Below are 57494 nucleotides of genomic sequence, written 5' to 3'. Positions count from 1 at the left end.
GCCCGAAGCTGTGGCACTTCGACGCGTGGGTCGGCGGCAAGGGCGGCAACGCCATGAACGCGATCGACTGCGAGGACGCGCTGACGAACTACCACGACGACGGCAAGCCGGTGATGGAGGAGACCATCCTCAACCCACCGTCGAACCTCCAGGTGGACCCGACGCCGATCTTCAACACCTCGACCGGCGAGTGCTACGGCGGCGCGAAGCCCAAGACCACCAACGGCGAGTACAAGAACGTCTCGACCGGCAAGTGCCTTCAGGGCGGCGCGTCCGGCTCGCAGCTGACCACGGCCACCTGCACTGGCGCCGCGAACCAGCAGTTCAAGTTCCACGGCGCGTTCATGGAGCAGGGCTCGCCCCAGCAGTGCACCACGCTGTCCTCGGGCAAGGTGCTGCTGAAGAAGTGCGACGGCGGACCGGCTCAGCAGTGGTCGATCAACCCGAACAAGACGATTTCGGACATGCAGTACAACACCAAGTGCTACCGAGATGCGTCCGGCAAGGTGACGGCGGCGTCCTGTTCCGGTTCCGTTGCCCAGTGGACCTTCAAGGCGGCGGCCAGGAAGTAGCGAATTCACTCTGCGGCTTTACCTGCCACCGTTCAGGCTTCGGCCTGGACGGTGGTTTTTTCGTGCACCTCTCGACCTACAGGAGCCTTGCTTGTCCACCCAGACAGCCTCGCCGCCAGGCGGGGACCGAGTGCTCACCCGCCTGCTGACGACCTACCTGCGGCCGTATCGCAGGGAGTTGACCATCGTCGTCGCGTTGCAGCTCGTCGGCACGATCGCCTCGCTGTACCTGCCGAGTCTCAACGCCGACATCATCGACAACGGCGTCGCGCGCGGTGACACCTCGTACATCGTGGATCAGGGCGTCTGGATGCTCGTCGTCTCGCTGCTCCAGATCGCCTGTTCGATCGTGGCCGTCCGGTACGGCACGCGCGCCGCGATGGCGTTCGGGCGGGACGTGCGCTCTGGGGTGTTCCACCGGGTCGGCTCGTTCTCCGCGCAGGAGGTCGCGCGGTTCGGGGCGCCGTCGCTGATCACCCGCACGACCAACGACGTGCAGCAGGTCCAGGTGCTGGTGGTGATGCTGACGACGATGTTCGTCGCGGCGCCGATCATGTCCGTGGCCGGTGTGGTGATGGCTTTGCGCGAGGACGTCGGGCTGTCGTGGTTGCTGCTGGTGTGCGTGCCGGTGCTGGCGATCGCGGTCGCCATGATCACCGTGCGGATGGTGCCGTTGTTCCGGCGTCAGCAGGAGCGCATCGACCACGTGAACCGGGTGCTGCGCGAACAGCTCACCGGCGTGCGCGTGGTGCGGGCGTTCGTGCGGGAGAAGGCGGAGACCGAACGGTTCGCCGACGCCAACGCGCAGCTCACCGACGTCGCGCTGAGGGCAGGCCGGCTACAGGCGATGATCTTCCCGACGGTCATGCTGATCTTCAACGTCTCCAGCGTCGCGGTCTTGTGGTTCGGGGCGCAGCGCGTGGCGGACGGGGAGATGCGGGTCGGCGCGCTCACCGCGTTCCTCGCCTACCTCCTGCAGATCCTGATGTCGGTGATGATGGCGTCGTTCATCTCGACGATGGTGCCGCGTGCCTCCGTCAGTGCGGGGCGGATCATGGAGGTCATCGAGACCGAACCGTCGGTGCACGCTCCTTCGGAGTCGGTGGCCGCCTCTGTTGGACGTGGAGAGGTTTCCTTTCACAGCGCGGAGTTCCGGTACCCCGGTGCCGACGCGCCGGTGCTCAGGAGCACGTCGTTCAGCGTAGGCGCCGGGCAGACCACCGCGATCATCGGCAGCACCGGCTCCGGCAAGACCACGTTGATGAGCCTGATCCCGCGGCTGATCGACGTGACGGCGGGGGAGGTGCGGGTCGGCGGCGTCGACGTGCGGGCGCAGGACCCCGAGGCGTTGCGATCGAGGATCGGGCTCGTGCCGCAGGTGTCGTACCTGTTCACCGGAACCGTGCGGTCGAACCTTCAGCACGGCGCACCTGACGCCACCGACGAGCAGATGTGGACGGCGCTGGACATCGCGCAGTCGCGCGACTTCGTCACCGCGATGGGCGGGCTCGACGCGGTGATCTCGCAGGGCGGCACCAACTTGTCCGGCGGCCAGCGGCAACGGCTCTCCATCGCGCGGGCACTGGTGCGCAGGCCTGACGTGTACCTGTTCGACGACTCGTTCTCCGCGCTCGACCTCGCCACCGACGCGGCGTTGCGCGCGGCACTGCGGCCGTACACGCGCGACGCAGCCGTGATCGTCGTGGCGCAGCGGGTCTCCACCGTGGCTCAAGCCGACCAGATCCTCGTGCTGGAGAACGGCGAGATCGTCGGCAGGGGCACGCACCGCGAACTGATGGACAACTGCCCCACCTACCTGGAGATCGTCCACTCCCAGCTCACGCCGGAGGAGGCGTCATGACCACCACCACTCGTGAGCAGCCGCGGCCGCTGGGCGGCCCCGCCGGCCGGTTCGCCATGCAGGCGCCGGTCAGCAAGGCGGCGGACTTCCGCACGTCGGCCCGGCGTCTGGCCGGCCTGATGAAACCCGAACGCGTCACCTTCGCCGCCGTCGTCGGACTGGGCGTGCTCGGCATCGCGTTCACCGTCCTGGGCCCGAAGATCCTCGGCGACGCCACCGACATCATCTTCGACGGCCTCATCGGGGACGGGATCGCGTTCGGTTCACTGGCTGGCGTGCTCTCCTTCGCGCTGGGCCTGTACGTGCTGGCCTCGCTGTTCGGCTGGTTTCAGGGGCGGCTGCTGAACACGGTGGTGCAGCGCGTGGTCTACCGGCTGCGCGAGAGCGTTGAGGCGAAGCTGCACCGGTTGCCGCTCAAGTACTTCGACGGCCAGCCGCGCGGTGAGCTGCTCTCCCGCGTCACCAACGACATCGACAACATCTCGACGACGTTGCAGCAGACCATGAGCCAGCTGCTGACGGCCGTTCTGAGCATCATCGGCGTGACCGTGATGATGTTCGTGATCTCGCCGCTGCTCGCGGTGGTGATGATGCTGGTCATCCCGATCTCGGTCGCCCTGACCGGCGCGATCGGCAAGCGCGCGCAGAAGCAGTTCGTGGCGCAGTGGAAGCACACCGGCCGGCTGAACGCGCACATCGAGGAGGCGTTCAGCGGCCACCAGCTGGTGACGGCGTTCGGCAGGCAGCAGGAGTCGGAGGCGGAGTTCCGCCGCCGCAACGACGAGCTGTACGAGGCGGCGGCCGGCGCGCAGTTCGTGTCCGGCCTGATCATGCCGTCGATGATGTTCCTGTCGAACCTCAGCTACGTCGCCATCGCGGTGATCGGCGGCCTGCGCATCACCTCCGGCAGCATGACATTGGGCGAGGTGACGGCGTTCATCCAGTACTCGCGCCAGTTCACCCAGCCGCTCACCCAGGCCGCCTCGCTGTCGAACCTGCTCCAGTCCGGCGTGGCGTCGGCGGAGCGGGTGTTCGAACTGCTCGACGCACCGGAACAACGCCCCGACGCAGCGGACGCCGTTCCGCCGCCGTGGCGCTGCGGCAAGGTCGAGTTCCAGGACGTGTCGTTCTCCTACGACCCGGACAAGCCGTTGATCGAGAACCTCTCGCTGGTAGCGGAACCCGGCCAGATGATCGCCATCGTCGGCCCGACCGGCGCGGGCAAGACGACGCTGGTGAACCTCATCATGCGGTTCTACGAACTCAGCGGCGGCCGCATCACTCTCGACGATGTCGACATCACCTCGCTGCGCCGCGCGGACCTGCGCGCACAGGCAAGCATGGTGCTGCAGGAGACATGGCTGTTCGGCGGCACGATCCGCGACAACATCGCGTACGGCAAACCGGGCGCTACAGAGGAGGAGATCCTCGCTGCGGCCGAAGCGACCTATGTGGACCGTTTCGTGCGCTGCCTGCCCGACGGCTACGACACCGTGATCGACGAGGAGGGCTCGAACGTCTCGGCAGGCGAAAAGCAGCTGCTCACCATCGCGCGTGCGTTCCTGTCCGACCCGACGCTGCTGATCCTCGACGAGGCGACCAGCTCGGTCGACACCCGCACGGAGTCGTTGGTGCAGCACGCCATGGCAGCACTGCGCTCGTCACGCACGTCGTTCGTCATCGCCCACCGGCTGTCCACCATCCGCGACGCCGACCTGATCCTGGTGATGGAGGCCGGGCGCATCGTCGAACAGGGCACGCACGACGAACTGCTCGCTAGGCAGGGTGCGTACCACCGGCTGTACTCAGCGCAGTTCGCCGCAGCGGTGTGAGGCTGAGCAGCCCCACAGCGGTTCTCAGTGCGACCGACACGTACCAAGGAGCAAGCAGTCCGAAGTAGTCAGCGGTGAGTCCGCCCAGCAGCGCGCCGACCGGCTGAACACCCCAGGTGATCAGGGTCTGCGCGCTGCTGACGCGGCCGAGCAACTCCGTGGGCACCACTCTCTGCCGGAAGCTCGCGGTCGCCACGCCCCACACCGCCGTGCAGAACGAACTCACCACCGCGAACGCCGCGACCGTTGCGAGGTCGTGGGCGAGCGTCGCGATTCCCAGCCACATCAACGGAATCAGCACGACGGTCGCCGTGACCGTGCTGCGATACCTCGCGAGCAACCGTTCGGCGAGCAGTCCGCCAGCGACCCCGCCACACGCGAGAGTGGCCAGAAAGGCCCCGAACCCGGCGTTCGTCAGCCCAAGTCTCTGCTGGGCGAACAACACCAGCGTCGCCATCGTCATCGCGATGCACAGGTTCGTCGTCGCCGACACGACCGTGATGGTTCTCAACGCCTTGTGCTTCATCAGCCACCGCAAGCCTTCCGCGACCTTCGGCCTCGCGGTCGGCTCCTTGCGTTCGGTGCGCATCTTGCTGACCAGCACCGCTGCCAGCGCGAACGTCAGCGCGTTGACCCAGAACGGCGCAGGCACCGCGATCGCGAACAGCAGCCCGCCGAGTGGTGGCCCCACGAACTGCAACGCCACCGCCTGCGACGCGAACAGCCGCCCGTTCGCCCGCTCCAGCAGGTGGTTCTCCACGGTGGCCTTGATGAGCGGCTGCCCCACGGCTCTGGGGATGTTCTCGGCCGTGCCGATCAGGAACGCCATGCCGTACAGGAACGCGATGTGTGTGCTGTGAAAGGCCGCGAGCAACGCCATGAGCACGCACTGAACCCACAACGCCGCGATCAACAGTCTTCGGCCGTCGTACCGGTCCGCGGCCGCACCGGCCGGAAGCGCGACCAGCAGCCAGGGGAGCGCGCCGAAGAAGCTGACGCCGGCGATCAGCTTCGGATCCTGCGTGAGCGTGGTGGCGAGCAGCGGAAGTGCCGCCAGGAAGATGCCGTCCCCCAACGCCGAGATGGCGCTGCCGCTCCACAGCAGGTACCAGTTCCGCCCCATGCCGCACCGTACACACGACGAAGGCCGCCTCCCCGAAGCGGGGAAGCGGCCTTCAGCCGTTGATCAGATCAAGCTCAGTGCTGCGGTGCTGCCCGGCGCGGACGACCCGCGCCGCGCTCGGTCCGCCCGAACGTGCGACCGCCCTCGGAACGCTCCGAACGGCGCGGTCCACCACGGAACTCGCCACCCTCGGTGCGCCGGCCGGAGCCGCCGCGGTAGCCACCGCCACCGCTGCCACCGGCAGCGGGAGCGCCGAAGCGACGACCGCCGGAGCCACCGCTGCGGCGGGCCGGCTTCTCGCGCTCGATGATCGGCTCGCCGCTCGGGATGCGGGCGCCGGTGATGCGGACCAGGTCCTCGTCACCGGGGCGCACCTTCGTGCTCTCCGGACGGATGCCCGCACGCGCGGCCATGCCCTGGACGGCGCGACGCTGGTCGTGCGTGACCAGGGTGACGACCGTGCCGGACTGGCCTGCGCGGGCCGTGCGGCCGGCGCGGTGCAGGTAGTCCTTCGGGTCGGCCGGCGGGTCGACGTGGACGACCAGCGAGACGTCATCGACGTGGATGCCGCGGGCGGCGACGTCGGTGGCGATCAGGACCGGCATGGTGCCCTCGCGGAACTCGCCGAGCACGCGGGTGCGCGCGCTCTGCGCCTTGCCGCCGTGCAGCGCTCCGGCGTTGACGCCCATCGAACGCAGCTTCTTGGCCAGGCGGTCCACGTGGTGCTTGGTGCGCACGAACATGATCGTGCGGCCCTCGCGCGCGGCCACCTCGTTCACCACGTTCTGCTTGTCCTCAGCGGACACGAACAGCAGGTGGTGCTCCATGGTCGTGACGCTGGCGGTGGCCGGGGCCACCGAGTGCGTCACCGGGCTGTGCAGGTACTGGCGGACCAGCTTGTCCACGTCGCCGTCGAGCGTCGCGGAGAACAGCAGACGCTGTCCGTCCTGCGGGGTCAGGTCGAGGATCGCGCGGACCTGGGGCATGAAGCCCATGTCCGCCATCTGGTCGGCCTCGTCCAGCGCGGTGATCTCGACGGAGCCGAGGTCGCACGTGCCCTGGCGGACGTGGTCGGACAAACGGCCCGGCGTCGCGATCAGCAGGTCGACGCCGCGGCGCAGGTGTTCGATCTGGCGCGGGAACGACGTGCCGCCGACGACGACGCGGCACCACAGGCCCAGCGAGCGAGCGTGCGGCATGAGAGCCGTCTCCACCTGCATCGCGAGCTCGCGGGTCGGGACGAGGATCAGGCCACGCGGCTTGTGCGGCACGGAGCGGCCGCTCGCGAGGCGGGTCAGCATCGCGAGGCCGAACGCCAGCGTCTTGCCGGAGCCGGTCTGGCCACGGCCGAGGATGTCGCGGCCGGCCATGGCGTCGGGAAGGGTGGCCGCCTGGATCGGGAACGGCTCGGTGATTTCGTTGGCGACGAGCGACTTGATGAGCGCGTCGGCAAGGCCGAGTTCAGCGAACGAGGGCAGCGGGCCTTCCGGCAGCGTGCTCTCGAAGACCTCGGCGACGATCGGTTCCTCGACCCGCTGCTGCGGACGCGAGGAATTGCCCTGGCGACCCGAGCGGCGCCGCGGTGACCTGCGGCTTTGCCCACGCTCGGAACGGCCTTCGGACATTGATGGCAAAACAAACCTCCGGGACATGGCACGTCTCGAGGCTGCCCCGCGAGCTACCGCGGTGCCGATCACAAGGACGGGCCCGGCGTGATGGTCACGCCGCTGATGAGTGGGTGGAAACACCGGTCAACGGCTGTCAGGCCTTCATCGGTGTACAGCACAGTCTAGCTGATCAATGACGACAGCTTGCGCGCCCGGCAGTGTCGTTGGACACGGCCGGGCGCGCAACGTGCGTCAGGCCATACCCGCCACGTCCAGCAGCGTCGCCACCAGCGCGGACGGGTCGCCGATCTCGTGCGGCAGACCGCGCGAGGCGAACCAGCCGCAGATGTTGCGCACGTCGCGGTCGAGGAACTCAGGGCCGCGAGGGTTCGCGACCAGGTCGACCACCTGCGGCAGGTCGATCATGACCAGCCTGCCGTCGTGGACCATCAGGTTGTACGCCGAGAGGTCGCCGTGCGTGATGCCCGCCTCGGCGAGCGTCATCAGCGTCGCGACCAGCTGGCGCCACAGGTCGAGCAGCTCGTCCTCGTCGGGACGGGCCTGCGCGAGCCGCGGCGCGGCAGTGCCGTCGGCGTCACCGATGAACTCCAGCAGCAGCTCGGTGCCGCTGCGCTGCACCGGATACGGCACGGGTGCGCCGATCTGCCACAGCTGGGAGAGCGCGGCGAACTCCGCGACCGCCCACTGCTCCGCGATCAGGTTGCGCCCGAACGCGGTGCGGTTCGCGATCGCCCGCGTCTCACGGGACTTCTTCATGCGACGACCTTCGAGATAGCCCGCGTCGCGGTGGAACATCCGGTGGTCGTTGCTGCGGTAGCGCTTGGCGGCGAGCAGGGTCGACCTCTCGCCGATGGCGCGTTCCAGCAGGAAGACGTCCGCCTCCTTGCCGGTCTTCACGATGCCCAGCTCGCGGTCCACCGCGGCCAGTTCCGTGATGAGCCAGTCGGGGTGCGGTTTCGGACCCTGGTCGGCGTCGCCCCACGTGGACCAGCGGTCGCCGTCCTCGGGGGTGTCCGCGGTGCTGAGCTGGTCCTCGCGCAGTCGCGAGACCCGCAGCTTCTCTTCTTCGGTCATTCGGCCGCGACGCGTGGGTCCCGCGTCGTCGGCGATCCGGTTGGTGCGCTTTCCCTTGCGCCGCATGGTGTCGTCGGCGCCATCGAAAGCAGATTCGTAACGTTCGAAAAGATCGTGCTCGCGCACGGTGGGGTCTCCCTGGCGATGAAGGTGACCGCCCCACTGGCGCTCTGCGATCAAACGGTGCTGATCAGGCGCGAAGGGCGGCTGGACGGGTCGCGAACGCGGTGCCACGTCCAAAGACAGGCTCTGACATCACGCACCTCCTCGATCCAGCTTCGTTTCACGCTTCGGAGGGAAGCTTGCCTTGCGGGACTGGTGCCCGCAACCGAATTAACCGGTGATCAGGTCCGCGGTCTTCTCGCCCGTCGGCACCATCGTGAGCCCGGCCTTCTGCGCGAGCTTGACCAGGCTTTTCAGGTCCGCGGGCTCACTGTTGGACTTCGCGATGGCGCGCGCGAGCAGCCCCTTGTGCGCCTTGTTGAAGTGGCTCACGACCTTGCCTTCGCTCGTGATCACCCGGACGACGACGGCGTGCGGGATCCGCGCGAGGCTCGAGTACGCGCCGGACCGCAGGTCGACGACGAACTCGTCGGCCTCCTTGAACACGGGCTCCAGCACTGGTTTCCACACCGTGCGCAGGCCGCCGTGACCGGGTAGCGCGCTCCCACCGGACAGCCGGTACGCGGGCACGGGATCGCCGCCGCGAATCGCCCCGAACAGCGCCGACGCGACCGCGAGCCGCTGGTAGGCGCGTTCTTTCTCGGCCTTCTTCAGTGACGGGAAGTCCAGGTTGTCGTAGAGCACGCCGGTGTAGCGCAGCAGCGCGGGCGTGGTCTCCGACGTGCGCAGTGAGGCGTTGCGGTGCACCTCGTCGACCTGGCGTTCGGAGATGTCGAGCGCCTTGAGGCTCGCCGGGACGTCCTTCGCGAGATCGGCCAGCGCGGACACCAGCTTGTCGCGGACCGGGTTGAGCTCGGGGAACGACAGCGCGTCGAGGTCGAGCGGCGCGCCCTCGCCGCCGATCGCCTTGGTCTCCGACGGGGGAAGCAGCACCAGCACGGTTGAAAAGGGTAGGGCAAAGCCGGAAAACAGCTGGACCTGCATGGTCTTCTGGAAGGCGTGGACGCACTGGACCGCCTGTACCGCTCGCTCGACGCGCGGATGCGCCCGGAGGACGTCGCGACCCTGGTTCGCGAGGCTCAGCCCTCGCTGACGGAAGCTGAGCACCGCGTGATCGGCGAGGTGGCGTTGCACGCCCGGCGCTGGCACGGGTTCTCGGGCATGAGCGACGACTACGCCCGCCCGGTCGGCGCCGCTCGCCAGGTGGCCGCGACGCGGGTCGTGTTCGGCGTGGACGGTGCCGTCGACGCGGACGACCCGTTGTCCGTGCTGGAGTTCGCGTCGCTCGTGGGCGCGGAGATCGCCTGGGACCCGGACCGCACGGACTTCCTCTCCGACCGCCTGAACCGCGACGAGCGGGCCGCCGCGGGCATCGGTCTGTCGAAGCGCCAGTACAACCGCCGCTTCCGGATGCTGCGCAGGCTGTCGGCCAAGGCGGACCGCCTCGACCGCGTGATCGTGACGCGCGACGTCACCCTGCTCGCCGCCGCCGGTTTCGTCGGCACGATCGACCGCGACCGCTTCCGCGCGGACGTCAACGCCGCGTGCTTCATCGCCTACTACACGGCCCGCCGCAAGCTGCGCCGCCGGTTCACGCTGCTCGGCCGCGACAACGCGTTCGACCAGGTCGCGGCGGCACTGCTGCGCCGCTGCCGCCTCGCCGCCGGCACGGACTGGGCGATGATCGCCCTGGCCCACCCGACCGAGGAGGTGCTGGGCCACCTGACGCCGGAACAGCTCGGCAACCAGATCGGCCGCTGGTCGGCTGCCACGCGGTCGGCGGCGGCCGTGCTGGGCGACCTCTGGCAGGAGAACGACTTCGAGCAGGCGAACATGGTCGTCCGCCGAGGACACGACTCGTCCACCTGGAACACCTTCGCGCGCGCCTACAACGCCGCCCGCGCGGGCTGGATCTCCAGCCTGCACGCCGCCGGAGCCGCCGACCTGCTGGCCGACGCGTGGCCGGGCAAGGCGATGCGGCTGATGGCGGCCGACCTCGCGTGGTGGCACCGCGACACGGGCGGCGACCTGCACTCGGACACCGACGTGTGGGCCGCTCTGCCGCTGCCGTGGGAGGTTCTCGACGGCACCGCGACCTGTACGCGCGGCGATGTCGAACGCGCCTGCCGCAGCTTCGACATGGACCCGGCTCGCTCCGGCTGGTCGGCTCCACGCGCGCACGGCGCCACCGCCCGCTTCCGCCCGACCCCGGAACTCGTGCACGGCGTGGCCGTCGCGGATCCCGTGTGGGGCATGGCGTTGCGCCGCGCCGGCGTGTACAGCGGCAAGGCCCCGGTATCCCCGGTATTCGGTGGACAGGACGCGGCGGGATGAGCAGGCTGGCGTTCGTTCGGCTGTAGTTCAGCGGTAGAACGCCCGGCTCGACTCTCCGGGTGGACGCCGGTTCGAGCCCGGCCGGCCGAACACCCTCTGCACACGTGACTCAGTGGCAGGGCTCCGGTCCGCCACTGAGCCGTGTCGGACGTCAGGGTGCCTGGAGAGTCAGGTAGGCCAGGCCGAGCGTGCCGCGCCATCCCCGCAACCGGTAGCCGCGGGAGGTGTCGGCCTTCGCCCTGATCTCCGGGGCGTGCTCGGAGTCCGGGTTGTCGCGCAGCCAGCGCTCCCAGGCGAGGCCGTGCCCGTTCTCGAACACGTCCCACTCGTCGAGGCTCGCCTGTTCCACCGCGAGCATGCGGTAGCCGTGGGCGTGCGCGAGGTCCACCAGGTCGGCCACCGAGCCGTACTGGTCGCGCGGCACCGGCATCGCGGCCAGCTGGTCCTCGGTCGGCTCGCGTTCCCAGAAGCCCTCGCCCAGCAGGAGCCGTCCGCCCGCGCGCAGCAGCTGCTTCGCCGCCGTGAGCGCGTTCGCCGTGTGCTGCAACGGGTCTCCGCCCCACACCTGACTGGCGCCGTTGACGATCACCACGTCGGCCGGCCGATCCGGGTGCCACTGGGCGACGTCCGCCACCTGAAGGCTGACGCGCCCGGTCAGGCCTCGGGCCTCGGCGTTGGCCTGCCCGTGGGCGATGTCCGCGGCGTTCAGGTCGACACCGGTGCCGGTGGCCGTGGGCGCGGCTTCCAGGGTTCGCAGGAGGAACTCCGCCCAGCCGCAGCCGACGTCCAGCACGTGGGCGTCGTCCAGTGGCATGAGCGAACGGATCAGGCGTGCCGCTCGTTGCTCGGACAGAGGCCCGTGGAACGTCAGGTCCTCGTGCAGCGGTGCGATCTCTGGTGGCGTCATCGCTCGCAGGATGGCCCCGGCGGCGCATCGCGGGCAACGCGTTATTCGGTTGTTGGCGTTATCGCCTCCCCGTAGCGTCATTCGACGTGGAACTCGTGTGGCGCCCGCTCACGACAGCGGACATCCCAGAGGTGGCCGCTCTCTACAACGCGGCCGAGGCGGTCGACGACACCGGCGAACTGTTGTCCGAAGAGGACTTCGCCGAGTCGTTCGGCAAGGCCGACCTGCCCGGCGGATCGTTGGCCGTGCTCACGGGCGGAAGGCTTGCGGCCTACGGGCTGGTCGCGTTGCGCGACAACCCCGTGGACACGCACCGCGTCCGGCTGGACGGCGTGGTCCACCCCGAGTTCCGGCGTGAGGGCATCGGGCTGCAACTGCTGCCACGCCTCGCCACCCTGGCGCACGACCTCCACGTCGCACGCCACCCGGACCTGCCGCTCGCCGTGTGCACCATGGTCGAGAGCCGTGCCGAGGGACACGTCGCGCTGGTCGAGAAGCTCGGCTTCGGCGCCGACCGCTACTTCTACGAGCTGGAGGTGGCACTGGGCGAGTCACTCGCCCAGGTCCCGATCCCGTCCGGCTACGAGATCGTGCCGTTCTCCGCGGCCCGTGACGAAGAGGTCCGCCAGGTCTGCAACGCGGCGTTCGCCCAGCACTGGGGGTCGGTCGACCGCAGCCCGGAGGAATGGGCGGCGTCGTTCACCGACAGCAAGCGGTTCGTTCCGGAGTCCTCCTTCCTGGCGCTCTTCCAGGGCGCCGTGGTCGGGTTCGTGCTCGCACGGCACTACCCGGTCGTCGAAGAGATGACCGGCGTCCGCGAGTTGTGGATCGGGGACGTCGGCACCCTGGAGGAGCACCGCGGGCGTGGCGTGGCCACGGCCCTGCTGAGCTGGACGCTGGCTCAGAGCAGGACGCAGGGCTACCAGCGCGCCGGGCTCTCCGTGGACTCGGCCAACTCGACCCGTGCGCTCGGCGTGTACGAGCGCGCCGGGTTCGAGGTGGCGCGGACCTGGATCGACTACGGGCTGCCGGTCGCGCTGTAGTGGCGTGATCCGGCCCGTTGGCGAGCGAATGCACGCTCAGCGGGGAGTTCTCGCGGCGCCGCTCCCACACCCCGTGCAACCGGTACGAGGTCGTGGAGGCGGCACCGCGATGCACCCACCTGGCCGCGAGTTCGCCCGGCCTGACCGCGGGTCGTCCGACCTGGCTGCGGGTTGGCCGGTCTGGCCGCGAGTTCGCACGGCCTGGCTGCGGGTTGCCTGGCCTGACCGCGCGTTGCCCGGCCTGACCCGAGCTCGTCACGGCCTGACCACAGGTTGCCCGGCTTGGCTGCAGGTTGCCTGGCCTGGCTGCGGGTCTGTCGGGCCCGACCCCAGGTTTGCCCGGTCTGGCTGCGCGTTTGCCTGGCCTGGCCGCGAGCTCGTCACGGCCCGACCGCGGGTCCGCCCGGCAACGGGCCGGATCACTCCGACTAGAGCTCCTCGCCCGGCTGGCCGACGCAGAACTGGTTGCCGTCCGGGTCGGCGAGCACCGACCACACGAGGCCGGGAACGCTGTGCACCCCGACCTCCGTGGCACCGAGCTCGACCAGGCGGGCCACCTCCGCCAGGCGGTCTGGCACGTGCGAGTCGAAGTGGACTCTGTTCTTGCCCGGCGTCGCGTCCGGCACCTGCTGGATGCCGAGCACGGCACCGGACTCGGTGTTCGGCGCGAGCAGGATGAAGTCACCCCAGTCGTTCTGGATCGTGGTGCCCAGAGCGGCGGTCCAGAACTCCGCGAGCTTGCGCGCGTCGCCCGTGTCGATGGTGATCATGTCGATGGTCAGAGGCATGGGACGGACGCTACCCAGGGGGTCTGACAATTCTGGTTCGCGCAGGTCAGAGCCCACCGGAAGCACCGCGCGCGATTTCGGGGAACGTCCAACCAGTACGCTGTTTCAACTGCCCGTGAACGAGGAGTACCCACCGTGATCACCAGGATGTCGTCGCTGTTCCTGCGCACCCTTCGCGAGGATCCGGCGGACGCCGAAGTGCCCAGCCACAAGCTGCTGGTGCGCGCCGGCTACGTCCGCCGCGTCGCGCCGGGCGGGTACACCTGGCTGCCGCTGGGACTCAAGGTCCTGCGCAACATCGAGGCCGTCGTCCGCGAGGAGATGGACGCCTTCGGCGCGCAGGAGATCCAGTTCCCCGCGCTGCTGCCCAAGGAGCCCTACGAGGCGACGAACCGGTGGGAGGAGTACGGCCCCAACCTGTTCCGCCTCAAGGACCGCAAGGGCGCCGACTACCTCCTCGGGCCCACGCACGAGGAGATGTTCACCCTCACCGTGAAGGGTGAGTACAGCTCCTACAAGGACTACCCCGTCACGCTGTACCAGATCCAGACCAAGTACCGCGACGAGGCGCGTCCCCGTGCGGGCATCCTGCGCGGGCGCGAGTTCCTGATGAAGGACTCGTACTCGTTCGACCTCACCGACGAGGGTCTGAGCCAGTCGTACAAGGACCACCGTGACGCCTACATCCGCATCTTCGACCGGCTCGGCCTGGAGTACGTGATCGTCTCCGCCACGTCCGGTGCGATGGGCGGGTCCGCGTCCGAGGAGTTCCTCGCCGTCGCCGAGACGGGCGAGGACACCTTCGTGCGCAGCACCGAGTCCGGTTACGCGGCGAACGTCGAGGCCGTCACGACGCCCGCGCCCCCCGCGCAGTCGATCGACGACAAGCCCGCGGCGCAGGTGCACCACACGCCGAACACGCCCACCATCGAGACGCTGGTGGACTTCCTCAACGCGAACACCGACCGCAAGTTCACCGCGGCCGACACGCTGAAGAACGTCCTGGTCAAGGTCAAGCGCCCCGGCAAGGACTGGGAGTTGCTCGCGGTGGCCGTCCCCGGTGACCGCGAGGTCGACTTCAAGCGTCTCGAAGCGGCGCTCGAACCGGCCGAGGTCGCCATGCTCGAAGCGGCCGACTTCGCCAAGAACTCGTTCCTGGTCAAGGGATACATCGGTCCGGGAGCCATCCAGGCCAACGGCATCCGCTTCCTCGCCGACCCCCGCGTCGTCACGGGTACCGCGTGGGTCACCGGCGCGGACAAGGCCGACCACCACGTCGTCGACCTGGTGGCGGGCCGTGACTTCACGCCCGACGGCGTCATCGACGTCGCCGAGGTCCGTGAGGGCGACGCGTCGCCGGACGGCAAGGGTGTGCTGGTCGCCGCGCGCGGCATCGAGATCGGCCACATCTTCCAGCTCGGCCGCAAGTACGCGGACGCGTTCTCGCTCGACGCCCTCGGCCCGGACTCCAAGCCCGTCCGGATCACCATGGGCTCGTACGGCGTCGGCGTCTCGCGGCTCGTCGCGGTCATCGCGGAGCAGTCGCACGACGACCGCGGCCTGATCTGGCCCCGCAACGTCGCCCCCGCCGACGTCCACGTCGTGGTCGCCGGCAAGGACGAGACGCTCATGGCCGCCGGTGAGGACTTCGCGAAGCAGCTCAGCGCCAAGGGCCTCAAGGTCCTGCTGGACGACCGCAAGGCGAGCCCCGGCGTGAAGTTCGCGGACGCCGAGCTCGTCGGCATCCCGACGATCCTGGTGATCGGCCGCGGCCTGAAGGACGGCACGGTCGAGGTCAAGGACCGCCGCTCCGGTGAGCGCGTCGAGGTGCCGGTCGCGGAGGCCGTCGACCACCTGGTGCAGGTCGTCAACAGCTGAAAGAACTGAACGCCGGGCAGCGCGCTGGGGGAGGACGCGCGGCCCGGCGTTCAGCGTTTCACCAGGGGACGGTCAGCCCGCCCTGCGGTCGGTGAGGTCCAGCGCCGGTTCCTCGAACCAGCCGAGAGCGCGTTCCCGCTTCACCGCACGCTCGGCGCGAGGTAGCTGGTCCGCAACGACGTCGCGCACCAGCAGATGCCGGAACCCGTACTCGATCTCGCCCGTCTCGCTGTTGCGACCCTGGCGGCGCAGGAAGTCTCGCTGTTCCAGCAGTTCCAGCGCCTTGGCGACCTCGAGAGCGTCACGCTGACCGGTCGCGGCCACCGCTCCGGGCGACACCAGATCACCCGCGACGGCGGCGTCCTGAAGGACGGCCTTCACCTCGAACGGCAGCGAGTCGAGCTGAGCGGTCAGCACTCCACGCACTGATGGCGGGACAGGCAGCGAAGCGTCGTTCTGCACGCACGGCATGCGTGGGTCGGCCACCATGCGGGCGTACTCGGTGGCGAACAACGGGTTGCCGCCCACGCACGTCACCAGCGCCTGCCACAGTTCGGACGACAGCTCGCGGGTGTGCAGCAACGAGTTCAGCAGGCTGCGCGTTCCGTTGTGGGACAACGGCTCCAGGCTGATCGTGGTGGCATTGCGCTTGCCGCCGAACCACGACGGCCGGCGCTGCAGCAGTTCCGGCCGCGCGGTGGCGATCACCAGCAACGGCACGGAACCGGCGTGCTCGCTCAGTTCCTCCACGAAGTCGAGCACCACGTCGTTCGCCCAGTGCACGTCCTCCAGGAGGACGACCAGCGGGTCGGACTCCGCGACCTCCTCCAGGAACCGCCGCCACGCCGGGAAGTCCGCCTGCACGCCGGGGCCGGGTTCGGCCAGGCAGGCGAGGCTCCCGTGCAGCCGGTCCGCGAGCTCACCGACGCCGACCAGCGACGCGAGAGCGGCCCGCAGCGTTTCGAAGGAGGAGAAGCCGCTCACGACGTCCGAAAGTGGCCCAAAGCCGTGGTCGTCGCCGAAAGCCGTTGCGGTGCCGCGCAAAGCGGTCGAACAAGAAGACGTGAGTTCGTTGACGAGCCGTGTCTTGCCCACGCCCGCTTCGCCGAGCACGGTCACGAAGTGCGGGCGTCGGCGCGTGCGGACCTCGTCGAGAAGCCCTTGCAGCACCAGCAACTCACGCTCGCGCTCCACGAACGGCACGGCGGCCTGCGAACGGCGGGTCGCACCACGCGGCGACACGCACGAGACCGCCTGCCAGCCTCCGGTCGGGGCGCCATCGGCCTCCCACGTCACGGAACCGGCTGCCTCACGGGTCGCGGAGCACGCACGAACGGCACCCAGCGGAGACAACGCCATCAGCTGACGGCACTGGTCGAGCAGCACGCCCGTGGCAGTGGGCGCACCGGACGAAGGCAGACGCACGAGAGAGTCGCCGGTCGCCACGCCGATCTGCACGTCCGCGACGGCAGCCAGCCGGTCGCGGATGGCCAACGAGGCACGCACGGCGCGGTCGGCGTCGTCCTCGGCGGTCTTGGGGACACCGAACAGAGCCAGGAACACGGAACCGACGTTGCCGCCGACGACGCCGCCCAGGCGGGAAACCTCGGCGGAGACGACGGAAGCGACTTCCTGGTGCACCGCGTCGACGTCCTCCGGGTCACCGTCACCGGCCGCGAGACCGAGCTGGGCGGACACCATCACGACGCTGACGAGCTTGCGCTCCACGGTCGTCACGTCCATCGCGCCCACGGCGACCGGCGGAGCGACGGGCTGTGCGACGGGTGGCGTGATCACGACGGGAGCGGACACGGGAGAAGCCTGGCCGACGGCCAGCAGGTGCCTGCGTTGCACCGACGGCGGAAGGTCCAACGCGGGGGCGTGGTCGAGGATCGCGCGCTCCAGTTCCTGGAGCTCGCGGCCCGGTTCGAGGCCGAGCTCCTCCACCAACGCCGCCCTGGTACGGCGGTAGACGCTCAGCGCGTCCACCTGCCGGCCACACCGGTAAAGCGCGAGCATCAGCTGCCCGTTGAGCCGTTCGCGATAGGGCTCCACCTCGATCAGCGACTCCAGCTCGCCGATGATCTCGTAGTGCCTTCCGCAGGCGAGTTCTGCCTCGAAGCAGTCCTCCTGCGTCGCCAGCCGCCCGTCTTTGATGGCGGTCAGCTCCGGCCAGTTGATGCCGGTCTCCGCAAGATCCGCGAGCACCGGTCCGCGCCACAAGCTCAGTGCCTTGCGGAGCACCTTCGCGGCGGCGGGCCAGTTGCCAGAGGAGAGTTCACCTCGTCCCTGTTCGGTCAGCTGCTGGAAGCGCGACAGGTCGAGGGAGTTCTGGTCCACGCGCAGCAGGTACCCCGGCGCGTGGGTCAGCAGCAGTGCGGACCCCTCGGGGTTGCTGCCGTGGGGAGTGAGAACGCCTCGCAGCCCTGAGACGGCGTTCTGGAGCATCTTGCGCGCCGTGGGCGGGACATCCCGCGACCACAACGCCTGGAGCAGCTTGCTCGTCGCCACCACTCGGTTGGCGTGCAGCAGGAGGAAACCCAGAGCCGCGCGCTGCTTGACGCCGCCCAACGGCACGGGCAGGTCGTCGTCGAGGACTTCCAGTGAGCCCAGCAGGTGGAATCGCATGGTTCTGGCCTCCTTTGGTGCTTATCCGGACGGAGGGAAGAGATCAGCCCCAGGGAGTGTCGTCGCCCCACGGGGTGTCGCCGTCGGTCGGAAGCGTCGGCAGGGTGATGGACCGTCCCCACGGGGTGTCGTCGGAAGTGACTGTGCCCCAAGGGGTGTCGCCGTCGTTGACGATCTGGCTCCAGGGGGTGTCACCGCCCAGGCCCTTGCCCCACGGGGTGTCGTCGTCGGCCTGTGCGGTGCCGGCGAAGAGCGTCAACGCCAGGGCCGCCGGGATGGCGGAGAGAACCAGAGCGGCAGCGGTCGTCTTGCGGATCATGTCGGCCTCCTCTTTCTTGGTCGGACCTTGGCTCGAGTTGTGCTTCAGACACCTTCGAGTGGTGTCTGAGAACGAAGTTAGAAGTGCCGCCCATCGCCGCTCTATCGCGCACCCACCGCGTATCAATCGGCCGTGATGGCGGGGCCTGGGCGACCAATTGAGACGCTTCAATAGCTGACCCGCCAGTCAGCACACAGCTGTTACTACGCAGGGTGGTCGCTTATCCGGAGAATTAGGTGCGGTGTACCGCAATGGTTGGGTGCGGTTAGCGATCCGAACGAACCGCTTGTGCCGCTCGGAGTAGTCCCGATGAGACGTTCAGGCTGCTTGGCGGCATGCCGTACGATCGTCGTGAAGTCCGCCGCCGCAACGATGAATTCTCGGGTTCACGCACTGTTTGATCTGCCACGATGCCCTGGATCTGATCATCTCCAAATGAGATGCCTATTGAGATCAGGCGCATTATGGTGGATCGTGTAGTCATGCACAAGAAGGATCTTGACAGTTTTCCTCACCGAGGCTAACTTCGGAGATCATCACCCATCGAAGTGGCCGCATGCAGTTGATGCAACCGGAGGTCAAACACGAGATGTGAAGGATTTTCATCTTAAATCGATCTTGAGATGACGTCCTGGAAGTGCCTTTTTCCGCGTCTTCGGTAAATGTGATTCGGTAACGGTGAAAACGACCGGAGCGTGAGGTGCAGGGGCATTGCGGGAAATAGAGGCGCGAGGGGTCGTCCGTCATGAGCTCCGCCCCTGATGAGGAACTGATTTTCAAGCTGCTCGGACCGATCGAGGTGATCGGGGCCGAGGAGCAGGTACAGGTGCCGCCAGGACGTCAGCAGACGATCCTGGGCGCATTGCTGCTCGAAGCCAATCGCGTTGTCAGCATGGACCAGCTGATAGACCTCGTCTGGGAGCACACCCCGCCGTCGACCGCACGGGCGCAGATCCAGATCTGCGTGTCCGCGCTCCGGCGGGAGTTCGCGCGAGTCGGCGTCGACGCCCAGATCGAGACCCGCCAGCCCGGCTACCTGCTGCGCGTCGCCGCGGACAAGATCGACACCTTCCTCTTCGAACGCCGCGTGGCCGACTCCGACGCCGCCGTCCGCCAGGGCCGCATGGAAGAGGCGTCGACGGTGTTGCGCGCGGCTTTGGCGTTGTGGCGCGGACCCGCACTCGGTGGCGCCGGGGCCACGTTGCAGAACAAAGCGTTGCGACTCGACGAGAAACGCCTGTCGGTGCTGGAGAACTGCGTCGACATCGAGTTGTTGCTGGGTCGGCATCACGCACTCATCGGTGAATTGCAGAGCATGGTGACCGAACACCCGCTGCGAGAACGCCCGCGTGGCCAGCTGATGCTCGCGCTCTACCGCTCCGGCCGGCAGTCCGAGGCGCTCGACGTTTACCGCGCCGGCCGCGACCTGTTCATCGAACACCTGGGCCTCGAACCGAGCGACCAGTTGCGCAAGCTCGAGACCGCGATCCTGACCGACGACGAGGTGCTGCGCCTCGATCAGGAGAAGTCGGTTCCGGTCACCGTGCAGAACGTCGTGTCACCGCACCAGCTTCCGGCCACCATCTCGGACTTCATCGGCCGCCAGGACGTCGTGGCGCGCGCCGAGACCGTGCTCTCCGGCGACCACATGACCATGCCGGTGGTGAACATCTCGGGCAAGGCGGGCATCGGTAAGAGCGCTCTCGCGGTCCACGTGGCCCATCGCGTCGCGGCCGAGACCTACCCGGACGGCCAGCTGTACTGCGACCTGCGCGGCACCCAGGCGCAACCGGCCACGCCGGCCGAAGTTCTCGGCCGGTTCCTGTCCGCGTTGGGCGCCGTGGGCTCGACTTTGCCCGACGGTGTCGACGAGCGGGCGGACATGTACCGCAGCATGCTCGCGAACCGCCGCGTGCTGGTGGTGCTGGACGACGCGGGCAGCGAGTCGCAGGTGCACCAACTGCTTCCGGGCTCGCCCACGTGCGGTGTGGTCGTCACGAGCCGCACCCGGCTGACCGGTCTCGCCGGATCTCATTTGGTCGACGTCGACTTCATGGACTCCGATGACGCTCTGGAGTTGTTGGGGCGCATCATCGGCACGCAACGCCTCCAGAGCGAACCGGTCGCCGCGGCCGCGTTGGTGGACGTCGTGGGAGGGCTCCCACTGGCGCTGCGCATCATCGGCGCCCGCCTCGCCGCCCGCACGCACTGGAGCCTCGCCTCGATGGTCGGCCGCCTCGCCGACGAACGGCACCGCCTGGACGAACTGGTGCACGGCGACATGGTCGTGCGCGCCAGCCTGTCGCTGACCTACGACGGCCTGGAACCCGACACGTGCCGGGTGATGAGGCTGATGTCGTTGCTGGAAGCGGAAAGCCTGCCCGTCTGGACGGCTTCGGCGCTCACCGACGACGACCGCCACCGCGGCTTCGACCTGCTCGAGCGTCTCGTCGACGCCCAACTGCTGGACGTCGTCGGCAGCGACATCACGGGCCTGCCCCGCTACCGCTTCCACGACCTGATCCGCTTGTTCGCCAAGGAACAGCTCGCGGTGCACGAGGCCCCGGCCACGCAACTGGCGTCGGTCGAACGAGTGGCCGGCGGCTGGCTCGCGATGGCGGAACAGGCACACCAACGCCTCTACGGCGGCGACTTCACCGTCCTGCACGGCAACGGCCGGCGCTGGCAGCCCAGCGCCCCGTACCTCGACCAGGTGCTCCAGGACCCGTTGGGCTGGCTGGAAAGCGAACGCCCGAACATCTGCGCCGCCGTCCTCCAGGCCGCCGACGCCGGCCTGGACGAGCTGTGCTGGGACCTCGCGATGACGCTCGTGACGTTGTTCGAGACCCGCAGCTACCTCGACGACTGGCAGCAGACCCACGAACGCGCCCTGGACGCCGTGCGCAAGGCGGGCAACAAGCGCGGCACTGCGGCCCTGCTGTGCTCGCTAGGGTCGTTGCACCACAGCCAACGACGCATGGACGCGTCCCGTGCCGCACTCGAACCGGCGCTGGAGCTGTTCACGGAGCTCGACGACAGCCACGGGCTCGCGCTGGTGCGCCGCAACCTCGGCCTGCTGGAGTACAACGAAGGCCGTCCGGAGATCGCCCTGAGGATCTTCGAGCAGTCGCTGGCGGGCTTCAAACGCGTCGGCGACGTCGTCGGCCAGGCCTACGTGGTGTCGCAGCTGGCACAGCTGTCGCTGGACCGCGGCGAACACGAACTGGCGGTCGGTCAGCTGCGCGGCGCCCTCGGCATGTGCCGCGAGATCTCCAGCCCGCGCGTGGAGGCCCAGGTCCTGTACCGGCTCGGCAGCGCGATGCTGGTGCAGGGGCGCTACGAGCAGGCGCAGCAGCTCATCACGTCGGTGCTGGGAATGGTGCAGCGCTCCGGCGACACCGTGGGGGAGAGCTACGCGCTGCACTCGCTCGGCCTGATCCACGGCCGCATGCGCATGTTCGCCGAGGCCGGACGCCTGCTGCGGCGCGCGATCCGGCTGTGCGAGGAGAACCTCGACCGGGTCGGGGCCGCGCGGATCCGGCTCGACCTCGCCCAGTTGGTGTCGCAGCGCGGGGAGACGTTCCACGCGATCGCGATCGTGGAGCAGGCGATGATGACGTTCCAGGAACTGCGGCTCGCGCTGTGGGAGAGCAAGGCGCTGGCGGTGCTGGAGAAGATCACCGTCGAGAACCCGCTGCCCGCCGCCGTCACGTCCAACGGCGGCGCGCGGTAGGCCGGTGGGCGGCCGCCTTCGAAACGTGGCGTGGCAGAACGCGAGCGGCTTGCCTTCGAAACGTGGCGTGCCGACTTCTTGCCGGCGCTCGTGATGACCGCCGTCCGTGCCCGCCGCCGCCTCGTTGGACGGCGGCGCGCGGTAGGTCCTAAGAGGTCGGCGTCAGCGAGTCGACCATCTTCTGCAGGTCGGACTCCTTGAGCAGCGGCGGGTTGGTGCCGCCTCCGCCGCCCTCCAGGTCGCCGTTCACGGCCAGCACGTGCAGCTTGTTGCTGCCGTTGAGCACCACGACCTTGACCATGCCCTTGCTCGCCAGGCACTTGTTGCCGGTCTGGGTGATCGTGGCGTCGATCTGCACGCCGTCGACGACGACCTTCGTGCCGTCCTTCTGGGTGTGCTGGATCTTCACCGGCTTGGGCTCGGTGGTCGTCACCTTGGGGTCGCCGCCCGACGAGTAGTACTGCGTGGCGAGGGCCTTGGTGAAGTCGGTGGCCGCCTTGTTGATGTCGCTCTTCGGGAGCAGCGTGCCGCCGTTGGTGCCCTTGGTGAACGGCTTGCCCTCGCACGTGTAGTCGCCGTAGGTGGTGATGCCGGACAGCGAGATGCCCTCGATCCCCTCCACCGGGATCTTGGCGTCGGCGATGACGTCCCAGCTCTTCGGGACCACGTAGTTGTAGCCGAGCGCCGTCTCGATGCACTGCTGGCCCTCGTTCTTCGGGCAGGCGGCGTCGGTCGGTTGCGCGGAGGTGCTGTTCGAGGTGGACGGGTCGGGCTGCGCGCTCGTGTTGTCCGGGCGCGACATCAGGAACCAGGTGAGGCCGCCGCCGATGAGCAGGACGAGGACGACGGCGCCCATCACGAGCCAGAGCGTCTTCTTGCTCTTCTTCGGCGGCTCGTTGTCGAAGCCGCCGTACACGCCGAGGCCGCCGTACCCGCCGTAACCCTGCTGCGGGAACTGGCCCTGTTGCGGGAACTGGGGTTGCTGCTGCGGAAAGCCACCGGTCTGCGGGTAGCCGCCGGTCTGGTAGCCACCGCTGGGGTAGTCACCCTGTTGCTGCTGGCCCCAGCCCTGCTGGTCGTTCCAGCCGCCCTGTCCGCCGCCACCTGGGTAAGTCACGGGGAAACGGTACCTGGTGGGTCTGACAGAGGCTTAATTCATCGGGCGTTGACTTCAGGATCGTGCGAGGCGTAGCGTGCCCGTTAAATTCAACGCATGATGAACTTAGGAGGCGGATGATGCGCACCGCGCTGGTCACCGCCGTCGCAGGCGCGGCGGTGGCGTTTCTGCTGGGCCTGCTGACCTTCGGCGTGCAGGCGACCGTGCACCCGCACGACGTTCCGCTCGCCGTCGTGGCACCTCCGCCGATCGCGGAGAAGGTCAGATCCGCAGACTCGGCCGAGGTCGACATCCGGGTCGTGTCCGCGGACGAGGCGCGGAACCTCCTGGCGGACAAGGAGGTCTACGGCGTTCTGGAGATCGCGCCCGGTCAGGCGACGATCCGGCTGAACCCCGCGGTCAACCCGTCCGGCACGCAGGTCGCGCAGCAGGTGCTGACCGGCGTCGCGCAGGGCGCGGGGCTGCCGGTGAGGATCGACGCGCAGGCACCGACGGCCGCCGAACGCACGGCACCGCTCGCCGCGAGTGCGTTGCTGTGGGTCGGCGGGATGATCGCCGGACTGCTGTTCGTGGTGCTGAAGGGCAGCAGACTGAGGTGGCTGTCGGCGCTGACCACGGCCGTCCTGGTCACCGGCTCGACCGCGGGCCTGCTGGCGTGGTGGGGCGTCACGTTCGACGCCGAGGCGCTCACGTTCCTGCTCGCCGTCGCCGTGTCGTTCGCGCTGCTGCAAGCGGGGCTGTTCAAGCACCTCGGCATCCGCGCGATGGGAATCCTCGGCCTCCTCTACCTGATGGCGCCCGCCGTCGCGGGTCAGGTGCCGGAGTTGCTGAACCCGGCCTACAAGGCGGTCCTGTGGTCGTGGACGCCGTTCCGGTTCTCGGCGGAAGGCCTGCGCAGCCTCATGTACGACGGGTCCGTCAGCACCGAGTGGTGGGTGTTCGGCGGGCTCGCGCTCGTCGGCCTCGTGCTGTTGCTAGCCGGCAAGAAAGCTCAGCCGGACCGTGCGGACGGGGTTGTCGACGTTGGTGTCGACGAGACAGATGGACTGCCACGTGCCGAGCATCAGCACACCGCCTAGCACCGGGATCGTCGCGTAGGGCGGCACCAGCGCGGGCATCACGTGGTCACGGCCGTGGCCAGGGGTGCCGTGCCTGTGCCGCCACTTCACGTCGCGGGGCAGGATGCGTTCCAACGCGGTCAGCAGGTCGTCGTCACTGCCCGCGCCCGTCTCGATGATGGCGACGCCCGCGGTCGCGTGGGGCACCCACACGTGCAGCAGGCCGTCGCCGTTCTCGCTGTCGAGGAACCGCTGGCATTCCCGCGTCAGATCGTGCACGACCTCGTCGGCACCGGTGCGGATCTGGATCTCCTCGCTGCGCATGACCTCAGATCTTACGAACCACCCGTGCGGGGTTGCCGACCGCGAGCACGTGAGCAGGCAGATCCCGCGTCACGACGCTGCCCGCGCCGACCACCGTGTTGTTGCCGATGGTGACGCCGGGGCAGACGATCACGCCGCCGCCGAACCACACCTTGTCCCCGATGACGATCGGCGCGGTCGTCTCCCAGCCCTCGATCCGCGCGTCGTGGTCCTCGATGGGATGCAACGCCGTCAGCAGCTGCACGTTCGGACCCATCATCACGTGATCGCCGATGGTCACCGGGCCGCAGTCGAGGATGACGCCGCCGTAGTTCATGAAGCTGTTCGCGCCGATGCGGGTGTTGTAGCCGTACTCGATCTGAAGGCGCTGCATGAACGTCGAGTTCTCGCCGATCTCCGCCACGAACCCCTTGAGGATCGCGTACATCCCGTCGAGGTCCTCCGGGTCGTGCGCGTTGAACCGCGCCATCTCACGCCAGCCGCGGCGCCGGTCCGCGTCCAGCTCGGGGTCCGCAGGGAGGTAGGGCTCGCCGTTGATCATCTTCTCGCGGTTGGTTCCCATGAGGACTCAGTATCGTCAGATCATGCGCGTGCTCTTCGCCAGCATGGCCACCGTCGGCCACACCTATCCGTTGATCCCGCTGGCGTCGGCCTTCCGCGCCGCCGGCCACGAGGTGCACTTCGCGGTCGGCGAGGAGATGCACCCGGTGCTCGGGAAGCTCGGGCTGCGTCCCTTTCGGCCGGGGCTCGTCTTCGGGGAGATCTACGCCGAGGACATCGCGCCCGAACTGGAGCGGTTGCTGCCTGACCTCGTCATCGGCGAGTGGGCGGTGCCCGAGGTCGTGACCGAGGCGCGGCGCCGCGGGTTCTCCGCGCTGTGGCACGGGTTCGGGCGGATGTTCCCCGACGGCATCGGCTTCGTGCGGCCCACCGGCGGACGGCACCTCGACATCTGCCCGCCGTCGTTGCAGGACGCCGCTTTCCTGAGACAGGAGCGGATCCCGCTGCGGCCGGTGCCGTTCTCGCCGCCCGGTGACGTGCCGGTGCGCACCGCGGGGAAGCTCATCTACCTCACGCTCGGCACGGCGTTCGGCACGCGCGAACTGCTCGCCGAGGCGGTCGTGGGGCTCGGCAAGATCTCCGAGGCACAGGTGATCGTGGCCGCGCCGCGCGTCGGTCTCCGCGACGTGCCGCCGAACGTGACCGTGTACCCGTGGCTGCCCCAGGCGGAGGTGCTCCGGTACGCGGACGTCGCCGTTCACCACGGCGGCAGCGGCACGATGCTGGGCGCGCTCGCCGCGGGGGTTCCCCAGGTCCTGCTGCCGCAGGGCGCGGACCAGTTCGGCAACGCCGACGCGCTCGTCGCGGCCGGTGCGGCACTGCGGCCGGCGGCGTTCAGTGCCGGGCCGATCGCGGACTGTGTGCGGCAGCTGTTCGTGGACTCCTCCTACCGCGAAGCCGCTGGTCAGATCACCCGGGAGATACGTCACATGCCCTCGCCCGAGGAAGTTGCGGACAGTCTGGCGAGCGTTGTGTAACACTGTTTTTTATGAAGGCAAGCCGCCTGCGCTTCGGGATGAACCTGTGGCCGCCGTTCCTGTTCGCCGGCATCCGCGTCGTGGAGATCTCGCCGGACTACCGGTACGCACGGGTGCGGATGCGTCTGCGCCCGTGGAACCGCAACTTCTTCGGCACCCACTTCGGCGGTTCGCTGTTCGCGATGACCGACCCGTTCTGGGTGTTGCTGCTGTTCAACCAGCTCCAGGGCGAGCACGTCGTGTGGGACCAGGCGGGCGAGATCGAGTTCGTCGCGCCCGGCCGCGGCACCGTGTACGCCGAGTTCCGGCTGACCGACGAGCACGTCGCGCAGGTGCTGGAGCAGACCAGCGGTGGCGAGAAGGCCTTGATCTGGTTCGAGACGGACGTCGTCGGGCAGGATGGAACCGTGATCGCACGGGTGAAGAAGCAGGTCTACGCGCGCCGTAAGCGCGGCAAGCAGCTCGCGCATGCGTGAGGCCTTCGGAGCGGTCTTCGACGTCGAGCCCGGTTACCTGAACACGGCGTCCATCGGCGTGCCGCCACGGCATGTCGCCGACGCGGTGACGGCGTCGCACGAACGGTGGCGGCGCGGCCAGGACACGTCGTCGACGTTCAACGAGGCCGTGGAGACCTCGCGCGAGGCGTTCGGACGGCTGATCGGGGTGCCCGCGGAGTCGGTCGCCTGCGGCGCCACCGTGTCGCAGTTCGTGTCGCTGGTCGCGCAGTCGCTGCCGGCCGGCTCGAAGGTCTTCGTGGACCCCGGCGACTTCACCAGCGTCACGTTGCCGTTCGTCGCCGCCGGGCACCAGATCGTGTCCACAGTGGACGAGTGCGACCTCGTCGCGATGAGCGTGGTCCAGTCTGCCGACGGGAAGATCGCGGACCTCGACGCGTTGCGGGCGTCGGGCAAACCGGTGCTGCTCGACGTGTCGCAGGCCGCCGGGTGGAGGCCGTTGTCGTTGGCGTGGGCCGATTTCGTCGTCGGCGTGGCCTACAAGTGGCTGATGGCACCGCGCGGCGCGGCCTGGATGGCGGTGCGGCCGGACCGGATGTCGTCGCTCAAGCCGTTGGCGGCCAACTGGTACAGCACGGGCGAGAACTACGGCACCGAGCTGGTGCTCCGTTCGGACGCACGGCGGTTCGACCTCTCGCCGACGTGGTTCTCGCACGTCGGTGCGGCGGTCGCACTCCCGTGGGTGGCCACCCTGGACCTCGAAGCCGTGCGCGCGCACTGCGTGAGCCTGACGGATCGCCTCCTGGGTGGACTGGGGCTGCCGCTCAACGGCTCGGCGATCGTCTCAGTGGGCAGGCCACCCGTTCAGGGGGTCGTTTCCTCGGTCCGCGCAGGTCGCACGCGGTATGCGTGTCACATGTACAACACGATCGAGGACGTTGATCGGGTGCTCGAAGCGCTCGCGTGACTGCCGTCCGTTACCGTGGGTCCTTGTGTCGGAACCACGCCAGTCACCTGAAGAGGTGACCCAGAACATGCCTCGCTTCCCACCGAGGCCCACCGACACCGCGCCGTTGTACCCGGCCGACGAGCTCGTGAAGCTCCAGTCGATCATGGACAACCGCCAGGGGCAGTTGCCCGCGCCGCCGCCTCCGCCCCAGCGCAAGTCGACCTGGGTGGGCAAGGCGCTGGCGCTCGTCGGCGTCGCGGTGGTGTCGGGGTTCGTGTGGTGGGTGCTGCAACCGTCGGACCCGATCGACCGGCAGGTCGCGCAACCGCAGAAGACCGCGGGGGAGTTCGAGTTCACCACCGTGCCGGAGTTGCCGGAACCGGTGAAGGACAGCGACTGCGCGGCCCACGCGACGAGCCAGACGCAGGCCTTCTTCAAGACCACGCCCTGCCTTCAGCTGACGCGTGCCTTCTACACGGCCAAGTTGCCCAACGGCAGCACCGTGTACTCGTCGGTGTCCGTCGTGAAGATGAAGACGGCGGACGAGGCCCGGCAGCTGCGCGAGCTGACCCAGAAGGACGGCACCGGCAACGTCAAGGACCTGGTGCTGGACAAGGCCATCAGCGTGCCGCCGCTGACCACGCTGGCCAACGGCGGGTACGCCTCCGAGCAACGCGACCAGCTGGTCGTGATCGTCGAGTCCGACTCGCCGACCAGGGGCGCCGACGCGCTCGCGCACAACAAGGAGATGAAGCGGGTCTCCGCGGACGCGATCAGGCTCGCGTCCTCGTTCGGCGGCTAGCCCGTGGCCCAGAACGTTGCCGGACGCGATCAGGCTCGCGCCACTAGCCCGAGGCGACGCCCGGCATCGTGATCGACGCCGGGGTCGTCCCCGCCGTCCTGCGCCACCGCGTCGCGCGGACGGCGGCCGTCGTCAGGGCTTCCAGAGCCGACGTGCGCAGCCCGGGGTCGTCGGTCCGCTCCAGCACACCGCGCCACGCGGCACAGGTGTCCTGCTCGACGGCCACCAGCGCGGCGAGCGCGGAAGGCCCGTCCGACACCGGCGTGGGCGGCAGGTAGGCGGCGGCGGGCGGGTTCGGGGTCGAGCCGTGGTCACGCAGCCACCGCTCGGTCGTGTCCCGGCGGGCCCGATGAAGGTTCGCGCCCTCCGCCACGGCGGCGGCCTGGTCGCCCAGGAACGCCGACACCATGCCGTAGGTCCACAACGCCGCGTGCTCGGTTCCGAGCGCGGTCTGCACGGATTCGACGCTCATGCGAGCACCTCCCGCAGCGAGGCGCAGCCCGCGGCCACCGAGCCGACGAGACCGGCGCGGTAGGTGGGCAGCTTGGCGACGGCGGCCGAGGCCTCGCGGACGGACTCGTCCAGGGCGGTCCGCAACGCCGCCAGCGGGTCGGGAGGCGTGGGCGGCGCGGTGGGGGCGGGCGGCGCCGTGGACGACAGCGGCGGGCGTTCGCGGTCGACCTCGGCCTGCAACAACGAGGCGTGCGTCTCGCGGGCCTTCGCGATCTCAGCGGCCGCGGGCACCGTCGTCAGCGACTGGGCCAGCTTGGCGTCCGCGCGCGCCTGCGCCGCGAGGGCCGACAGCGGGTCCGGCGGCGGTGGCGGCGGAGGTTCTGTGGTGCACGCAACGGCGAGCGGTGCGGCGGCCACCGCGAACAGCACACGGCGGCGGCTGACCGATTCGGAGATCACGCGAACCCATATTGCCAGCAGCCGTGCGGCGCGGTGGGAGCCGGGCGAAGGAGATAGTCTGGTCGTCCACGGCCGCCGAAAGTACCGTCGGCCGGGGTTTTCATGCGTTCGAACTGAAGGAGACACCACGTGTCCAGCCCGCCGCGCGGAGAGCTTTCCGCGCAGCTAGCACCCGTTGTGCGGGAAGCTCTCGAAGCCGCCGGCTTCGACCTCGACGCGCTCGACGTGAATCAGGCTGGGCGCCGCCGTCTGGTCAAGGTCGTCGTGGACGGTGAGGACGGCATCGGGCTCGACGAGGTCGCCGAGGCGAGCCGCGTGGTCTCCGCCGCACTCGACGAGCACGACCACATCATCAACGGGCCGTACACCCTCGAGGTCACCTCGCCGGGTGTCGACCGTCCCCTGACGCGCCCGCGCCACTGGAAGCGCGCTCACCTGCGTCTCGTGAAGATCAAGCAGCCGGAGAAGGCCGAGTGGTTCGGCCGGGTCGGCGAGTGCGACGAGACCGGGGTCGAGCTGCTGCACAAGGACGAGCTGCGGCGCGTGGAGTACCGCCATATCGAACGCGCGGTCATGGAGATCGAGTTCAAGCAGCCGCCGGTCGAGGAACTGGCTCGGCTCACTCGGAAAGCACCGAAGGAGGAGCCGAGGTGAACGTCGACATCGCCGCCCTGAGGGCGATCGAACGTGAAAAGGACATCCCCTTCGAGACGGTCCTGGAGGCGATCGAGTCAGCACTGCTGACCGCCTACAAGCACACCGAAGGGCACGCCACGCATTCGAAGGTGGAGATCGACCGCAAGACCGGTGTCGTGCGCGTCATCGCGCAGGACCTGGGGCCGGACGGCGCGGTGCAGGAGGAGTGGGACGACACTCCCGAAGGCTTCGGCCGCATCGCGGCCACCACGGCGCGGCAGGTCATCCTGCAGCGCCTGCGCGACGCCGAGCACGAGCGCACGTTCGGTGAGTTCGCCGCCAAGGAGGGCGAGATCATCGCGGGTGTCGTGCAGCGCGACGCCCGTGCGAACGCCCGCGGCATGGTCGTCGTGCAGGTCGGCGACACCGAGGGCGTGCTGCCGCCGGCCGAGCAGGTGCCGGGCGAGCAGTACAACCACGGCGAGCGCATCAAGTGCTACGTCGTGAGCGTGTCGCGCGGTGCCCGCGGGCCGCAGATCGCCCTCTCCCGCACCCACCCGAACCTCGTGCGGCGGCTGTTCGCCCTCGAGGTCCCGGAGATCGCGGACGGCACCGTGGAGATCCCCGCGGTGGCACGTGAGGCAGGTCACCGTTCGAAGATCGCGGTGAAATCAACGGTTGCCGGAGTGAACGCCAAGGGCGCCTGCATCGGCCCGATGGGTGCCCGTGTGCGCAACGTCATGCACGAGCTCGGTGGCGAGAAGATCGACATCATCGACCACTCGGACGACGCCGCCACGTTCGTCGGGAATGCCTTGTCCCCGGCCAAGGTTGTGTCCGTGCGAGTGCTCGACGAGCGAGCCAAGACGGCGCGCGTCGTGGTGCCGGACTTCCAGCTCTCGCTGGCGATCGGCAAGGAGGGCCAGAACGCCCGCCTGGCCGCCCGTCTGACGGGCTGGCGCATCGACATCCGCAGTGACGCGGAGGCTCCGGCAGCCGGTGCGGTCACATCCGGTTCGGCTGAGTGAGCTCCAGGGGATAGAATTATCAACGGTTCAACGTCGGGAGCGGTCTCCCAGCACATCGGCCCTGTTCGTACGTGCATTGGATGCCGTGCCCGGACGTTGCCGTCTGAGCTGCTGCGTGTGGTCGCGGTGGACGGTTCGGTGGTTCCGGACGTCCGTCGGCGGCTTCCTGGTCGAGGTGCTTGGTTGCATTTCGATCTCGAATGTCTCCGCAACGCCGAGCGGCGACGGGCGTTCTCGCGGGCCTTCAAGGTCCAGGGAGCACTCGACGTCGCTTCGCTGCGCGAGCACGTGGAGCAGCAGCAAGGGAACTTGGCCTCGGGACAGCCCCGCGGCCAACAAGCAACAAGGAAGCAGGTCGACCCGTCATGAGTCAGCCGTGAAGCTGAAGACATGAACGCGCGACGTTAAGACGAGGTCGATGGGACTTGCCCGCCGGCCTCACTACCTAGGAGAGCAGTGGCAGGCAAGGCCCGCGTGCACGAGCTCGCAAAAGAGCTTGGTGTTACGAGCAAGGAAGTTCTCAACAAGCTCGCCGAACAAGGCGAGTACGTGAAGTCCGCGTCCTCGACCGTCGAGGCCCCCGTGGCCCGGCGGCTTCGTGACGCCTACGAAGCCAAGTCCTCGAAGCCGTCGGCTCCCAAGCCGGCCGCTCCGAAGCCCAAGGCACCCGCACCCGCTGCTGCCGCGGCGCCCGCCGCTCCGGCGGCGGAGTCCAAGCCGGCAGCATCCGACAAGCCCGCCGCGCCCAAGGCCTTCCCCGGCCCGAAGCCCGCGGCTCCGCGCCCTCCGGCGCCCAAGCCCGCTCCGGCAGCTCCTGCCGCGCAGGCCCCGGCTCCCGCGGCGCAGGCTCCCGCTCCCGCCCAGCAGCCCCAGGCTCCGGCCGCCGCACCGGCACCCGCCGCGTCGGCTCCGGCCGCCCCGAAGGCTGCCCCGGCTCCGGCCGGTGGCTCCAAGCCGGGCAGTGGCCCGCGTCCGGGCCCGCGCCCGGCTCCGCAGCAGCAACCCCAGCAGCCGCAGGCTCCGGCCGCGTCCGCTGGTGGTCAGTCCCCGTCCGTGGTGCCGCCGCGCCCGCAGTCTTCCAAGCCTGCCGGCCCGCGTGCCCCGCGTCCGGGCAACAACCCCTTCGGCGTCGGTGGCGGCAACGCTCCCTCGCCGCGTCCGGGGCCTCGTCCCGGCCCGCGCCCGGAGCAGGGCGAACGCCCCTCCGGCCCGAAGCCCGGCGACCCGCGCCCGGCGAACCCTCGTCCGAGTGGTGCGCCTGGTCAGGGTGGTCAGCGTCCGGCTGCCGCACAGGGTGGCGGTCGTCCCGGCCCCGGCCAGGGCGGTCCTCGCCCGGCGCCCGGTCAGGGCGGTCCCCGTCCCAACCCGGGCAACATGCCCCCGCGGCCGAACCCCGGCATGATGCCGGGCAACCGTCCGGCCGGTAACCGGCCTGGTCCCGGCGGTGGCGGCGGTGGCCGTCCCGGTGGCGGCGGCGGTGGCGGCGGTCGTCCCGGTGGGGGCGGCGGCGGTGGCGGCGGCGGCTTCCGCGGAGGCGGCGGTGGCGGTGGCGGCGGTGGCGGCTTCCGTCCCGGTGGCGGCGGTGGCGGTGGCGGTGGCTTCCGTCCCGGTGGCGGCGGTGGCGGTGGCGGTGGCTTCCGTCCCGGCGGTGGCGGCGGCGCAGGCGGCGGTGCCCCTGCCGGTGGTGGCGGCGGTTTCCGCGGTCGTCCCGGGGGTGGCGGCGGCGCAGGTCGCGGCGGTACCGCTGGTGCCTTCGGTCGTCCGGGTGGTCCGGCGCGTCGTGGACGCAAGTCCAAGCGGCAGAAGCGCCAGGAGTACATGGACAACATGCAGGCGCCTTCGGTCGGTGGCGTCCGCCTGCCCAAGGGGCAGGGCGAGACGATCCGCCTGCCGCGCGGTGCCTCGCTGACCGACTTCGCCGACAAGATCAACGCCAACCCGGCGTCGCTCGTGCAGGTGCTCTTCCACCTGGGCGAGATGGTCACGGCGACCCAGTCGGTGTCCGACGAGATCCTGGAGCTGCTCGGCTCCGAGATGAACTACGTCGTGCAGGTCGTGTCTCCCGAGGAGGAGGACCGCGAGCTGCTGGAGACGTTCGACATCACCTACGGCGAGGACGCCGGTGACGAGGACGACCTCCAGATCCGTCCGCCGGTCGTGACCGTCATGGGTCACGTCGACCACGGTAAGACGCGACTGCTCGACACGATCCGCAAGGCGAAGGTGGCCGAGGGCGAGGCCGGTGGCATCACCCAGCACATCGGTGCCTACCAGGTCCAGACCGAGCTCGAGGGCAACCCGCGGCTCATCACCTTCATCGACACCCCGGGTCACGAGGCGTTCACCGCCATGCGTGCTCGTGGTGCGAACGCGACCGACATCGCGGTCATCGTCGTCGCCGCCGACGACGGCGTGATGCCGCAGACGGTCGAGGCGATCAACCACGCGCAGGCCGCTCAGGCGCCGATCGTGGTCGCGGTCAACAAGATCGACAAGGAGGGTGCGAACCCCTCCAAGATCCGCCAGCAGCTCACCGAGTACGGCCTCGTCGCCGAGGAGTATGGCGGCGACACGATGTTCGTCGACATCTCGGCGAAGCAGGGCATCAACATCGACAGCCTGCTCGATGCCATCCTGCTGACCGCCGACGCGTCGCTGGACCTCCGGGCCAACCCGGACATGGAGGCCCAGGGTGTCGCGATCGAGGCTCACCTCGACCGCGGTCGCGGTCCGGTCGCCACGGTTCTCGTCCAGCGCGGAACGCTCCGCGTCGGCGACTCGATCGTCGCGGGTGACGCGTACGGTCGCGTCCGCCGCATGGTCGACGAGCACGGCGACGACGTGCACGACGCGACCCCGTCGCGTCCGGTGCAGGTCATCGGTCTGACCTCGGTGCCGCGCGCCGGTGACTCGTTCCTCGTCGTCGACGAGGACCGCGTCGCCCGCCAGATCGCCGAGCGTCGTCAGGCCCGCACCCGCAACGCCGCCAATGCGGCGAAGCGCAAGCGCGTCAGCCTGGAGGACCTGGACGCCGCGCTGAAGGAGACCAGCGCTCTCACCTTGATCATCAAGGGTGACAACTCGGGTACCGTCGAGGCCCTCGAGGACGCGCTCATGAAGATCGAGGTCGGCGACGACGTCGAGCTGCGCGTGATCCACCGCGGTGTCGGTGGCATCACCGAAGGCGACATCAACCTCGCCGTGGCCGGTTCCGCCATCGTCCTGGGCTTCAACGTCCGGGCCGAGGGCAAGGCGACCGAGCTCGCGAACCGCGAAGGTGTGGACGTCCGGTACTACACGGTCATCTACCAGGCGATCGACGAGATCGAGGCGGCCCTCAAGGGTCTCCTCAAGCCGGAGTTCGAAGAGGTCCAGCTCGGCCGCGCCGAGGTCCGCGACGTCTTCAAGTCCTCCAAGGTCGGCACGATCGCGGGTTGCATGGTCCTGTCGGGCGAGATCCGCCGCAACGCGCGTGCTCGCCTGATCCGTGACGGCAAGGTGATCGCGGAGAACCTCCCGATCAGCTCGCTCAAGCGGTTCAAGGACGACGCCACCGAGGTCCGCGAAGGTTTCGAGTGTGGTCTCACGCTCGGCAACTACAGCGACCTGAAGCTGGAAGACATCATCGAGACCTTCGAGATGCGCGAGAAGCCGCGCGCCTAGTCGGTCGATGAGGGGTGCGGAGCCGTTTAACCGGTGGCTCCGCACCCTTTTCTTCTGGAGGATCTTGCCCATGTACGTGGGGGCTCTGGAACTGGACGTGCTCTTGGGTGACGTCCACTCGTTGAAGGAGAAGCGCTCGGTGGTCCGGCCCGTGGTGGCCGAGCTGCGCAAGCGCTTCGAGGTCGCTGTCTCCGAAGCCGGTCATCTGGACCTGCATCGGCGCAGCTTGATCGGGGTGGCGGCAGTCGCCGCCGACCTGGAGCACGTCAGGGACGTCCTCGCCGCCTGTGAAAGGCTGGTCGCCGGACGTCCCGAACTGGAACTGCTTTCAGCACGGACAAGGCTGGTCGGGCCCGAGGACGAGTGACCGCGGCTCCAACTGGAACCGCACTGTCGCTCATTGCCTTTCGGGTCCGGACGCGTTTTCGCCGGGCCGGAGGACGACTAGGAAGGGGAGGCTCGTGGCCGACACGGCACGTGCCCGCAAGCTCGCCAAGCGGATCTCGCAGATCGTGGCTTCGGCTCTGGAGCACGAGGTCAAGGATCCGCGGTTGGCTCGGGTCACGATCACCGACACCAAGGTGACCGGGGATCTGCACGACGCGACCGTTTACTACACGGTGCTCGGTGAGCGCCTCGACGTCGAGCCCGACTTCGTCGGTGCCGCTCTGGCGCTGGAGAGCGCCAAGGGTGTGCTGCGGTCGATGGTCGGAGCTCAGACGGGGGTGCGTTTCACGCCCACGCTGACGTTCATGACCGACACCGTGCCGGACGAGGCTCGGAAGATGGAAGAGCTTCTCGCCAAGGCTCAGGCCTTGGACGCCGAGGTGGCTCGGCGCGCGGTGGGAGCTGCTCCCGCCGGCGAGGCCGACCCGTACAAGGCTCCTCGTGAGGACGACGACGAGGACTGACGAATACCGACCGAGGCGGACACGTGCGAACGTGTCCGCCTTTGTGTTGCCCGGCCACGGGTCCTGCCGTTCGTCCACATGGCACACAGGCGTGGAAATCGGATGGAAACTGTCTTGTCTGAGGGTGCCGTACAACATTTCGAGACGGTGAGCGGCTAACGTCTCCCTGTGGCAGACGACCTGAGCACCACCATTGCCGAGGCCGCGCGGTTGCTGGCCGGCGCCCGTGATGTGACCCTGCTTAGTCACATCAACCCCGACGCGGACACGCTCGGGAGTGCTCTTGCGGTGGGACTCGCGCTGCACCGGCGCGGAGTGACGGTGCGGGTGGCCTTCGGCGAGCCCGAGGGCGTGCCCGAAAGCCTGAAGGCGCTGGACACGGCGGGATTGCTGGTGCACCGGGACGAGGTGCCGGAGCAGCCGGAGTTCCTGGTGGTCATGGACACGGGAAGCTTGCAGCGGCTCGGACCGCTCGCCGGCCGGGTGGCCGCCTGCACCGGGCCCGTCATCGTCGTGGACCACCACGTGTCGAACACGCGGTACGGAACGTTGAACTGCATCGACGACCGTGCGGAAGCCACGGCGCTCATTGCGCTCAAGTTGCTCGACGAGATGGACGTCGAGATCGACGAGCCCATTGCCCGGTGCATTTACGCCGGGCTCGTGACCGACACCGGGGGCTTTCGGAAGGCAGGGCCCGAGGCTCACCACACCGCCGCACGGTTGCTGGAGACCGGAGTGGACGCGTACGCCGTTACGCGGCCGTTGATGGACGCGCATCCGTTCGCGTACCTCGGAATGTTGTCGCGCGTGTTGGCCAAGGCGGAGCTTGACCAGAAGGCCGCACACGGCCTGGGACTGGCGCATGCGGTCGTGAGCCTCGATGACGCGCGTGGGGTGCGCAGCGAAGAGGTGGAGAGCGTGATCGACGTGGTGCGCTCCGCTTCTGAGGCCGAGGTCGCGGCTGTGCTGAAGGAACTGCGGCCTGGGTTCTGGTCCGTGTCGCTGCGGGCCGTCAGCCGGGTCGACGTTCGTGAGGTGGCGCAGGTGCTCGGCGGCGGTGGGCATCGGCTGGCGGCCGGGTTCACCTTCGACGGGGCAGCGGAGCAGGTCGTCACCGCGCTGAAGGGCGCGTTGGAGCAGGTGGGGTCATGACACGGACAGGGAGCCCGCGGCTGCTGCGGGAGATCAACGACCGGGCCGCGATCGAGACGCTGCTGCGCAGTGGGGCGATGACGCGGGCGGAGCTGGAAGAGGTCATCGGGCTGTCCAAGCCCGCGACCGCCCAGCTGCTGGCGCGCCTCGAAGAGGACGGCATGGTCGTCCGCACCGGGTTGCGCGGCGGTGGGCGCGGGCCTCGGGCGCAGATGTGGGCCGTCAACGGCGGCGTCGGGTACGTGGCCGCGGTGGCGTTGACGGCTGAGCTGATCGACGTGGCCATCGCGGACATCACCGGGTCGTTGCTGGCCGAGCACAGTGCGCCGATGCCGAAGGAGAACAGCCTTCAGGTCTTCCGGGAGACGGTGCAGAAGGCGGCGGCGCTGGCTGGGCTCAGGCTCGACGCGTTGTCGCACGTCGTCGTCGGCACGCCTGGTGCGGTGGATCCGGCCACCGGCCATCTCGGGTTCGCGCCGCACCTGCCGGGGCTGGTCGACGTCGACCTGCCCTCGACGTTGCGCGAGCTGCTCGGCACGTCGGTGTCGATCGAGAACGACATCAACCTCGCCGCGCTGGAGGAGATGAGCTCCGGCAAGGCGGCCGGGGTGCGCAACTTCGTGCTGTTCTGGCCCGCGGACGAGATCGGGTCGGCGGTCGTGGTCAACGGCGTGCTGCTGCGCGGCGTCACGGGCGGCGCGGGTGAGATCGACTCCATGCAGGTGCCCGGCGGGCGCTACGGCGACCAGGTCGACAGCGACGCGATCGTGGCGCTGGCGGCCGAGTACGGCATCAAGGAGTCGTCGGGGCTCGAAGCGGTGGCGCACGCGCTCAACGCCGGCACCGAGGGACGGGCGTTCCTCACGGTTCTCGCGCACCGGATAGCGCTTGGGCTCGCGAACGTCGTGTGCGTGCTCGATCCGGAGCTCGTGTTGCTGTCCGGTGGGGTGGCGCACGCGGGTGGCGAGACGCTGTGCGATCTCGTGGCCGCCGAGCTGTTGAAGCTCGTGGTGCCGCGGACGCCGGTGTACCTCGCGCAGATCACCGCGAACCCGGTGCGGGCGGGGGCGTTGCACTCGGCGCTGGCCGTGGCGCGCGAGCAGGTGTTCGGGCTGCCCCAACGGTCGTGAGTGGCCGCCGTCACCGCACGGCCCTGGTCGTCACCGCCAAGTGCCGCGACCGGCAACCTTCACCGCGCCTTCGACGCTCAGCAGAGCGCCTAGCGGCAGCGGCCCCACGCCCACAGCCGACCAGGATGAGGACGCGGGGCCGGCACCACGATGCACTCGTCTGACCGCCGAAGACGGGGCAAAGGCCGCCGGTCGCGGCACGTAGGGTTCGTCAGGTGGAGGATCGGGTTCCCGCTCGGCGGGTGATCGGACTGGCGGTGCCCGCTCTGGGGGTGCTGGCGGCCGAGCCGTTGTACGTGCTCGTCGACACGGCGGTGGTCGGGCACCTGGGGGCGTTGCCGCTCGCCGGGCTCGCGCTCGGCGGTGTGCTGCTCACGCAGGTGTCCACGCAGCTGACGTTCCTCTCGTACGGCACGACAGCGCGCACGGCTCGGTTGCACGGGGCTGGGCGGCGTCAGGAGGCCGTCGAGGAGGGCGTGCAGGCGACATGGCTGGCGCTGGCCGCCGGTGTGCTCGTCGTGCTTCTGGGGCAGCTGTTCGCGCGGCCGTTGGCGGAGCTGCTCGCCGGTGGTGGTGCCGTGGCGGACGCTGCGGTGGAGTGGGTGCGCATCGCGTTGTTCGGTGCGCCGTTCATCCTCGTCACGATGGCCGGCAACGGGTGGATGCGCGGCGTTCAGGACACCAAACGGCCCCTGAAGTACATCCTGATCGGCAACGGCATCAGCGCGGTGCTGTGTCCCACGCTCGTCTACGGCGCGGACTGGGGGCTTGAGGGCTCCGCGGTCGCGAACGTGGTGGCGCAGGTCCTCTCGGCCGGGTTGTTCTTCAAGGCGCTCTTCGCGGAGCACGTGTCGTTGAAGCCGCAGTGGACCGCCATGCGCGCGCAGCTCGGCATGGGGCGTGATCTGGTGTTGCGGAGCTTGGCGTTCCAGGCGTGCTTCATCAGCGCGGCGTCCGTGGCGGCGCGGTCGTCCGTGGCTGCCTTGGGTGCGCATCAGGTCGTGTTGCAGCTGTGGACGTTCCTCGCACTTGTGCTCGACTCACTGGCCATCGCGGCGCAATCGCTTGTGGGCGCGGCGCTGGGGGCGTCGAAGCGCAGGCAGGCGGAGAAGCTCGCTTGGCAGATCACGCGGTACGGGCTGGTGTTCGGCATCGGGCTCGGGGTCGTGTTCGCGGCGCTGTTCACGGTGCTGCCGCGGGCGTTCACGACGGACGCCGGGGTGCTGGGCGAGATCCCGAACGCGTGGTGGTTCTTCGTTGCGCTGCAACCGATCGCGGGCGTGGTGTTCGCGTTGGACGGTGTGCTGCTGGGCGCTGGTGACGTGAAGTTCATGCGGACCGCGACGCTCGGATCCGCGGTGGTCGGGTTCCTGCCGCTGGTGTGGGCCTCGTACGCGTTCGGGTGGGGTCTCGCCGGGATCTGGACGGGGCTGTCGGCGTTCATGGTGCTGCGGCTCTTGGCCGTCGTGTGGCGCACGCGGTCGGGGGAGTGGGCCGTCGAGGGCGCGGTGCGATAGGGCGTGTGAGCAGGCCCACGGGCACGAAGCCCCGATCGGACGCTGTGTCCGACCTCACGGCATGAAATCGTTACCAAGAAGGTTGTTTAGGCGATGTAACTAATGTCTGCCTGCCTCCGACCTGGGAGAGTGCCGCCTTGCCGCCGGTCGATCGCGCCACCCGAACCTCGTGGCTGATCTGGACCATCGCCGTCTTCGTCTACTTCGCCGCCCTGTTCCACCGCACCACGCTCGGCGTGGCCGGACTGGAGGCGAGCGAACGTTTCGGGCTCGGACCCGCTCAGCTCGGTGTGTTCACCGTGCTGCAGATCGGGGTCTACGCCCTCATGCAGATTCCCACCGGCCTGCTGGTGGACCGCTACGGGCCGCGCCGGGTGCTCACCGTCGCCGCCCTGCTCATGGGCACCGGCCAGGTGCTCTTCGCCATCGCCGACTCGTACGGGCTTGGGCTCGTCGCGCGGGCCGTGCTGGGCATGGGTGACGCGATGACGTTCATCAGCGTGATCCGGCTCGTCGCGACGCACTTCCCGCCGCGCCAGTACTCGCTCGTCGTCGCGGTCACGGCCGCGATCGGTGGTGTCGGCAACCTCGTCGCCACCGTGCCGCTGACCCTCATGCTCGGCTCGATCGGGTGGACGTGGGCGTTCCTCATCGCGGGCGGGGTGACCGCGCTGTACTCGGTCGTGGCGTTCCTGCGGGTGCGGGACGTGCCCACCGGTTTCGTCGCGCCGAAGCCGGAACCCGTGCCGTTGCGCAAGATCTGGCCGAAGGTGCGGCAGGCGTGGAGCGTGCCCGGCACCCGGCTCGGGTTCTGGGCGCACTTCAGCACCATGTCGACGCCGGCCGTGATCGGTCTGCTGTGGGGCTACCCGTACCTCGTGCAGGCGCAGGGGATGTCGCCGCGCGCCGCGTCCTCCACGCTCGGCCTGCTCGTGATCGGCGCGATCGTGGCGAGCCCGATCATCGGCGGCCTGTTCTCGCGCAACCCCGAGTGGCGCATGCCGATCTCGGTCGGGTTCCTGGCGTTCGCGTTCACCGGGTGGGGCGTGCTGCTGCTGTGGCCGGGTGGGCACGTGCCGACGCCGGTCATCGCTGTGGTGTTCCTCGTGCTGACCGTGGGCGGGCCGATCTCGGGCGTGGCGTTCGCCCTCGCCCGCGACTACAACCCGTCGCACCGCCAGTCCACCGCGAGCGGCCTGGTCAACGTCGGCGGCTTCCTCGCGGTGACCGTGACCGCGCTCGGCGTCGGTGTGCTCCTGGACCTCGTCGAGGGTGTGCTGGCGCCCGCCACGGCGTTCCGCATCGCGTTGAGCTTCTGCGTGCTGGTGCTGGTTCTGGGCGGCTGGCGGATGCTCGTGTGGTGGCGTCGCGCGCGTGCCGCCGTGTTCGAGGCGGAGGAGCGTGGTGAGACGGTGCCGGTGCAGATCCGGCGTCGTCGTTGGGACGCTCTGCACGTCGCTTAAGCTTCTGCGCCGTGAAACCCTCTGTTGCACCGGGCCTGGTCGTCGTCGACAAGCCGGACGGCATGACCTCGCACGACGTGGTGGCGCGAGTGCGCAGGATTCTCGGCACCCGCAAGGTCGGGCACGCCGGCACGCTGGACCCGATGGCGACCGGCGTGCTCGTGCTCGGCATCGAGCGGGCGACGAAGCTCCTCGGCCACCTCGCCCTCGACAGCAAGGCCTACCTCGCGACGATCGTGCTCGGCGCGTCCACCACCACGGACGACGCCGAGGGCGAGGTGCTGTCCACTGAGGACGCTTCCGACGTCGCGGACGACGCCGTCGCGGCCGAGATCGCCAAGCTGACCGGCCCAATCCAGCAGGTGCCGTCGTCCGTCTCCGCCGTGAAGATCGACGGCAAGCGCGCCTACGCACGGGTGCGCGCCGGTGAGGACGTCGAGATTCCCGCACGCCCCGTGACCGTGCACCGGTTCGACGTGCTGTTCTCACGCCGTGAGGACAAGCGTGTGCTGTTGGACGTGATGGTCGAGTGCTCGTCCGGCACCTACGTGCGCGCGCTGGCCCGCGACCTCGGCGCCGCACTGGGCGTCGGCGGACACCTGGGAGCGTTGCGGCGCACCAGGGTCGGCCCGTTCGACCTCCGCGTGGCCAAGACCCTCGCGCAGCTGGAGGAGACCCCCGGCCTGTCGCTGGACCTGGACTCCGCGGTGGCGACGGCGTTCCCGCGCCGGGAGATCGACCCGACCGAGGCCTCGGCGCTGTCGCACGGCCAGCGGTTGCGCGCGGGCGGGATCGAGGGGACCTACGGGGTGTTCGGGCCGGACGGGCACGTCATCGCGCTGGTCAAGGACGAGGGCACGGCCTGCAAACCGGTAGTGGTGCTGAGCCCCGCCGACTAGCCTCCGCAGGTGTGAGGCGAGGTCTGTGGTCCGCCGCGCTCTACCGGCACGACGGCCAGCTCTGGGTGCGGCGGCGGTGGCGGAGGTTCGCGCTGGAACCGGGCATGACCGCGGAGCTGACCCGCGCAGGGTGCCGGCGGAGGCTGACGATCTGGTCGGGCAACGAGGCGGTGTGGTCGTGCACCTACCGGCCGAGCTTCTGGAACTCGCTGGTGAAGGGCGTCTTCGACGTCACCGTGGCGGATCCGGAGGATTTCGACTTCGGTGTGCTGGTGTCGAACGTGCTCGGTGAGCCGGGCCGGTTCGAGCGGTATCGGGCGGGCGGCGGGTAGTCCGTGGCCGAGGCGCCCTGAGGTCAGCCGGCTTGTCGTTGTGCCCGAAGTCGATCCTGACGAACTGTGCGAGTCTGTCGGGATGGTGAACGGACCTGCGCCTGCGGCGGCCGTTGCCAGCGTCGTAGGCTGATCACCGTGCAACGCTGGCGCGGACTAGATCACCTTCCCGGCGGCTGGGGCCGCTGCGTAGTGACCATCGGCGTGTTCGACGGTGTCCACAAAGGCCACCAGGCCCTGATCGGGCGTGCCGTCGAACTCGCTGAGCAGCGCGGACTGCCGGGCGTGCTGATGACCTTCGACCCCCACCCGTCCGAGGTGGTGCGGCCGGGCAGCCATCCCGCCCAGCTCACCACGCTGCGGCGGCGGGCAGAACTGGTCGAGGAACTGGGCGTCGACCACTTCGTGGTGGTGCCGTTCAGCCTGGAGACCAGCAGGATGCCCGCGGACCAGTTCGTGCACGAGGTGCTGGTCGAGAAGCTGCACGCGGCGGCTGTCGTGGTGGGGGAGAACTTCACCTTCGGGCACAAGGCGTTGGGTAACGTCGCGATGCTGCGCCAGCTCGGGCAGCGGTTCGGATTCGTGACCGAGGGGGCTGATCTGGTGTCCGCAGAAGAGGTGACGTACTCGTCCACCTACATCCGGGCGTGCATCGACGCCGGCGACGTGAAGGCGGCGGCCGAGGCGCTGGGCCGGCCGCACCGGCTCGAGGGGATCGTCGTCAAGGGCGACGGGCGCGGCAAGGACCTCGGGTTCCCGACCGCCAACCTGTCGACGCCGAAGTTCGCGGCCGTTCCGGCGGACGGCATCTACGCGTGCTGGTTCACCGACGCCAAGGGCAAGACGCTCAAGGCCGCGGTCTCCGTGGGCACCAACCCGACTTTCTCCGGCAGGGAACGCCGTGTCGAGGCGTTCGTGCTCGACGTCGACGAGGACTACTACGGGCAGCGCGTCGCCGTGGACTTCGTCGACAGGCTGCGCGAGATGGAGAAGTTCGACTCCGTCGAAGCCCTGCTCGAACAAATGCATCGAGATGTAGACCGAACGAGGGAACTGCTCACTGAGTCGTGACCGTCAGATTGGGCGAAGCGGACGTCTGTGCGGTCGCGGGCTGGCAGGATGCGGGGCGTAGAGCGGGCTACTGGAGAGGCCAACGTGGAGGACCACAAGATCGTTCAGCGCAACCTCGCCCTGCAAAGGGAGTGGTACGGGGAGCCTCTGGGTGACCGCGTGCGCCGGTTGGTCGTGGCCTTCAACGTGTCCCAGGCCCAGCTCGCGGACGTGCTCGGGATCAGCGCGCCGATGCTCAGCCAGGTGATGAGCGGCCGGCGTGCCAAGATCGGCAACCCGGCCGTGCTCGCTCGGATGATCATGCTGGAGCGCAAGATCCTCACGCCGGACGTGGCGACCGGGGCGCCGGAGGCGTTGCAGCGGGCGCTCGACGACGTGCGGGAGTCCAAGCCGACTGTGTCCCGCGACTCGTTGCCGGTCAACGGTGACGAGAGCGTCGCGTACCCGGTGCTGCGCCGCGTCGCCGACCGCGTCGAGCTCCAGCAGGCCGCGGATCTGCTGCACGAGGACTTCCCGGCGATCGCCGAACTGTTCCGCCGCGCCATCCGGGCCGCCGGGCAGCGTTGAACCGACGCGCCCGCAGACGCGTGAGTTCTGTGGCGCGTGGGCGAATTCCAAACCAAGCGCGCCCGAACTCCTCACCGGACGTCGTCGCGATTTAAATCGGTTGGCAGGAGCAGCGGGCGCGAACGACAATTGGTCCGCGCACCTGACGGTGGCGGACGGGTACCGGGGACAGGCGATGCCGAAGTTCCTGAGCAGCCCGTGGCAGCCGTCCGAGGCAGTGCTGGTGAGCAGCGCCGATGGCGTCCACACACCCGTCGCACGGGTGGGGTTGCGCACGTCAGCGCGCCGCTGAGCACTGTGCCTGATAGCCTTCGCAGTTGGGTCTGGCTGCGGTCCGTGGCGGCCAGTACCGGCTACCCCGGCCAGCAATTCGGCGGACGGGGCCGCACGGACCTGAACAAGTAGGAGAAGTACCTAGTGGCACTGTCCACGGATCAGAAGAAGTCCATCCTCGGTGAGTACGGTCTGCACGACTCGGACACCGGCTCGACCGAGGCGCAGGTCGCCCTGCTGAGCAAGCGCATCGCTGACCTCACGGAGCACCTCAAGCAGCACAAGCACGACCACCACTCCCGCCGTGGTCTTCTGCTGATGGTCGGCCGTCGCCGCCGTCTGCTGAACTACCTGACCAAGGTGGACATCAACCGCTACCGCGCGCTGATCCAGCGCCTCGGTCTGCGCAGGTGATACTTGCCGAGGGGGAGTGACCGGCCGGTCACTCCCCCTCGGCGCACAACCGGGTGTATACAGATCCCTGGTTGCAAAGAGGAAAAGAAACAGGGCCCGCATCGCGCGAAGCAGTTATCGCCGGTCCTCGGTAGTGGTCGCCTGGTGGAAGAGCCCCAGGAGACTTCGATCGAAGACCGGCCTCGTCAAAACGCGTGAGCGGTGTCCAAAAGACGAGGAGTAACAAGTAAATGACGGACATCGAGGTCCACGAGGCGACTGCCGTTATCGACAACGGCAAGTTCGGCTCGCGCTCCATCCGCTTCGAGACCGGGCGCCTCGCGCGTCAGGCCGCCGGCAGCGTGGTGGCGTACCTGGACGACGAGACCATGCTTCTGAGCGCCACGACGGCGTCGAAGCACCCCAAGGAGCACTTCGACTTCTTCCCCCTCACGGTGGACGTCGAGGAGCGCATGTACGCCGCGGGCCGCATCCCCGGCTCGTTCTTCCGGCGTGAGGGCCGTCCCAGCACGGACGCCATCCTCACCTGCCGCCTGATCGACCGTCCGCTGCGCCCGTCCTTCGTGGACGGTCTGCGCAACGAGATCCAGGTCGTCATCACGGTGATGAGCCTGAACCCGAAGGACCTGTACGACGTCGTGGCGATCAACGCCGCGTCCGCGTCGACGCAGCTCGCGGGTCTGCCGTTCTCCGGCCCGATCGGTGGCGTCCGCGTCGCTCTGATCGAGGGCCAGTGGGTGGCGTTCCCGACCTACGAGCAGCTCGAGAAGGCCGTGTTCGACATGGTCGTCGCGGGCCGCGTGGTCGAGTCCGGTGACGTCGCGATCATGATGGTCGAGGCCGAGGCCACCGACAACGTGATCGACATGATCGCCGAGGGTGCCACCGCCCCGACCGAAGAGGTCGTGGCCGCTGGCCTCGAGGCCGCCAAGCCGTTCATCAAGGTCCTCTGCGAGGCCCAGGCGCAGCTCGCCCAGGTCGCCGCGAAGGCCACCGGCGAGTACCCGACGTACCCGGCCTACCAGGCCGACGCGTTCGAGGCCGTCGAGGCCTCCGCCTCCGGCGAGCTCGCGCAGGCGCTGACCATCGCGGGCAAGGCCGAGCGCGAGTCGAAGCTCGACGAGGTCAAGGCCGCCACGCTGGAGAAGCTGGCCGAGCAGTTCGAGGGCCGCGAGAAGGAGGTCGGCGCCGCGTTCCGCTCGCTGACCAAGAAGCTCGTGCGCCAGCGCATCCTGCGCGACAAGGTCCGCATCGACGGTCGTGGCCTCACGGACATCCGTGACCTCGGCGCCGAGGTGGCCGTGATCCCGAGGACGCACGGTTCGGCGCTGTTCGAGCGCGGCGAGACCCAGATCCTGGGTGTCACCACGCTGAACATGCTGCGCATGGAGCAGCAGATCGACTCGCTCGCCCCGGAGACGCACAAGCGCTACCTGCACCACTACAACTTCCCGCCCTACTCGACCGGTGAGACCGGCCGCGTGGGTTCGCCGAAGCGCCGCGAGATCGGCCACGGCGCGCTGGCCGAGCGGGCGATCATGCCCGTGCTGCCCAAGCGCGAGGAGTTCCCCTACGCGATCCGCCAGGTGTCCGAGGCGCTGAGCTCCAACGGCTCGACGTCCATGGGCTCGGTCTGCGCGTCGACGCTGTCGCTGCTCAACGCGGGTGTCCCGCTGAAGGCGCCGGTCTCCGGCATCGCGATGGGTCTCGTCTCCGACGAGGTCGACGGTGAGACCCGCTACGTGGCGCTGACCGACATCCTCGGTGCCGAGGACGCGTTCGGCGACATGGACTTCAAGGTCGCGGGCACCAAGGAGTTCGTGACGGCGCTTCAGCTCGACACGAAGCTCGACGGCATCCCGTCCGAGGTGCTGGCGGCGGCGCTGGGCCAGGCCCGCGACGCGCGCTACACCATCCTGGAGGTCATGGCCGAGGCCATCTCCGACCCGGACGAGATGAGCGCCTTCGCTCCGCGCGTGACGTCGGTCAAGATCCCGACCGACAAGATCGGCGAGGTCATCGGCCCGAAGGGCAAGATGATCAACTCGATCACCGAGCAGACCGGTGCCGACATCTCCATCGAGGACGACGGCACGATCTACGTCGGTGCGGCGGACGGCCCCTCGGCCGAGGCCGCGATCGGCATGATCAACGCGATCGCGAACCCGCAGCTGCCGAAGGTCGGCGAGCGCTTCCTGGGCACCGTGGTGAAGACCGCGGCGTTCGGCGCGTTCGTCTCGCTGCTGCCCGGCAAGGACGGCCTCGTCCACATCTCGAAGCTGGGCAACGGCAAGCGCATCGCGAAGGTGGAGGACGTCGTCAAGGTCGGCGACAAGCTCCGCGTCGAGATCGCCGACATCGACCAGCGCGGCAAGATCAGCCTCGTCGTCGTGAACGAGGACGAGGCCGCGAAGCCGGCTGACGCCCCGGAGGCCGTCGAGGCCACCGAGGCCGCTGAGGCGGCTCCCGCGCAGTGAGCACGACAGACAACAACGTGACGGCCGCGGGTGCATCCACCCGCGGCCGTCCGCGTACCGGTCAGTTGGGGCACCTTCAGCGGCCGGGCAGCACGCGAGTGCTCGAGATGTCCGCGGGGTCCGAGGTGCGGCGCAGCATGCTGCCCTCGGGCTTGCGGGTCATCACCGAGCGCATCCCGAGCGTGCGGTCCGCCTCGGTCGGGCTGTGGGTGCAGGTCGGGTCCCGTGACGAACGGCCCGAGGTCGCGGGTGCCGCGCACTACCTGGAACACCTGCTGTTCAAGGGAACCTCGCGGCGCACGGCAGCAGCCATCGCGGAGGAGATCGACGCGGTCGGCGGCGAGCTGAACGCGTTCACCGCGAAGGAGCACACCTGCTACTACGCGCACGTCCTGGACGAGGACCTGCCGCTCGCGGTGGATCTGGTCGCGGACGTGGTGTTCGAGGCCATCTGCGGTCCGCGTGACTTCGAGACCGAACGCGGTGTCGTGCTCGAAGAGATCGCGATGCGCGACGACGACCCCGAGGACCTGCTGCACGACGCGTTCATCGAGGCGTTGTTCGGCGGGCATGCGTTGGGGCGCCCGGTTCTCGGCACCGAGAAGTCCATTCAGGACATGGACCGCGACGCGCTCTACTCGTTCTACAAGAAGCGCTACACGTTGCCGCGCATGGTGTTCTCCGTCGCGGGCAACATCGAGCACACGCACGTGATGCGCCTGGTGCGCAAGGCCGTCGGCGACCGGCTGTCGCGGGAGGGCAGCGCGGTGGCGCCACGAGCGGGTCGCGCGCGCATCGCCGACGCCCGCAAGCTGGTGCTGCACACCGACGACACCGAGCAGGCGCACCTGATGCTCGGCATGCGCGGGATCGACCGCCACGACGAGCGCCGCTTCGCGTTGAACGTGCTGAACGCGGCCATCGGCGGTGGAATGAGCTCCCGGCTGTTCCAGGAGGTCCGCGAACGGCGAGGCCTGGCCTACCAGGTCTACTCGTCCGTCGGTCTGTACGCGGACACCGGCACGTTCGCCGTCTACGCGGGCTGCCAGCCGGACCGCCTCGGCGAGACCGCCGGCGTCATCCGCGAGGTGCTCGTGGACGTCGCACGCGGTGGCTTGTCGGACGCGGAAGTGGCGCGCGGCAAGGGACAGCTGCGCGGCGCTCTCGTTCTGGGCCTGGAGGACACCAGTTCCCGGATGTCGCGCATCGGCAAGTCCGAACTGAACTACGGCGACCACCTGAGCGTCGAGGACACGTTGGCGCGGATCGACGCCGTGTCGGCCGACGAAGTGGCGCTGCTCGCACGTGATCTGCTGCGCCGCCCCACTGCCGCGGCGGTGGTCGGCCCTTACGATCACGCCGACGATCTGCCGGACCAGGTACACGAGGTGATTGCATGATTCGCGTCGGAGTTCTCGGCGCGCGGGGCCGCATGGGTTCCGAGGTGGTCCGCGCGGTCGAGGCCGCGAAGGGCATGGAGGTCGTGGCGGCCATCGACGCCGACGACCCGTTGTCCGCGCTGGTCGACGCGGGTGTTCAGGTCGTCGTCGACTTCACGCACCCCGACGTGGTGATGGGGAACCTTTCGTTCTGCGTCGCTGCCGGAATCCATTGCGTGGTCGGCACTTCCGGTTTCGACAACGCGAAGCTCGCCGAGGTCGAGGCACTGCTGGCGGACAAGCCTTCCGTCGGTGTGCTCGTGGCGCCGAACTTCGGCATCGGCGCCGTGCTGCTCATGCGCTTCTCGGAGATCGCCGCCCGCTACTACGAGTCGGCCGAGATCATCGAGCTGCACCACCCGCGCAAGGCCGACGCCCCCTCGGGCACGGCCGCCCACACGGCCCGGCTGATCGCGGCCGCGCGGGAGGGCATGGACCCGATGCCCGACGCGACCACGCAGGAGGAGCCGGGCGCACGCGGTGCCGTCGTGGACGGCGTGCGGGTCCACTCACTCCGGATCTCCGGCATGATCGCGCACCAGGAGGTCGTGTTCGGCGGCGAGAGCGAGACCCTGACGATCCGTCAGGACTCGTTGCACCGCACCTCTTTCATGCCCGGCGTCGTGCTGGGTGTGCGGGAGATCGTGGGTCGCCCCGGGCTCGCCGTCGGCCTAGACAAGTACCTGGACCTGTGAAGGTCCGCGTCACCGTCGGGGTGCTGATCGCGGCCCTCGCGGTCTACTTCGTCCTGCTCACCGGCCGCGCCCTGGCGCTTCTGCAGACCGGCGAGGTGGTCGGCGTGCTGCTCGGCGTCGGCGTGCTGATCCTGCCGCTGCTCGGCGTCTGGCTCGTGTACTCCAACCTGCGTTTCGGTTGGGAGACCGAGAAGATGGCCCGCGAGCTCGACGCGGACGGGCTGCTGCCGGACGTCTCGCACCTGCCGCGCCGGCCTTCGGGCCGCGTGGATCGGGATGCCGCCGACGAGTGGTTCGAAGAGCGGCGGGCCGAGGTCGAGGCGTCGCCCGACGACTGGCGGGTCTGGTTCCGGCTCGCTTACGCGTACGACATCGCGGGGGACCGCGGGCGGGCGCGTGAGACTATGCGCAAGGCCATCGAGCTGCACGCCTGATCTTGTCGGTGGTGCCGAGTACGTTGAAACGCAGGGGTTCCCGGTCAGGGGGTACCCCTGCGTCAGCGTGAGCTCGGGGCGGCGTGGGCGTTCTGCAGTCGGCTGGTTTGTTGTGTTCCCCCTGTTGCGGGCGTTCTGTCGCCTTGCGTGCTTTCCCTGGGGGCTCTGCCCCCAGACCCCCGGCAATCTGATCGGGGGAGGGCGCCGTGGGTGGGTTGATGGCACGGCTGTTGATTTGGGCGGCTGCCTGTTGCGTAGTTGGCTTGCGTTGGCGGTGGGGTCCCGTCACGAGCCGCACCAGGAGCGGGCCACATGTGAGAGGGAGGGTCAAGTCGACGAAAAGCGTGTCGACTTGACCCTCCCTCTCACATGCAGCAAGAGCTGTGGTGCGACTCGTGACGGGACCCCACCGCCTGGCCCGTTTGGTAAGGACGGCTCGCCTTCGGCTTCGCGCTCGGTGTCCCCGGACTGTCAGACCCCCCGAGTACGTTGAAACGCAGGGGTTCCCGGTCAGGGGGTACCCCTGCGTCAGCGTGAGCACGGGGGCGACATGGGGCCGGACTGCTACTGCGACGAGGTCATCCCGGGCAAGATCGAGGTCGAGGTGCTCGCCCAGACCGAGAACACGCTCGCTTTCCGCCCGCCTCTGCCGGGTTTCGGCACCGACCACGTCATCGTGATCCCCACCCGGCACGTCTCGTCCCTGCTCGACCTCGACGACGACCTCGCGCTGGAACTGCTCGCCACCGTCAAAACCGTCGCCGCCCAGGCGGTTGATCAGCACGGCGGTTGCCAGGTGCTCACGACGCTGGGCAGCGAGCAGCACAACAGGCACCTGCACTGGCACGTCGCGGTCGGCGGGGAGTCGCCCGTTTCGTGAAACCGGACTGACGCGAAACCGGTCAGCCGTTGATCACGGCCGCGATCAGTTCCGCCGCCAGATCCCCCTTCTGCACCACCAGCACGTCGTCCAGCCCCAGCCAGTCGGCCATGTGCCGCAACTCCGCGGCCAGCTCCGCCGCCACCCGAGGCCGTTCCACGCCTTCCTCGGCCCACGCCGACTGCACCCGCAGCACGCCGGCCGCGCGGTCGGCCTTGATGTCCACGCGGGCCACCAGTGATCCGTCGAGCAGGAACGGGAAGACGTAGTAGCCGTGCACGCGGCGGGGCTCCGGCACGTAGATCTCGATGCGGTACCGGAACCCGAAGATCCGCTCGGTCCGTGCCCGCTCCCAGATCAGCGGGTCGAACGGGCACAGCAGCGCGCGGCCTGCCACGCGGCGTGGGGCACGTGCGTCGACGTGCCGGTATCCGACGCCGCGCCAGCCGTCGACGGCCACCGGTTCCAGCACGCCCTCCTCCACCAGCGAGGCGACGGCGGCTTGGGAGCGGCGCGGGTCGAGGCGGTAGTAGTCGCGCAGGTCGGGTTCGGTGGCCACGCCCAGCGCTACCGCGGAGCGCAGGACCAGTTCACGCGCTCCGGTCTCGGGAGTCCACTTCTGGGCCAGGACGTCGGCCGGGATGACGCGTTCGGTCAGGTCGTACAGGCGCTCGAACGAACGACGGGTGCCCGTCGTCAGGATGCCCACGCCGAACAGGACCTCGCAGATGCGCTTGACCTCGGACCAGTCCCACCACGGGCCCTTCGCGCGGCCCTTGTCGCCCATGAGGGCCTTCTCCAGGGTGCCGGCGCCGATCGGGCCGAGCTCCTTCACGGCGGCGAGCACGTCGTCGACCAGTTGGGGGGAGCGTTCGAGGATCGTCTGGTAGTTCTGCCACCACCCGCGCTTCTTCGCGCCCGAGTGGAACAGAGGCCAGTCGAGCACCGGCACCAGGGACGCCTCGTGCGCCCAGGTCTCGACCAGCATGCGGGGCTTGCGCGTGGAGTGCGTCCACGCGGCTTCGTCCAGCAGCGTGGGCTCGTAGGCGCCGAGGCGGGAGAACAGCGGCATGTAGTGCGCGCGCACGGCCACGTTCACCGAGTCGATCTGCAGCAGCTGCACGCGGGACAGGACGCGTTGCAGGTGTCTGCGGGTGGCCGCTGACGGCCGAAGGTCGGTGAAGCCCTGGGCGCCCAGGGCGATTCGACGTGCGACGTCCGCACTCATCCTCTGCACGTCGCCGATGTTGCCACGCACCCCTGACAATTCCGCGACACGGCGTCGATAAGCTGCGTTTATGGCCGACGCCGGCGTGGAGATCGCCACCGCTGCTGACCTTTCGGAGATCGTCCGCATCCATCGGGAGACGTGGCGGCTCGCCTACGCCGAACTGCTCCCGCAGGACGTGCTGGACACGCTCGACGCCGACGACGCGTGGGCGCTCGCCGTCCGGAGTGGCGCGGTTCTGAAAGCGACGGAGGGGGAGTGGACCGTCGGGTTCGTCGTGGCCAGCAAGGCTCCGGACGAGGAAGTGGCCAAAGCGGACGGTTCGCTTCCAGAAGACGCGGCGACCACGGCGCTGCTCAGCGTCCTCGTGGAACCCCGCTGGGGGCGGCGCGGGCACGGCACGCGGCTCGTCGCGGAGGCCGTGAAGAGGCTCGGCGAAACGGGCGCCACGCGCGGCATCGCGTGGGTGCCGGAAGCCGACAAGGCGTCGCGGAACTTCTACGAGCGACTGGGCTGGACGGGTGATGGCACGGTGCGCACGTTGGACGCAGGCGGTCGTCCGTTGCGCGAAGTGCGGGTGTCCGGTCCGCTCGCGGTCCGACTCGCCGACTGAGATCTGTGTAACCTCGGCCGGGTGCTCGCCCTGGTTGGCCTCACCTTTGGGGTCGCGCTCGGCTCAGCCATCGTTCCCCTGATCAGCATCGAGATGTTCGTCCTGGGACTTTGCGCGCGCTGGCCTGACACGTCGTTCTGGATCGTCGGCCTCTCGGTGGCGGTCGGCCAGGTGCTGGGCAAGCTGCTGTACTTCTACGCGGCGCGCGGCGACATCCACCTGCCGAAGTTCCTGCACCGCAAGCCGAGCGACAAGCCTTCGAGGCTGCGGCGCTGGTTCGGGCCGGGCACGCGCATGCACCGCTGGGGCGACTGGATCCACGTGAAGTGCAAGGCGCACCCGAACTGGATGGCCGGCACGCACGGGGTGAGCGCGCTGGTCGGGGTGCCGCCGTTCATGGCGACGAGCGTGCTCGCCGGGCTCGCGGGCATGTCCACCACGATGTTCGTCGCCACCGGGCTGGTGGGCCGCTTCGCGAGGTTCAGCTTTCTCGCGGCCTCACCGGCGCTCGTGATGGCCTGGATCTAGTAACTGAAGAGGATCGACGCCGTCACGGAGAAGGCGATCAGGACTGCGGCGACGGCAATGCGCGCTGACTCAAGCACGACCCCGAAGATATCGATCAGCGACCGACGAAAACCAGGCGCAAACGGGTGAGAGCCGAATGATCTGGCTCTCACCCGCCCGTTTCGCGCTCGATTATTCGAGGACGAGAACGCCGTCAGGCACACCGGGGATGTCGAACGAGTGCCACATCGGGCGCCAGCCGGGCAGCTCCAGCATGCGGCGCAGGTCCGCGAACCCGGAGAGCCAGCCCATCCACGGCCCGTAGGGCGGGCTGGCCGGGTCGAACCCGCTCTGCACGAACGTCAGCCTCGTCTTGCCCTCCGAGCCCTTCAGCTCCCAGGACGTCACCATCCCGCCGGGGAACTCCAGCGCGAGGTTTGCCTCGTCCAGCGCGATGACCTTCGCGGGGTTCTCCTCCTCCGCGAGGCTCCCCATCGCCCAGCGGCCGCCGACGTGCGGCTCGATCTCCATCCGGGCGCCGAACCACCGCGCGAACACCGCGGGATCCGTCAGCGCGTCGATGATGGCCGCCGGGGTCGCCGCGATGTCGAACTCGAAGCGCTGCTCGGGTGAGGTGAAGTCGCAGAACCCGAGCACCGGCCGGCCCTCGACGAGCTCGACCAGGTTCCCCAGCGCCAGCGGCCAGAACGTCTGGAGGACCTCCGACTGGTCGTCACCGACGCCCCAGGTCGGGTACGGGGACTGCGTCACCGCGATGAGCGTCTCGCCGTCGCGCTCCTCCACGCCGAGCTCAAGGGTGTACTCGGTGCCGTAAAGCAACCACGAGTAGCGCACCGACCTGTCGTCGAAGCCCAGCAGCTTCTGCCGGCCGCGTTCACCGTCCGGCGTGTGGCGCCCCCAGAACTCGTACTCCCCGCCCTCCAGGTCCACGTGGGCGTGCTCGGCCAGCCACATCCGCAGGTCGTCGGCGGTCGTCAGGGCCCGGTAGATCCTCTCGGCGGGCGCGGACGTGCGGACGCGGATGGTTCCGGTGCTCATCGGCTTTCTCCTTTTGGGTAGCAGGCGAGCGCGATGCGGAACGCATCCCCTTCCGCGCCGCCGTATCGGGTGAAGAGGTCCTGCAACGTCGTCTGCAGCTCGGCCAGGAACTGCTGCCGCTCCTCCGGTCGCACCCGGATCTCGCCGGACACGCCGACGGACGGCAGTTCGCTGGAGCGGTCCAGCGCAGCCACGTCCGCCTGCACCTGCTCGGCGAGGTCGACGAGGTGGCCCAGCACGAGCTCGTCGCGCGACCCGATCCGGCCGACCAGCCGCGGCGACAGCCAGTACGACCGCGCCACGGCCTGGTAGAGGCCTTCCTGGACGCCGCGCACCTTGCGCTCGGACACCTGGGTCGCGAGACCGGCCTTGACCAGCTGTTTCACGTGGTAGTGCACGCGTTGCGGCGTTTGGTCGAGCACCTCGGCGACCTCGGTGCACGAGCGCGGCGCGGCGAGCTGCCGCAGCACCTCCACGCGCTGCGGCTTGAGCAGGGTCTCGGCCTGCTCCATCCGGTCCAGATAGATCACGTCTCTCATCGCAAAAAAGACTTTGAACGTTCAAAACTCTTTTGTCAATGGATCGGGCAACTATGGACTGACAGATATTGAAATCTGTCAGTCCATCGGGCATGGTGAAGAGACCGAAGAGACGAAGGGGTTCGAAATGCAGAAGCGTCAGCTCGGAGCCACCGGCCCGGTCGTGTCCGCCATCGGCCTGGGCTGCATGGGCATGTCCAACGCCTACGGCCCGGCAGACCGGGACGAGAGCACCGCGACCATCCACACCGCCCTCGACGCGGGCGTCACGCTGCTCGACACCGGTGACTTCTACGGCCAGGGCCACAACGAGATGCTCGTCGCCGAGGCCATCAAGGGCCGTCGTGACGAGGTGCAGCTCAGCGTCAAGTTCGGCGGCATGCGCGACGCCGACGGCGCGTTCATCGGGTTCGACACCCGGCCGGTCGCCGTGGCCAACTTCCTCGCGTACTCGCTGGAACGCCTCGGCACCGACCACGTCGACATCTATCGGCCGGCGCGGCTCGACCCGAGCGTGCCGATCGAGGACACCATCGGTGCCATCGCCGAGCAGATCGACAAGGGCCGCGTCCGGCACATCGGCCTGAGCGAGGTCGGCGCCGAGACCATCCGCCGCGCGCACGCCGTGCACCCGATCGCGGACCTGCAGATCGAGTACGGCCTGCTGGAGCGCGGTGTCGAGCGGGAGATCCTGCAGACCACCCGTGAGCTCGGCATCGGCATCACCGCGTACGGCGTGCTGTCGCGCGGCCTGATCTCGGCCACGCCGCTCACCCTCGACGCGAGCGACTGGCGTGGTCACGCGCCGCGGTTCCAGGGCGACAACCTGACCCGCAACCAGGGTCTGGTCGAGAAGCTCGACGAGATCGCGAAGAACAAGGGCGTCACGGTCGCGCAGCTCGCGATCGCGTGGGTCGCGGCGCGCGGCGAGGACGTGGTGCCTCTCGTCGGCACGACCAAGCGTGCGAGGCTGAACGAGGCGATCGGTGCCGTCGACGTGACGTTCACCGAGGCAGAATTGCAGGAGATCGAGGCCGTCGCTCCACTCGGAGCCGCTGCGGGCACCCGTTACGCGGCCGAGCAGATGGCCATGCTGGACAGCGAGAGGTGAGATGAAGTGGCGGAGGCGTTGACCTCGGAGGCGATCCTCGCGGCGACCGAAGAGGTCCTGCGCAGGTACGGCCCCGCCAAGGCGACGGTGGTCGACGTCGCCAAGGCGCTCGGGGTCAGCCACGGCAGCGTCTACCGCCACTTCGCGACCAAGGCCGTGCTCCGGGAGGCCGTGACACGGCGCTGGCTCGACGCGATCCACGAGGAGATGGAGAAGGAGTTCGACCCGAACCTCTCCGCCGGCGACCTGCTCAGGGACTGGCTGCAGCGCCTCTTCGACAAGAAGCGGCTCTCGCACACCGAGGACGTCGAGCTGTTCACCACGTTCCGGACGCTCGTCGGCGAGAACAGCGCCGTCATCGAGTACCACCTGGACCACCTGGTCGGTCAGGTCGCGCGCATCATTCGCGCGGGAGTGGATACCCAGGAGTTCGTGACCGACGACGTCGAGAAGACCGCGCAGGCGGTGTGGGACGCGACGCAGGTGTTCCACCACCCGGCGCACGCCCAGGAGTGGGGGAATCCTCACATTCAGGACGCGTTCGACGCTGTCGTCTCACTGGTCGTCGCTGGACTGCGGTACAACCGAACCCCTAGTGCCACAGGCGATGCTTGAGGGTCACGGAGGTGAACGGTGCCGCCTGACGAGTGGATCGATCTGCTGGGAGCGCCCGAGAGGCGGCCTGACCCGGTCGACTGGGACGCGGTCAAAGGCCGGGCGGGCACGGCGTTGCCCAGCGACTTCGTGCATCTCGCCGAAGCCTATCCGCCACTCATCGTGGGCGGTTACGTCCGGATCCTGCACCCAACAGCACGTGCCGGTTTCATGAACTGGATGTCACTGGCGCCCAAAATGTTGCGTGCGCTGCGGCGCCAGCCGGGCCTGCGCGTGCATCCGGACTCGCCCGGCCTGCTGCCCTGGGGCATGACCGTGAACGGCGACCACTGCCTTTGGTACACCAAGGGTGAGCCGGACGAGTGGACCGTGGTGATCACGGACATGCGGCAGAGCTGGTCGTACGACGGGAACTTCTCCAGCTTCGTCAGGAAGTTCCTGACCGGTGAGATCCGCTGCCCGCTCTTCCCGGACGACGTCCCCGGCGGCTCCAAACCGTTCCAGGAGCCCTGACCGGAGACGTCGTCTTCCCCTACCCGACCCCCCGGTCAGCTTGAAGCGGCGGTCACCAGTGCGTTGCCGCTGCCCGTGCGGCCCGTGACCGACAAGGTGGCGTCACCCAGCGGCGCGGACGAGACGTCGAAGTCGCTGCGGGCGTTGCCGGACGTGGACACCAGGTCGATGCGCGCCAGCGTGCCCTGCCGGATGCCGACGCGGATGTGGCCCGAGCCGGTGCCCAGCTGGATCTCGCCGGAGGCCGCGTCGGCCACGGTCAGATCGCCGCTGCCGGTGCGGACCTGGACGTTGCCCTGCACGGCGCCCAGCCACACGTCGCCGGTCCCGGTGATCAGCGTGGTCGTGCCGCCGATCGACGACACCTCGACGTCACCGCTGCCCGTCTTGGCCTTCAGCGACGAGAGCATCGTGCCCAGGCGCACGGTCCCGGCGCCCGAGTTCACCTTGGCCTCGCCGGTCGCGCGGTCTGCGGACACGCTGCCCGTGCCGGTGTTCAGGTCGAGACGACCCGCACCGCCCGTCACGATGACGTCAGCCGCACCGGTCCGTGACGACACGTGCGACCCCACGGGAGCCGTCACCACCACGGAGAGCGGCACGGCACGCAACGGCAGCGCCTTGGACGACTCGATGCGCAAACGGTTGCCCAGAAGCTCGACGCGTGCGTCGCGCACGGCCTCCTCCGGACCTGACGGCGGAGCTGCCTTGTCGGCGCCGAACTGGCCGCTGACCCAGCTCAGCACGCTGGACAGGCCCTCGGTCCACGAGTTGCCCGCGTTCGGGTCGTGCCGCACCTCGACGTGCACGCCCGGCCCGTCGACGAGCTGCACCTGCACCCGGCCGCTGAGCAGCGAGATGTCGATCTCGGCGATGCCCGCGAACTCGAAGCTCTGCTGGCGCACCACGCCCGAGGGCTCCGCCGGTTCGGCAGCCGGATCCGGAGTCGGTTCTGTCGGTTCGGAACTCGGTTCGGTCATCGCGCTCACCCCTGCACCCATCCGCGGACGCGCGAGCCCGAGCCGGCGTTTCCGCTCCACCCCTTGTGCTGATGCTTGTGCTTGCTGTGCACCGCGCCACCCACGGCCTGCTGGATGAACGAGTTCAGCGACACGCCCTGAGCCGCCGCGGCGGCCTCGGCCTTCGACTTGAGCTCGTTGATCATGCGCAGGGTGATGCGGCTGATGTCACCCGTGGCGTCACCTGCGCCAAAGTTCGGCATCTCGTGCCGAGGGGCCGGTTCCGGCTCCGGTTCGGCGGACCCGGTGACGACCACCTGGACGTCACGGCCTGCCAGCCGGACGTCCACGACCTGGCCGTCCAGGGC

General features: G+C 69.1%; 55 protein-coding genes and 1 tRNA gene (2 of these 56 running past the window's edge). 38 read left to right on the top strand and 18 right to left on the bottom strand.

The annotated features are described in order from the left end of the window. The 3 genes from BM417_RS22825 to BM417_RS22815 all read left to right on the top strand — a co-directional run. Positions 1–572: the 3' portion of an RICIN domain-containing protein gene (locus tag BM417_RS22825; protein ID WP_245822081.1), read on the top strand. The gene continues 292 nt to the left of window position 1, outside the view; 572 of the gene's 864 nt are visible here — the last part of the coding sequence; its start codon lies off the left edge, out of view; it ends in the stop codon at positions 570–572. A 130-nt stretch (positions 573–702) separates the two neighbouring features. After that, positions 703–2433 carry an ABC transporter ATP-binding protein gene (locus tag BM417_RS22820; protein ID WP_093597736.1) on the top strand — a complete coding sequence of 577 codons (1731 nt, stop codon included), beginning with the start codon at positions 703–705 and terminating at the stop codon, positions 2431–2433. Then, positions 2430–4265, top strand: coding sequence for an ABC transporter ATP-binding protein (locus BM417_RS22815; RefSeq protein ID WP_093597733.1), 1836 nt, complete (start codon positions 2430–2432; stop codon positions 4263–4265). The genes BM417_RS22820 and BM417_RS22815 overlap by 4 nt, the downstream gene beginning before the upstream one ends. On the opposite strand, the gene BM417_RS22810 is transcribed toward BM417_RS22815, so the two are convergent. From BM417_RS22810 to yaaA, 4 genes are all read right to left on the bottom strand, one after another. After that, complete coding sequence (locus tag BM417_RS22810; protein ID WP_093597730.1) at positions 4210–5388, bottom strand: MFS transporter; 1179 nt, start codon at positions 5386–5388, stop codon at positions 4210–4212. The genes BM417_RS22815 and BM417_RS22810 overlap by 56 nt on opposite strands. Positions 5389–5462: 74 nt before the next feature. Next, positions 5463–7013: a DEAD/DEAH box helicase gene (locus BM417_RS22805; protein ID WP_093597727.1), complete on the bottom strand. Its 1551-nt coding sequence runs from the start codon at positions 7011–7013 to the stop codon at positions 5463–5465. Positions 7014–7247: 234 nt separating this feature from the next. Continuing rightward, entirely contained in the window at positions 7248–8216 is a 969-nt protein-coding gene (locus BM417_RS22800; protein ID WP_407656167.1) for a serine protein kinase RIO, read from the bottom strand. Positions 8217–8423: 207 nt separating this feature from the next. Further along, positions 8424–9152 (bottom strand): peroxide stress protein YaaA, encoded by a 729-nt coding sequence (gene yaaA / locus BM417_RS22795; protein ID WP_093597724.1) that lies wholly within the window; start codon positions 9150–9152, stop codon positions 8424–8426. Positions 9153–9212: 60 nt separating this feature from the next. Between yaaA and BM417_RS22790 the strand changes: the two genes are divergently transcribed. After that, entirely contained in the window at positions 9213–10547 is a 1335-nt protein-coding gene (locus BM417_RS22790) for a hypothetical protein (RefSeq protein WP_093597721.1), read from the top strand. A gap of 16 nt (positions 10548–10563) precedes the next feature. After that, positions 10564–10637, top strand: a tRNA-Ser gene (locus BM417_RS22785). Between the two features lie 61 nt (positions 10638–10698). On the opposite strand, the gene BM417_RS22780 is transcribed toward BM417_RS22785, so the two are convergent. Beyond that, positions 10699–11454, bottom strand: a complete 756-nt coding sequence (locus BM417_RS22780; RefSeq protein ID WP_093597718.1) for an SAM-dependent methyltransferase — start codon at positions 11452–11454, stop codon at positions 10699–10701. A gap of 86 nt (positions 11455–11540) precedes the next feature. Here BM417_RS22780 and BM417_RS22775 point away from each other — a divergent pair, with 86 nt between their 5' ends. Next, the gene (locus tag BM417_RS22775) at positions 11541–12497 is read left to right on the top strand and encodes a GNAT family N-acetyltransferase (RefSeq protein WP_093597715.1); all 957 of its coding nucleotides are present in this window, start codon (positions 11541–11543) and stop codon (positions 12495–12497) included. Positions 12498–12925: 428 nt separating this feature from the next. Here BM417_RS22775 and BM417_RS22770 read toward each other — a convergent pair whose 3' ends face one another. Further along, a complete protein-coding gene (locus BM417_RS22770) occupies positions 12926–13285 on the bottom strand; it encodes a VOC family protein (protein ID WP_093597712.1) in 360 nt (119 codons plus the stop codon). 135 nt (positions 13286–13420) lie between these two features. Here BM417_RS22770 and BM417_RS22765 point away from each other — a divergent pair, with 135 nt between their 5' ends. Next, positions 13421–15163, top strand: coding sequence for a proline--tRNA ligase (locus tag BM417_RS22765; protein ID WP_093597709.1), 1743 nt, complete (start codon positions 13421–13423; stop codon positions 15161–15163). Between the two features lie 72 nt (positions 15164–15235). Here the strand turns inward: BM417_RS22765 and BM417_RS22760 are convergent, their stop codons facing one another. Both BM417_RS22760 and BM417_RS22755 read right to left on the bottom strand, forming a co-directional pair. Then, positions 15236–17791, bottom strand: coding sequence for a BTAD domain-containing putative transcriptional regulator (locus BM417_RS22760; protein WP_093597707.1), 2556 nt, complete (start codon positions 17789–17791; stop codon positions 15236–15238). A gap of 43 nt (positions 17792–17834) precedes the next feature. After that, positions 17835–18110, bottom strand: a complete 276-nt coding sequence (locus tag BM417_RS22755; protein ID WP_093597705.1) for a hypothetical protein — start codon at positions 18108–18110, stop codon at positions 17835–17837. 745 nt (positions 18111–18855) lie between these two features. Between BM417_RS22755 and BM417_RS22750 the strand changes: the two genes are divergently transcribed. Further along, positions 18856–21843 (top strand): AfsR/SARP family transcriptional regulator, encoded by a 2988-nt coding sequence (locus BM417_RS22750; RefSeq protein WP_093597702.1) that lies wholly within the window; start codon positions 18856–18858, stop codon positions 21841–21843. Between the two features lie 148 nt (positions 21844–21991). Here the strand turns inward: BM417_RS22750 and BM417_RS22745 are convergent, their stop codons facing one another. Further along, on the bottom strand, positions 21992–22960 hold the full coding sequence (locus BM417_RS22745; RefSeq protein ID WP_093597700.1) for a flagellar basal body-associated FliL family protein: 969 nt from the start codon (positions 22958–22960) through the stop codon (positions 21992–21994). A gap of 119 nt (positions 22961–23079) precedes the next feature. Between BM417_RS22745 and BM417_RS22740 the strand changes: the two genes are divergently transcribed. Then, on the top strand, positions 23080–24039 hold the full coding sequence (locus BM417_RS22740) for an ABC transporter permease (protein ID WP_245822080.1): 960 nt from the start codon (positions 23080–23082) through the stop codon (positions 24037–24039). On the opposite strand, the gene BM417_RS22735 is transcribed toward BM417_RS22740, so the two are convergent. Beyond that, positions 23935–24342: a YjbQ family protein gene (locus BM417_RS22735; RefSeq protein WP_093597694.1), complete on the bottom strand. Its 408-nt coding sequence runs from the start codon at positions 24340–24342 to the stop codon at positions 23935–23937. The genes BM417_RS22740 and BM417_RS22735 overlap by 105 nt on opposite strands. 4 nt (positions 24343–24346) lie before the next feature. Next, on the bottom strand, positions 24347–24904 hold the full coding sequence (locus BM417_RS22730) for a sugar O-acetyltransferase (protein WP_093597691.1): 558 nt from the start codon (positions 24902–24904) through the stop codon (positions 24347–24349). Positions 24905–24926: 22 nt separating this feature from the next. Between BM417_RS22730 and BM417_RS22725 the strand changes: the two genes are divergently transcribed. The 4 genes from BM417_RS22725 (at position 24927) to BM417_RS22710 (ending at position 28086) form a co-directional block, all read left to right on the top strand. Further along, a complete protein-coding gene (locus tag BM417_RS22725) occupies positions 24927–25880 on the top strand; it encodes a glycosyltransferase (RefSeq protein WP_093597688.1) in 954 nt (317 codons plus the stop codon). 11 nt (positions 25881–25891) lie between these two features. Then, on the top strand, positions 25892–26356 hold the full coding sequence (locus BM417_RS22720; RefSeq protein WP_093597685.1) for a DUF4442 domain-containing protein: 465 nt from the start codon (positions 25892–25894) through the stop codon (positions 26354–26356). Next, a complete protein-coding gene (locus tag BM417_RS22715) occupies positions 26349–27302 on the top strand; it encodes an aminotransferase class V-fold PLP-dependent enzyme (protein ID WP_093597683.1) in 954 nt (317 codons plus the stop codon). The genes BM417_RS22720 and BM417_RS22715 overlap by 8 nt, the downstream gene beginning before the upstream one ends. Positions 27303–27369: 67 nt before the next feature. Next, positions 27370–28086: a hypothetical protein gene (locus tag BM417_RS22710; RefSeq protein WP_143138756.1), complete on the top strand. Its 717-nt coding sequence runs from the start codon at positions 27370–27372 to the stop codon at positions 28084–28086. Positions 28087–28129: 43 nt separating this feature from the next. Here the strand turns inward: BM417_RS22710 and BM417_RS22705 are convergent, their stop codons facing one another. Both BM417_RS22705 and BM417_RS22700 read right to left on the bottom strand, forming a co-directional pair. Further along, positions 28130–28558: a ferritin-like domain-containing protein gene (locus BM417_RS22705; protein WP_093597677.1), complete on the bottom strand. Its 429-nt coding sequence runs from the start codon at positions 28556–28558 to the stop codon at positions 28130–28132. Further along, positions 28555–28998, bottom strand: coding sequence for a hypothetical protein (locus tag BM417_RS22700; RefSeq protein ID WP_245822115.1), 444 nt, complete (start codon positions 28996–28998; stop codon positions 28555–28557). The genes BM417_RS22705 and BM417_RS22700 overlap by 4 nt, the downstream gene beginning before the upstream one ends. A 129-nt stretch (positions 28999–29127) precedes the next feature. Between BM417_RS22700 and rimP the strand changes: the two genes are divergently transcribed. The 20 genes from rimP (at position 29128) to BM417_RS22600 (ending at position 49982) form a co-directional block, all read left to right on the top strand. Continuing rightward, positions 29128–29652 (top strand): ribosome maturation factor RimP, encoded by a 525-nt coding sequence (rimP, locus tag BM417_RS22695; protein WP_093597674.1) that lies wholly within the window; start codon positions 29128–29130, stop codon positions 29650–29652. Then, positions 29649–30662 carry a transcription termination factor NusA gene (gene nusA / locus BM417_RS22690; protein WP_093597671.1) on the top strand — a complete coding sequence of 338 codons (1014 nt, stop codon included), beginning with the start codon at positions 29649–29651 and terminating at the stop codon, positions 30660–30662. Before rimP ends, nusA begins: the two co-directional genes overlap by 4 nt. A 117-nt stretch (positions 30663–30779) precedes the next feature. Beyond that, positions 30780–31031, top strand: a complete 252-nt coding sequence (locus BM417_RS22685) for a YlxR family protein (protein ID WP_402905671.1) — start codon at positions 30780–30782, stop codon at positions 31029–31031. An 87-nt stretch (positions 31032–31118) separates the two neighbouring features. Next, positions 31119–34325: a translation initiation factor IF-2 gene (gene infB / locus BM417_RS22680; protein ID WP_093597665.1), complete on the top strand. Its 3207-nt coding sequence runs from the start codon at positions 31119–31121 to the stop codon at positions 34323–34325. Positions 34326–34395: 70 nt separating this feature from the next. Then, positions 34396–34692, top strand: a complete 297-nt coding sequence (locus tag BM417_RS22675) for a DUF503 domain-containing protein (protein ID WP_093597662.1) — start codon at positions 34396–34398, stop codon at positions 34690–34692. A gap of 94 nt (positions 34693–34786) precedes the next feature. After that, positions 34787–35236 carry a 30S ribosome-binding factor RbfA gene (gene rbfA / locus BM417_RS22670; RefSeq protein ID WP_093597659.1) on the top strand — a complete coding sequence of 150 codons (450 nt, stop codon included), beginning with the start codon at positions 34787–34789 and terminating at the stop codon, positions 35234–35236. A 168-nt stretch (positions 35237–35404) separates the two neighbouring features. After that, positions 35405–36391: a DHH family phosphoesterase gene (locus BM417_RS22665; protein WP_093597656.1), complete on the top strand. Its 987-nt coding sequence runs from the start codon at positions 35405–35407 to the stop codon at positions 36389–36391. Next, the gene (locus BM417_RS22660; protein WP_093597653.1) at positions 36388–37521 is read left to right on the top strand and encodes an ROK family transcriptional regulator; all 1134 of its coding nucleotides are present in this window, start codon (positions 36388–36390) and stop codon (positions 37519–37521) included. The genes BM417_RS22665 and BM417_RS22660 overlap by 4 nt, the downstream gene beginning before the upstream one ends. A 215-nt stretch (positions 37522–37736) precedes the next feature. Continuing rightward, the gene (locus BM417_RS22655) at positions 37737–39038 is read left to right on the top strand and encodes an MATE family efflux transporter (protein WP_093597650.1); all 1302 of its coding nucleotides are present in this window, start codon (positions 37737–37739) and stop codon (positions 39036–39038) included. Positions 39039–39175: 137 nt separating this feature from the next. Then, positions 39176–40501, top strand: coding sequence for an MFS transporter (locus tag BM417_RS22650; protein ID WP_093597645.1), 1326 nt, complete (start codon positions 39176–39178; stop codon positions 40499–40501). Positions 40502–40512: 11 nt separating this feature from the next. Beyond that, on the top strand, positions 40513–41400 hold the full coding sequence (truB, locus tag BM417_RS22645) for a tRNA pseudouridine(55) synthase TruB (RefSeq protein WP_281251343.1): 888 nt from the start codon (positions 40513–40515) through the stop codon (positions 41398–41400). An 11-nt stretch (positions 41401–41411) separates the two neighbouring features. Next, positions 41412–41732, top strand: a complete 321-nt coding sequence (locus tag BM417_RS22640) for a hypothetical protein (protein WP_093597642.1) — start codon at positions 41412–41414, stop codon at positions 41730–41732. A gap of 138 nt (positions 41733–41870) precedes the next feature. Further along, the gene (locus tag BM417_RS22635) at positions 41871–42803 is read left to right on the top strand and encodes a bifunctional riboflavin kinase/FAD synthetase (protein WP_093597639.1); all 933 of its coding nucleotides are present in this window, start codon (positions 41871–41873) and stop codon (positions 42801–42803) included. Between the two features lie 84 nt (positions 42804–42887). Next, positions 42888–43370, top strand: coding sequence for a helix-turn-helix domain-containing protein (locus tag BM417_RS22630; RefSeq protein ID WP_093597636.1), 483 nt, complete (start codon positions 42888–42890; stop codon positions 43368–43370). A 417-nt stretch (positions 43371–43787) separates the two neighbouring features. Further along, complete coding sequence (gene rpsO / locus BM417_RS22625; RefSeq protein WP_045318466.1) at positions 43788–44057, top strand: 30S ribosomal protein S15; 270 nt, start codon at positions 43788–43790, stop codon at positions 44055–44057. 230 nt (positions 44058–44287) lie between these two features. Beyond that, positions 44288–46534, top strand: a complete 2247-nt coding sequence (locus BM417_RS22620) for a polyribonucleotide nucleotidyltransferase (RefSeq protein WP_093597632.1) — start codon at positions 44288–44290, stop codon at positions 46532–46534. A gap of 107 nt (positions 46535–46641) precedes the next feature. Continuing rightward, on the top strand, positions 46642–47934 hold the full coding sequence (locus BM417_RS22615) for a M16 family metallopeptidase (protein WP_093598074.1): 1293 nt from the start codon (positions 46642–46644) through the stop codon (positions 47932–47934). Beyond that, a complete protein-coding gene (gene dapB / locus BM417_RS22610) occupies positions 47931–48668 on the top strand; it encodes a 4-hydroxy-tetrahydrodipicolinate reductase (protein ID WP_093597629.1) in 738 nt (245 codons plus the stop codon). The genes BM417_RS22615 and dapB overlap by 4 nt, the downstream gene beginning before the upstream one ends. Further along, positions 48665–49102 (top strand): tetratricopeptide repeat protein, encoded by a 438-nt coding sequence (locus BM417_RS22605; protein ID WP_093597626.1) that lies wholly within the window; start codon positions 48665–48667, stop codon positions 49100–49102. Before dapB ends, BM417_RS22605 begins: the two co-directional genes overlap by 4 nt. Positions 49103–49652: 550 nt before the next feature. Next, positions 49653–49982 carry an HIT domain-containing protein gene (locus BM417_RS22600; protein WP_093597623.1) on the top strand — a complete coding sequence of 110 codons (330 nt, stop codon included), beginning with the start codon at positions 49653–49655 and terminating at the stop codon, positions 49980–49982. Between the two features lie 22 nt (positions 49983–50004). Here the strand turns inward: BM417_RS22600 and BM417_RS22595 are convergent, their stop codons facing one another. Next, entirely contained in the window at positions 50005–51210 is a 1206-nt protein-coding gene (locus BM417_RS22595; protein ID WP_093598071.1) for a winged helix-turn-helix domain-containing protein, read from the bottom strand. A 70-nt stretch (positions 51211–51280) separates the two neighbouring features. On the opposite strand from BM417_RS22595, the gene BM417_RS22590 reads away from it, so the two are divergent. Together BM417_RS22590 and BM417_RS22585 are read left to right on the top strand one after the other, a co-directional pair. Next, on the top strand, positions 51281–51823 hold the full coding sequence (locus BM417_RS22590; RefSeq protein WP_093597620.1) for a GNAT family N-acetyltransferase: 543 nt from the start codon (positions 51281–51283) through the stop codon (positions 51821–51823). A 21-nt stretch (positions 51824–51844) separates the two neighbouring features. Continuing rightward, complete coding sequence (locus tag BM417_RS22585) at positions 51845–52351, top strand: YqaA family protein (protein ID WP_093597617.1); 507 nt, start codon at positions 51845–51847, stop codon at positions 52349–52351. A 171-nt stretch (positions 52352–52522) separates the two neighbouring features. On the opposite strand, the gene BM417_RS22580 is transcribed toward BM417_RS22585, so the two are convergent. Both BM417_RS22580 and BM417_RS22575 read right to left on the bottom strand, forming a co-directional pair. Beyond that, complete coding sequence (locus BM417_RS22580; protein ID WP_093597614.1) at positions 52523–53389, bottom strand: SRPBCC family protein; 867 nt, start codon at positions 53387–53389, stop codon at positions 52523–52525. Continuing rightward, a complete protein-coding gene (locus tag BM417_RS22575; protein ID WP_093597611.1) occupies positions 53386–53928 on the bottom strand; it encodes a winged helix-turn-helix domain-containing protein in 543 nt (180 codons plus the stop codon). The genes BM417_RS22580 and BM417_RS22575 overlap by 4 nt, the downstream gene beginning before the upstream one ends. A 127-nt stretch (positions 53929–54055) precedes the next feature. Here BM417_RS22575 and BM417_RS22570 point away from each other — a divergent pair, with 127 nt between their 5' ends. The 3 genes from BM417_RS22570 to BM417_RS22560 are packed head-to-tail and all read left to right on the top strand — an operon-like array spanning position 54056 to position 56167. Further along, positions 54056–55039, top strand: coding sequence for an aldo/keto reductase (locus BM417_RS22570; RefSeq protein WP_093597608.1), 984 nt, complete (start codon positions 54056–54058; stop codon positions 55037–55039). Positions 55040–55045: 6 nt separating this feature from the next. Then, positions 55046–55654: a TetR family transcriptional regulator gene (locus tag BM417_RS22565; protein ID WP_093597604.1), complete on the top strand. Its 609-nt coding sequence runs from the start codon at positions 55046–55048 to the stop codon at positions 55652–55654. 18 nt (positions 55655–55672) lie between these two features. Further along, positions 55673–56167, top strand: a complete 495-nt coding sequence (locus tag BM417_RS22560) for a hypothetical protein (protein WP_093597602.1) — start codon at positions 55673–55675, stop codon at positions 56165–56167. A gap of 35 nt (positions 56168–56202) precedes the next feature. Here the strand turns inward: BM417_RS22560 and BM417_RS22555 are convergent, their stop codons facing one another. Beyond that, a complete protein-coding gene (locus tag BM417_RS22555) occupies positions 56203–57147 on the bottom strand; it encodes a DUF4097 family beta strand repeat-containing protein (RefSeq protein WP_093598068.1) in 945 nt (314 codons plus the stop codon). Between the two features lie 5 nt (positions 57148–57152). After that, positions 57153–57494: the 3' portion of a toxin-antitoxin system HicB family antitoxin gene (locus BM417_RS22550; protein ID WP_093597599.1), read on the bottom strand. It continues 171 nt past the right edge of the window; only the last 342 of its 513 coding nucleotides appear in the window; its start codon lies off the right edge, out of view; it ends in the stop codon at positions 57153–57155.

The sequence above is a fragment of the Lentzea waywayandensis genome (assembly GCF_900115955.1).
In the GTDB taxonomy this organism is placed as follows: Bacteria; Actinomycetota; Actinomycetes; order Mycobacteriales; family Pseudonocardiaceae; genus Lentzea; species Lentzea waywayandensis.
This window is presented reverse-complemented; position numbering and strand designations above follow the sequence as displayed.

Coding starts and splice junctions, on each gene's coding strand:
- BM417_RS22815 (WP_093597733.1), top strand. CDS start 2,430: ATGACCACCACCACTCGTGAGCAGCCGCGGCCGCTGGGCGGCCCCGCC.
- BM417_RS22810 (WP_093597730.1), bottom strand. CDS start 5,388: ATGGGGCGGAACTGGTACCTGCTGTGGAGCGGCAGCGCCATCTCGGCG.
- BM417_RS22805 (WP_093597727.1), bottom strand. CDS start 7,013: ATGTCCGAAGGCCGTTCCGAGCGTGGGCAAAGCCGCAGGTCACCGCGG.
- BM417_RS22780 (WP_093597718.1), bottom strand. CDS start 11,454: ATGACGCCACCAGAGATCGCACCGCTGCACGAGGACCTGACGTTCCAC.
- BM417_RS22770 (WP_093597712.1), bottom strand. CDS start 13,285: ATGCCTCTGACCATCGACATGATCACCATCGACACGGGCGACGCGCGC.
- BM417_RS22760 (WP_093597707.1), bottom strand. CDS start 17,791: ATGCGATTCCACCTGCTGGGCTCACTGGAAGTCCTCGACGACGACCTG.
- BM417_RS22755 (WP_093597705.1), bottom strand. CDS start 18,110: ATGATCCGCAAGACGACCGCTGCCGCTCTGGTTCTCTCCGCCATCCCG.
- BM417_RS22750 (WP_093597702.1), top strand. CDS start 18,856: ATGAGCTCCGCCCCTGATGAGGAACTGATTTTCAAGCTGCTCGGACCG.
- BM417_RS22740 (WP_245822080.1), top strand. CDS start 23,080: ATGCGCACCGCGCTGGTCACCGCCGTCGCAGGCGCGGCGGTGGCGTTT.
- BM417_RS22735 (WP_093597694.1), bottom strand. CDS start 24,342: ATGCGCAGCGAGGAGATCCAGATCCGCACCGGTGCCGACGAGGTCGTG.
- BM417_RS22730 (WP_093597691.1), bottom strand. CDS start 24,904: ATGGGAACCAACCGCGAGAAGATGATCAACGGCGAGCCCTACCTCCCT.
- BM417_RS22725 (WP_093597688.1), top strand. CDS start 24,927: ATGCGCGTGCTCTTCGCCAGCATGGCCACCGTCGGCCACACCTATCCG.
- BM417_RS22720 (WP_093597685.1), top strand. CDS start 25,892: ATGAAGGCAAGCCGCCTGCGCTTCGGGATGAACCTGTGGCCGCCGTTC.
- BM417_RS22715 (WP_093597683.1), top strand. CDS start 26,349: ATGCGTGAGGCCTTCGGAGCGGTCTTCGACGTCGAGCCCGGTTACCTG.
- BM417_RS22710 (WP_143138756.1), top strand. CDS start 27,370: ATGCCTCGCTTCCCACCGAGGCCCACCGACACCGCGCCGTTGTACCCG.
- BM417_RS22705 (WP_093597677.1), bottom strand. CDS start 28,558: ATGAGCGTCGAATCCGTGCAGACCGCGCTCGGAACCGAGCACGCGGCG.
- BM417_RS22675 (WP_093597662.1), top strand. CDS start 34,396: ATGTACGTGGGGGCTCTGGAACTGGACGTGCTCTTGGGTGACGTCCAC.
- BM417_RS22660 (WP_093597653.1), top strand. CDS start 36,388: ATGACACGGACAGGGAGCCCGCGGCTGCTGCGGGAGATCAACGACCGG.
- BM417_RS22620 (WP_093597632.1), top strand. CDS start 44,288: ATGACGGACATCGAGGTCCACGAGGCGACTGCCGTTATCGACAACGGC.
- BM417_RS22615 (WP_093598074.1), top strand. CDS start 46,642: ATGTCCGCGGGGTCCGAGGTGCGGCGCAGCATGCTGCCCTCGGGCTTG.
- dapB (WP_093597629.1), top strand. CDS start 47,931: ATGATTCGCGTCGGAGTTCTCGGCGCGCGGGGCCGCATGGGTTCCGAG.
- BM417_RS22600 (WP_093597623.1), top strand. CDS start 49,653: ATGGGGCCGGACTGCTACTGCGACGAGGTCATCCCGGGCAAGATCGAG.
- BM417_RS22595 (WP_093598071.1), bottom strand. CDS start 51,210: ATGAGTGCGGACGTCGCACGTCGAATCGCCCTGGGCGCCCAGGGCTTC.
- BM417_RS22590 (WP_093597620.1), top strand. CDS start 51,281: ATGGCCGACGCCGGCGTGGAGATCGCCACCGCTGCTGACCTTTCGGAG.
- BM417_RS22580 (WP_093597614.1), bottom strand. CDS start 53,389: ATGAGCACCGGAACCATCCGCGTCCGCACGTCCGCGCCCGCCGAGAGG.
- BM417_RS22575 (WP_093597611.1), bottom strand. CDS start 53,928: ATGAGAGACGTGATCTATCTGGACCGGATGGAGCAGGCCGAGACCCTG.
- BM417_RS22570 (WP_093597608.1), top strand. CDS start 54,056: ATGCAGAAGCGTCAGCTCGGAGCCACCGGCCCGGTCGTGTCCGCCATC.
- BM417_RS22555 (WP_093598068.1), bottom strand. CDS start 57,147: ATGACCGAACCGAGTTCCGAACCGACAGAACCGACTCCGGATCCGGCT.